Source organism: Kitasatospora sp. NPDC056800, from assembly GCF_042789775.1.
Lineage (GTDB): Bacteria > Actinomycetota > Actinomycetes > Streptomycetales > Streptomycetaceae > Kitasatospora.
In genome coordinates, this window is the sequence record NZ_JBHUAL010000014.1 from 1 (window position 1) to 57,671 (window position 57,671).

Here is a 57,671-nt window from a genome sequence, read left to right on the forward strand (position 1 = left end):
CCGGTGGCCGCGGACGGCCCCGCCCGGATGGGACGGGCCCTTCCGCGTTCGCGGGTTCGCTGGTGTCAGCGCGAGCGGCGCGACAGCCGCTCGACGTCCAGCAGGACCACCGCGCGGGCCTCCAGCTTCAGCCAGCCGCGGCCGGCGAAGTCGGCGAGCGCCTTGTTGACCGTCTCGCGGGAGGCGCCGACCAGCTGGGCCAGCTCCTCCTGGGTGAGGTCGTGGGCGACGTGGATGCCCTCCTCGGACTGCACGCCGAACCGGCGGGAGAGGTCCAGCAGGGCCTTGGCGACGCGGCCGGGCACGTCGGAGAAGACCAGGTCGGACATCACGTCGTTGGTGCGGCGCAGGCGGCGGGCGATGGCCCGCAGCAGCGCGATGGAGACCTCGGGGCGGGCGTGCAGCCAGGGCTGGAGGTCGCCGTGGCCGAGGCCCAGCAGCTTGACCTCGGTCAGCGCGCTGGCGGTCGCGGTGCGCGGGCCCGGGTCGAACAGCGACAGCTCGCCGATCATCTCGCTGGGGCCGAGCACGGCGAGCATGTTCTCGCGGCCGTCCGGGGAGGCGCGGTGCAGCTTGACCTTGCCCTCCGCCACGACGTACAGCCGGTCGCCGGGGTCGCCCTCGTGGAACAGCGACTCCCCACGGGCGAGGGTGACCTCGGTCATGGAAGCGCGCAGCTCGCCGGCCTGTTCGTCGTCGAGTGCCGCGAAGAGTGCGGCGCGCCGCAGAACGTCGTCCACGTGCTTCCTCCTTCTCGGCCGTACGGCGGGTGGGCCGTCCGGCGCAAGTTCCGTTCAGTGTTCTGCATCACCAAGCATGGCGCATGTCGCTCCGATCATATGAGGAGGGGGTGTGTCGGGGTGTGCGGTGCGGGGCCATTCGTACCGGCGGACCACGGGTCGGGCCCGGGAACGGGAGGCCTCCGGCGGCTGTCGGTCGAACTCTTGTCCGTCTGACTCGAACAGGGAATCGCCCTCACCGTGCGGGTGTCCGGTGCGCGGCACCGCGGACATATGCTTCACGGATAAATTACCTGTTAATCTTTTTGCATGGTCACCACCGCCCAGTTCCGCCAGGCACTTCGGGTCGGTCCGGCCGGGGACGGCTGGCACAAGCCCGCGCTCAGCGCCGTGGTCACCCTCGGCGCGCTCAACCTCACCCTGCTCGGCCTCGGCCGGCTCGACCTCGCCCTCTACACCTCGGCCGGCGGCCTGGGCGCGCTGTACGGGCACGGCCTGCCGTACCGGGCCCGGGCCCGGATGATGGTCGGCGTGTTGCTCGGGACCGTGCTCAGCACCGGTGCCGCCCTCACCGCCGCCGCGCTGACCCGCGACGCCGCCGTCCTGGTCGCGGTCGCGGCGGTGCTCGCCGCCCTGCACAAGCTGCTCTGCGACGCCGCCCGGGTCGGCCCGCCCGGCAGTCTGATCATCACCTTCACCTCCTCCAGCTGCGCCTTCGTCCCGCAGCGGCTCGGCGAGGTCCCGCCGCACCTGGCGCTCACCGCGCTCGGCGCCGCACTGGCCTGGCTGGTCTGCATGGCCCCGGCCCTGGTGCGCCCGTACGGGCCCGAGCGGATCGCCACCGCCCGCGCCCTGGAGGCCGCGGCCCGGCTGCTGCGGAGCGATCCCGGCCGGCCGGACGCCGCCGCCCGTACCGCCCTGGTCGGCGCGGTCGAGGCGGCCCGGCAGAGCCTCGCGCTCTCCGCCCCGGCCCGGCGGCGCGCCCTCGGCGACGCGCCCGAGCGGCTGCTGGTCCGCGCGGAGGCCGCGCTCGTTGGACCGGCCCGGCCCGAGGACGCCGGGTGGTACCTCGACCGGGCCCGCGAGCTCCGGCGCGGCCGCCCGCTGCCGTCGCCCGACCTCACCGAGGCGGAGGCGGCGGAGACGGAGGCCGCGGCCGCCCGCCGGCCCGGCCCCCGGCCACCGCTGCGGCGGGCGCTGCGACCGGGTTCGGCGCTGCTGCCGATCGCGCTGCGGGTCGCGGTCGGCTGCGCCGCCGCCGGGTGGCTCTCGCTGGCGCTCGGCGTCGGCCGGCCGTACTGGGCGGTGGTCACCGCCGCCTCGGTGTTCCAGGCCAACAGCACACTGTCCTGGCAGCGCGCGCTGCAGCGGGTGCTGGGCAACCTGCTCGGCCTGCTGCTGTTCACCGCCGCGCTGCCCGTCGCCCACTCGGGCCCGGTGGCGCTGATCGGGCTCGGGCTGCTCTGCCAGTTCGGGGCCGAGGCGACGATCGCCCGCAGCTACTGGCTGGCGACGGTCTTCGTGACCCCGATGGCGCTGCTGATGACGGAGTTCGCGGGCCCGCAGCCGGCCGGGACGCTGGTCGCCGACCGCTGGCTGGACACCTGCGTCGGCGCGCTCACCGGCCTCGCGGCCTGCCTGCTGGTCACCAACCGCCGCACCGCCACCCGGCTGACCCACGCCCTGGCCGGAGCCGAGGCCGCCGGCCACCGGGCCATGGCCGCCGTCTCCACCGTCTCCGCCGCGAGCGCCCCGGAAGCGCGCGCTGCCCGCACCGGCCTCGCCGCCGCGCTGCTGGAACTGCGCGAGGCCACCGACACCGCCGCCGGCGAGTGGCGCCGCCCCGCCCTCCCGCACCAGCGCGCCGCCGCCACCGAGCAGCGGTCCCACCACCTGCTGGCCGCCCTGCTGCAACGCCGGGGCCGCGGGGACCAGCCGGACACGGCCTAGGATCGACAGGGTCGAAGCCGACCGGCAGGCCGCAGAACGGGAGCAGCACGCGTGGAGGACGTCGTCGCAGGTGTGCTGCGCCAGTGGGAGCGGGCCTACCCGGGGCTGGACACCGGTCCGATCGCCGTCCTCGGCCGGATCAACCGCTGCGCCGCCCTGCTCCAGCAGACCCCCGACCCGCTCACCCGGGCCGGCCTCACCCGCGCCGAGTTCGACATCCTCGGCGCCCTGCTCCGCCTCGACCGCGAGCTGACCCCCACCCAGCTCGCCCGGGAGAGCTTCGCCTCCGGCGCGGCCGTCACCAAGCGGCTGCGGCTGCTGGAGGAGCGAGGCCTGGTCAGCCGCCGCACCGACGACCGGGACCGCCGGGTCGCCCACCTCGCGCTCACCGAGCAGGGCCGCACCCTGGTGGACGGGCTGATCCAGGAGCTGGTCGCCCACGACCGCGCCCTGCTGGCCGGCCTCACCCCCGCCGAGCAGGACCGGCTCGCCGAGGCCCTCAGCGGCCTGCTGAACAGCCTGGAGGGGACGATCGGCCGCACCCCGGGCTGAGCCGACGGGCCCCGGCTGCCGGCTCGACGGACTCCGACGAGGCGTCAACGGCGCTGCTCCGGTGGGAACGTATGCTCGCGGTGCGGTGTACGGGGGCGCGTCGGGTACGAAGCGGGCTCCGTACGTCGCGTGCGGCGTGTCGAGTCGTCTACCGGGAGCTCCCCTTGGGCCACAGCGCGGACCGAACCGGCGGCGATCGTCTCCGGCCGAAGCGCCCGGGCGGCTCGGCCGACCCCCTCACGCGGCTCACCCGGGGCATCGTGGTCATGACCGCCGTCGGCTTCTGTGCCGCCTCGGCGGTGGCCACGGTCCGCAACCACGACGGTCTGGCCTACCAACTGCCCGCCGTCGCCCTCCTGTTGGTCCTGCCCGGCTTCCAGATCGGGCACGCCGGCCCGTGGCGCCTGGCGCGGCACTGGTGGCCGTGGAGCCTGGTCGCCCACGGGGTGCTCACCTACCTGCCCTTCCTGCTCCTCGACGGGACGTGGGTCGGCATCCCCGGTTCGTTCGCCGGATCGGTGCTGCTGACCGTCGCGGCGCCGCGCTCCTGGGCGCTGGCCGCCGCGCTGGTGGTCGCCCAGTACCCGCTCTGCGCGGCGCTGGGCGGGAGCACCGGCCAGTGCGTCAACGCGTCGGTGTCCATCGTCGTGGGCGGCATCGTGGTGTACGGGGTGGCCCGACTCGCCGACCTGATCGCCGAGTTGCGGGCGGCCCGGACCGAGCTGGCCGAGCTCGCGGTGGACCGGGAGCGGCTGCGCTTCGCGCGCGACCTGCACGACCTGCTCGGCTCCAGCCTCTCGGTGGCGGCGCTGAAGTGCCAGCTCGTCGAGCGGCTGGCCGCGGAGCACCCGGAGCGGGCCCGCGCGGAGCTCGCCGAGGTGCTGGCGCTGGTGCGGCAGGCGATGGCGGACACCCGCCGGCTCTCCAGCGGCGACGTCCGGATGTCCCTGGCGCGGGAGGCGCGTTCGGCGGTCGCGGCGCTGCGGGCGGCCGGGATCGAGGTCGAGGCCGACCTGGACTGCGAGGGGCTGCGGCCCGAACTCGACGCGGTGCTGGCCACCGTGCTGCGCGAGGCGGTCACCAACCTGCTCCGGCACAGCGCGGCCCGGCGCTGCGGGATCCGGGCGGGCCGGGACGACCTCGGCACGGTGCGCCTGGTGGTCTCCAACGACGGCGTTCCGGACGAAACCGGCGACGTGCCAGGCGAGTTGGGCGAGGGTCCGGACGAACCCGGCGGCGGGCGCGGCATCGGGAACCTCACCGAGCGGCTGCGGTCGGTCGGCGGCCGGCTGACCGCCGAGCGGGACGGAGCGGGCTGGTTCCACCTCGCGGCCGTCGTCGAGGCCGCGCCCGCCCGGTCGGCCGCCCGCGCCGCCTGAGCGGTTCGCCTGCCCGGTACGGCCGACGGGTCCACGCGGCCCGGCTATTCGCGCATCCCCATCGCCTCGGTCGGCTCCCGCCGCAGTGCCAGCCAGGTGGTCAGCAGGACGGTGCCCGCCCCCAGCAGCGCCGCCCCGCCCAGCACCGCGGCCACCCAACTCCCGGGCGGCGCGGGCCAGGCCGGGCCGCCGAGCGCCAGGCCGACCGGGACCAGGACGGCGGCGGCGACCGCCGCACCGAGGAGGAGCGCCACGGCGACCGTGATCCCGCCCTCCCAGGCCATCATCCGCAGCACCTGGCGGCGCGTGGTCCCCACCATCCGCAGCAGCGCGAACTCGCGCAGCCGTTCGGACGTGGCCATCACCATGGTGTTGACGACGGAGATGGCGGTGAACAGGCTGATGACGCCGAGCAGCAGCCGGGCCACCGCGGTGGCCGCCTCCTGCTGGTGCCGGCGTGCCGCGTCGTAGTCGGCCCGGTCGCTGATCCGGGCCATCGGGTAGGCCGGGGTGAGCCCCTGGAGTTCCCGGGTCACCTGCCCGGGGTCGGCGCCGGGGGCCGTGCGGACCAGTACGGTCGCCGCGAGCAGGTCCGGCAGGTGGGCGGCGGCGAATCCGGTGGGCAGCAACGCGTCGGCGAAGCGGTCCTCGCGCTCGTAGACGGCCGCCACCGTGGCGGTGCTGTCGCTGCCGTCATCCCAGCGGATCCGGACCGGGGCGCCGACGCCGACCTTGAGGCGGGAGGCCGTCCGCTGCCCCAGGGCGATGCTCTCGCCGTGCAGCCGGTCCAGCGAGCCGGCCGTCACCCCGGGGTCGAGCAGCTGTTCCAGCCCCTGCGGGTCCACGATCCGGGCGTCCGCCCCGGCGATGCCGCCGCCGTCCGCCGCGGAGCCCGAGGACACCATGACGAAGCCGGGGACCAGGCCGCCGGCCGCCGCGACGCCGGGCAACCCGCGGACGGCTTCCGTGAATTCCGTCGGCAGTCCGATGCCCCTCGCCTGGGCCACGTGGTCGGCCAGCAGCCGCCGGCCCTCCTCGGCGGCGCCGGCCTGCGCCTTGACGACCGGGACGAGCAGCATGCTGCCGTTGAAGGCCACCGCCAGCACCAGCGGGGTGACGGCGGCCGCGAAGCGGCGGGGCTGGGCCCGCAGGGAGGCGGAGGCGAGGAACCCGGCGACCGGGAAGAGCAGGCCCACCGGCCCGCCGATCACCACACCGGCGACCCGGCCGATCAGCGGCCCGAGCAGGGCCACCCCGAGCAGCAGCGGCACCACCATGCCCTCGGCCGTACCGGCCCCGTCGCGGCCGCCCGTCGAGTGGGCCAGCACCACGCCGCAGACGGCGAGCGTCGCCAGCCCGAGGCCGGCACGGAGCCGGCCGATCCGCGGCGGCGGCGCCGAGGCGTCGCGCAGCGCCCGGGTGGGTTCGACCCGGGAGGCCCGGCGCGCGGCGGCCCGGACGGCCAGCTGGGCGGTGACGACGGTGCCGCCGAGGACGACCAGTGGGGCGGTCGGCCCGATGTGCAGTGGCACGTCCGGGCCGACCACCCCGCGGTCGACCAGTACGCCCCGCAGCAGTGCGGCGAGGCCGGTCCCGGCCGGGAGGCCGACGACCGCGGCCGCGAGGGTCAGCAGCAGCGTCTCCAGCGCGATCATCCGCCGCACCTGCCCGGTGGTGGCGCCGACCGCCCGCAGCAGGGCCATCTCGCGCAGCCGCTGCTGGACGGAGAGCGCGAGCGCCCCGGCCACCACGAAGGTCGAGACGAGCAGCGACAGGACGCCCATCGTCCCGGCGAGCGAGGAGAGGGCGTCCCCGGGCCCGGACGTGCCGGTGAGCTCCAGCTCGCCGCGCTCGTCGCCGGTGTGCACCCGGGGCCCGGACCAGTCCGCCTCGCCGTCGCGGGCCCGCGCCTCGGCGAGCGCCCGCCGGGCCTGCCCGGCCAGCGCCCGCAGGTCGGTCCCCTCCGTGACGGTGATGCCGATCGCGTCCGCGCCGGTCGTCGTCCCGGCGAGCCGGGCTGCCTGCCCGGGGCTGAAGAAGAGCGCGCTCTGGCGGGACAACTCCCTTGGCGGCGTGGCCAGTCCGGACACGGTGTAGTCGCGCGGCGCCCCGGTGGTGGCCAGCCGTACGGTGCCGCCGGGCGTGACCCCGGCGCGGGCGGCCGTCGCGGTGTCGAGGACCACCTCGTCCGGCCCGGCCGGGGCGCGGCCGGAGGCCAGCCGGAACGGGGCGAGGGCGGCGCTCGTCCAGGAGTGCCCGAGCGAGGGGCCGCCCTGCGGTCCGGACAGGACCCGCCCGTCGGCGGTGGCCACGGCCGCCGGGAAGGAGACCTCGGGGAGGGCGGCCGAGACGCCGGGCAGTTCGGCGAGTGCGCCGGTCAGCGGTCCGGCGTCCGGGATGCGATGGCCGTGGCCGATCACGAGGGGGGCCGCGGCGTACCGTTCGGTCGGGGTGCCCGCGCGCAGGCCGGACTCCAGCAGGACCCCGCAGGCGGTGGTCAGGACCAGGGCGCAGAGGAGCGCGGTGAAGGCGCCGGCGAAGCCCGCCTTCCGGGCCCGTACCGTCCGCCAGGCCAGTTTCAACACGTGGCTCAGCCCCCCGCCGGTACGCCCTCGATGACATCGCGAGCCTAGCTCCGGGCGCTTCGGACGGAATTCCCTTCGTCGACGAAGGAAGGCCTCGGTGAGCCGCGCCGTGGGCCGTCCACGGCCGGATCCATGGGAAACGCACGGGCCGTCGACCCGTCGACCCGTGGATCCGGTGCCCCGGCGCCTCCGGGTCGGCGGATCACCGGGAACGATCCGGACCCACCGCCGGCAGCCAGCCCATCTCCTCGGCGATCCGGATCGCGTCGACCCGGCCGCGGCCCCCGGTCTTGGCCACCGCGGCGGCCAGGTGGTTGCGCGCGGTGCCCGTCGAGACGAACAGCCGGGCGGCGATCTCGCTGACGGAGTCCCCCAGCGCCGCGAGCCGCAGGACCTCCGACTCCCGGGGCGTCAGCGGGTTCTCCCGGGTGTCCAGGGCGGCCAGCGCCAGCTCCGGGTCGACGACGCGCTCACCGGCGGCCACCTTGCGGATCGCCGCGGCCAGCTCCCGGGCCGGGGCGTCCTTCCCGAGGAACCCGAGCGCACGGGCGGAGAGCGCGGCGCGCAGGTGGGCGGGTCGCACCAGTCCGGTGAGGACCAGCGTCCGGCAGCCGGGGAGCTTCTCGTGCAGTTCGGCGGCCGCCCGCAGCCCGTCCAGTCCGGGCAGGTCGATGTCGAGCACCGCGACGTCCGGGCGCACCTCCAGGGCGGTCGGCACCACCTGGTCCCCGCGCTCCACGTCGGCGACGACCTCCAGGTCCTCCTCGTACGCGAGGAGGGCCATCAGCGCGCCGCGCACCATGCTCATGTCCTCTGCCAGCAGGACCCTGATCATCCGCACACTCCCCCTGTCAGGTGACGGCCACGGGCGGAGTTCATTAGACAACAGGCCTTGCCAGGGCGGGTTTCCGTGCTTGATCGGCCCCGAGCGGTCCTCCGGTCGGCGTAGCCTTCGTGCATGGCAGAGAGCAAGGTCCGGAAGGCCGCGGCGAAGAAGCCGGTGGCGGGGACGGCGGCGGTGAAGACGGCGGCGGTGAAGCCGAGGAAGCCGGAATCGCACCTGGCGATGGTGCGGCGGGCCCGGCGGATCAACCGCGAGCTGGCGGAGCTGTACCCGTACGCGCACCCGGAGCTGGACTTCGAGAACCCCTTCCAACTGCTGGTGGCCACCGTGCTGTCGGCGCAGACCACCGACCTCCGGGTGAACCAGACCACCCCGGCGCTGTTCGCGAAGTACCCGACGCCGGAGGACATGGCGGCGGCGAACCCGGAGGAGCTGGAGGAGGTCATCCGCCCGACCGGTTTCTTCCGGAACAAGGCGAAGTCGCTCATCGGCCTGTCGATAGCGCTGCGCGACGAGTTCGGCGGCGAGGTCCCCGGTCGGCTGGCCGACCTGGTGACCCTGCCCGGCGTCGGCCGCAAGACCGCCAACGTCGTCCTCGGCAACGCCTTCGGGGTCCCCGGCATCACCGTGGACACCCACTTCGGGCGGCTGGCCCGCCGGTTCGCCTGGACCACCGAGGACGACCCGGTGAAGGTCGAGGCGGCCGTCGCCGAGATCTTCCCGAAGTCGGAGTGGACGATGCTCTCGCACCGGGTGGTCTTCCACGGCCGCCGGATCTGCCACTCCCAGAAGCCCGCCTGCGGCGCCTGCCCGATCGCGCCGCTCTGCCCCTCGTACGGCGAGGGGGAGACCGACCCGGAGAAGGCACGCAAGCTGTTGAAGTACGAGATGGGCGGCCAGCCCGGGCAGCGGCTGCGGCCGCCGGCCGACTTCCCCGGGGAGGCGGCCGCCCGTGTGGACGCCGCCGTCCACCACGGACAGGTCGCGGACCTGGCGGTGGACGCGTGAGCGGGCGGTGCGGGCACCCCGGGCCGGAGGCCGGGGGAGTCGCGCGGGGCATCGAGCTGGACGGGCTGCCGGCCTGGCTGGAGCCGGTCCGGGAGGCGGCCGAGCGGGTGATGCCGGAGCAGCTGAGCCGGTTCCTGCCGCCGGCCGAGGGCGGCCGTCCGGCGGCCGTGCTGATGCTGTTCGGCGAGGGGCCGCAGGGCCCGGACCTGCTGCTGATCGAGCGGGCCCGCTCGCTGCGCTCGCACGCCGGGCAGCCGTCCTTCCCGGGCGGCGCGCTGGATCCGGAGGACGGCGACCCGAACGGCCCGGGCCCGATCGCGGCGGCGCTGCGCGAGGCCTGGGAGGAGACCGGCCTGGACCCGGCCGGGGTGCAGGTGTTCGCGGAGCTGCCCCGGCTGTACATCCCGGTGAGCAGCTTCGTGGTGACCCCGGTGCTCGGCTGGTGGCGCGAGGAGTCGCCGGTGCGCCCGGTGGACGCGGCGGAGACCGGCGCGGTGTTCCGGGTCACCGTCGCGGAGCTGGCGGACCCGGAGAACCGGGTGCGGCTGCGCCATCCGTCCGGGCACGTCGGGCCCGCCTTCGCGGTCGCCGGGCGGCTGGTCTGGGGCTTCACCGCCGGGGTGATCGACCGGGTGCTGCACCACAGCGGCCTGGAGCTGCCCTGGGACCCGTCCAAGGTCGTCGACCTGTCGGACGAGGCGCTGGCCCTGGTCCAGGGCGACCTCGAACACTCCCGGGTGCTGCCGGGCGGCGACGCCGACGCTTCGTGACGGGCCGCCGGCGCGTCCGGCGCGCGGGCCGTGGGAGGGTGTCCGAGTGAACGTCCTGGATGTGCTGCTGATCGCCGCGGCCGTGGCATTCGCCGTGTCGGGCTACCGGCAGGGCTTCGTGGTCGGCGTGCTCTCACTGGTCGGCTTCCTCGGCGGCGGCCTGCTCGCCGTCGAGCTGCTGCCGCTGCTGCTGCTCGACCACATCGGCCCCGGCACGACGGCCTCGGTGGTGGCCGTGGTGGTGGTGATCGTCCTCGCCGCGATCGGCCAGGCGGTCACCGCGCACTTCGGCTGGAAGCTGCGCGGGCACATCGGGCGCCGTCCGGCCCGGGTGCTGGACGCGAGCGGCGGCGCGGTGGTGAACGTCGTCTCGATGCTGCTGGTGGCCTGGCTGATCGGTTCGGCGCTGGCCGGGGCGTCGCTCCCGACGGTCTCCAAGCAGGTCCGGTCCTCGGCGGTCCTCGGCGGGGTGCAGAACGCGCTGCCCGACGACGCGCCGAACTGGTTCTCGGACTTCTCCAAGGTGCTCGCCCGCAACGGCTTCCCGCAGGTCTTCAATCCCTTCGAGCACGAGCCGATCACCCAGGTCGACAGCCCCGACCCCGCGCTGGCCGGCAGCCCGGCGGTGGCGCGGGCCCGGCAGAGCCTGGTCAAGGTGGTCGGCACGGCGACCTCCTGCGGCAAGACCCTGGAGGGCAGCGGCTTCGTCTTCGCCCCGCACCGGGTGATGACCAACGCCCACGTGGTCGGCGGGGTCAACGAGCCGACCGTGCAGATCGGCGGCGTCGGCCAGCTGTACGACGCGACGGTGGTCCGCTACGACTGGCAGCGCGACATCGCCGTCCTGGACGTGCCCAAGTTGAACGCGCCCCCGCTGGCCTTCGCGGGCGAGGCCAGGACCAACGACAGCGCGATCGTGGCCGGCTTCCCGGAGAACGGCGCCTTCAACGTCCAGCCGGCCCGCATCCGCGGCCGGATCCAGGCCAACGGCCCGGACATCTACCACCGCGGCCAGGTGGTCCGCGACGTCTACTCGGTGCGTTCGCTGGTCCGGCAGGGCAACAGCGGCGGACCGCTGCTCACCCCGGACGGCGAGGTGTACGGCGTGGTCTTCGCCAAGTCCCTGGACAGCGCGGACACCGGCTACGTGCTGACCGCGGCCGAGGTGCGCGAGGACGCCGTGCAGGGCGGCGCCGCGACCGCCCGGGTGGACACCCAGGGCTGCGCGCTCTGACCGGGGGGCCGGACCCCGGGGAGTCGCGCCGGGCCGGAGCGGCCGATATCCGTCGCTCCGTCAGACGGCACTGGTAGCCTCGGCCGCGCTCACCCGTTCGGCTCAACCGGGCGCCGTCCCGGGGTGGGCCCGACAGGAGGTCGTGGCAGTCCGATGATGGGTCACTCGCACGCGGTGAGCGGGGCGATGCTGTACGCGGCCTCGGCCCCCTTCCTGCCCCCGCTGCTGCTGCACACCACCCTGCAGCCCGCGGACATACTGATGGGCACGGTGCTGTGCGCGGGCGCGGCCCTGCTGCCGGACCTCGACCACCACGACGGCTCGATCGCCAACTTCCTCGGTCCGGTCTCCAAGATGCTCTGCCGCTTCGTGGCCTGGATCTCCGGCGGCCACCGGCACGCCACCCACTCGCTGCTGTTCGTCGCGTTGATGGGCGCCGGCACCTGGGCCGGGGTCACCTACCTGGGGCGCTACTTCACCCTCGGGCTGACCTTCTTCCTGCTGGCGCTCGCGATCCGGGCACTGCGGCTCTGCCCGCCGGGCGACGGCCCGGAGGCGTGGATCACCGTCATCGGCCTGGCCGCGCTCGGCACCTTCGGGATGAACACCTGGATGCCCAACTCGCCCGGCTGGCTGCCGTACGCGGTGGCCCTGGGCACGCTGGCGCACCTGCTCGGCGACTGCCTGACCAAGAAGGGCGCGCCGCTGCTCTGGCCGCACAAGGAGCGCTACGAGGTCGTGCTGATCAAGCGCAGCGGGAACAGCGTCGAGACCAAGGTGCTGGTGCCGATCATGTCGGTGGCGACCTTCGTCCTGCTCTGGTTCACCGCGCTGTCGCCGACGATCGTGAACTGAGGCGACGGTGTCTGTGACGACGGTGAACTGAACGGGCCTGTCGGGCCCGCCGGGCGCTTCCGGCGCCCGGCGCACCGGCCGACGGTGGACGCGGCGCGAGGCCTCAGGTCTCGCGCCGCAGTCGTGCGCCCACCCAGCGGGCGCGCCGGCCGAGGATGCGGGGGATGCCGAGCTGCCGCCGCTCCGTGCGCTGACGGCCGTCGGGGCCGTCGAAACCGAGGTCGTCCGCCCGGTCGGGCCGGTGGGCGGAGCGCTGGGGGCTGTTGTGACGTCGGCCGCGCGGGGCGCCGCCGCTTTCGGGCATCCAACTCATACCGGAAGGGATGCCCCTGGGCCGGTGGAGGTAACCGCCCGGGCCTCGCCGAAATTGGCCTATGCGGTTGTCATATGAGCGTAAAGATAGGGGAGTTGGGGCCGATGGCCCGCCCCGTGGACCCCACGTACGGCCGTGCCCCTGGCCGGTGCGACCGTGCCCCCGGTTCCGTACGGCCGTACCGGCCGGGACCGTGCCGGGTCACTCCTTGTGGCGGCCGATCCAGTCCAGCAGCTCGGCGGTGAACTCCTCCGGCGCCTCCTCGTGCGGGAAGTGCCCGACCCCCGGCAGCAGCCGCCAGCGGTACGGCGCCGCGACGTACTCGCCGCCGCCGAGCGCGGTGTGCGACAGCAGCACCGGGTCCGCGGCGCCCTGGACGTGCAGGGTCGGCGCGGTGATCGGCTTCTTCATCCGCCGGGCGAACTGGATGCCGTCCGGCCGGGCCATCGAGCGCAGCAGCCAGCGGTACGGCTCGATCGAGCAGTGGGCGGTGCTGGGGATCTGGATCGCCTGCCGGTACGCGTGCAGCGCGCCCTCGTCCAGGCCGTTCGGACCGGTCCAGGAGGTCAGGTAGCGGCCGACCAGCTCGGCGTCGTCGGCCACCAGGCGGCGTTCCGGTATCCACGGCCGCTGGAAGCCCAGCACGTGGTCGAAGGCGGCGAACTGCCGGCGGTCGGTCAGCAGCGCGCGGCGCAGGTCCCGCGGGTGCGCGGCGGAGACCACGGTGAGGCTCTGGATGACGGACGGCCGCATCACCGCCGCCACCCAGGCCAGGGTGCCGCCGGAGGCGTGCCCGACCAGGTGCGCCCGGCGCTCGCCGAGCGAGCGGATCACCCCGGTGATGTCCAGGGCGAGGTTGCCCGGGTCGTACCCCCGCGGGGTGCGGTCGCTGCCGCCTATGCCGCGCAGGTCGAGCGCCACCGCCCGGTAGCCGGCCTCGGCGAGCGCGGTCAGCTGGTGGCGCCAGGCCCACCAGTACTCGGGCCAGCCGTGCACCAGCAGCACCAGCGGGCCGGAGCCCAGCTCGGCGATGTGGAAGCGGGCGCCGTTGGCCGCGAGGTCGCGGTGCGTCCACGGGCCGGGCTGCCGGACGTTCCAGGCCTCGCCGCTCTCCGCCGAGGTCCCGGCGGAGAGCGGACTGTTGTCCTCGGGGCCGGTGTCCTCGGGGCCGGTGTCCTCGGAGGCGGCGCCGGGGCCGCCGGGGCCTTCGGGGCCTTCGGGAGTGAGCCCGGCGCCGGAGTCAGGACCGGAGTCGGGGCCGGAGTCGGCGGACGGCTGCGCGGGCACGGGCGTCTGGTCAAGCGGCATACCGAGAGCGTGTCACATCCGCGCGTCGGACACGTGCCCGGCACTCGTTGTCGGCCGGTCCGGCGCCCGTCGACGCGGCGCCGTCCGCCCCCTGCCGTTGCCCTGCTGCCCTGGCGTCGTCCTGCCGCAGCCCCGGCGGCGCCTGGTCGGTGACGGGGCGCCGGTTACCGGGTGCCGGTTGTGGGACGCCGGTTTACGGGATGCGGCCGAAGGCCCGGTCGATCTCCTCCTGGGTGGCCGGGCGCGGCCGGGCGTTCTTCAGCACGTCGGCGGTCTTCTGGGCGCCCTCGATGGTGCGCACCGGCTTCTCGATCTTCTTGAACGAGCGCCAGGCCAGCATCCCGAGCAGTACCGCGAGCAGCAGGTAGGCGCCCGCCACGATCAGGAAGGACCAGCCCAGCGACAGGCCCAGCGCGTGGATGCCGAAGGCCGCCGCGGCGCTCAGCATCGGGATGGAGAACAGCGCCACCACGCCGGCGACGATCAGCGAGACGCCGCCCGAGACGCCGCGCTTGACGTCCGCCCGGATCTCGGACTTGGCGAGCGCGATCTCGTCGTGGACCAGCGCGGACAGGTCGGCGGTGGCCGCCGCGAACAGCTGCCCCACCGAACGCTCGCCCTCGTAGGGCGCCCGGCCGTTGCTGGACGGGTCTGCGGCTCCTGCGGGCATCAGCGGTTCTCCTCTGCGGCTGTACGGCGTGACGCCGCCGCGGGTGTGCGGTTCCGGGGGCCGGTGGGGGGTCCGGAGGCGTCTGTGGGTTGTCGACAGCTCAGAATCATGCCCCTACCGGTCAGTCGGACACCACTCCGGGGCCCCGCCGGAGGGACGTGTCCCGGCGGCCGGGGCGCTCCGGAGGCCTCCCGGAGGGGTTTGCGGGGCGCTTTTCCGGAGGGGTTCTCCAGGGGGCTCCCAGGTGCCTCAGCCGGGCTGGCCGGGCCGGTCCCGGGGGCCGGGGGAGGGGTCCTGCCCCTCGTCGGTCGTCGGGCGGGCCGCCTCGCCGACCCGTGCCCGCCAGGCCGGGTCGTCCTCCTGGTAGACGTCCGGGACACCGTCCCCGTCCAGGTCCCGGTCCTCCTCCTCGCACAGCTCGCGGTAGTGCCGGTTGCGCAGCTTCAGCAGGACCGTGGCGACCGCCGCGGCGAGCACCGAGCCGACCAGCACGGCGGTCTTGGCCCGGGCGGCGAGCGCCGGGTCGTCCGGGAAGGCCAGTTCGCTGATCAGCAGCGAGACGGTGAAACCTATGCCCGCGAGCACCGAGACCGCGACCATGTCGGCCCACTTGAGCCGCGGGTTCAGCTCGGCCCTGGTGAACCGGGCGGTCAGCCAGGCGCCGCCCAGCACGCCCACGGACTTGCCGACCAGCAGGCCGATCACGATGCCGAGCGGTGCGGCCTGGGTGAACACCTCGCGCAGCTTCGGACCGGAGACGGCCACGCCGGCCGAGAACAGGGCGAACACCGGGACGGCCAGGCCGGCCGAGAACGGGCGGACCAGGTGCTCGATGTGCTCGCCGGGGGAGTGCTGCTCGTCGCCCTCCCGGTGGCAGCGCAGCATCAGGCCCATCGCGACGCCCGCCACCGTGGCGTGGATGCCGCTCTCGTGCATCAGCGCCCAGTTCACGACGGCCAGCGGCACGAAGAGGTACCAGCCGTGGACGCCGCGCCGGTGCAGGAACCAGAACAGCACCAGCCCGGCGAAGGCGAGGCCGAGCGCCCAGAACTTGATGCCGTGGCTGTAGAAGATCGCGATGATCAGGATCGCGATCAGGTCGTCGACGACCGCCAGGGTGAGCAGGAAGGCGCGCAGCGCGGACGGCAGGTGGCTGCCGACCACGGCCAGCACGCCGAGTGCGAAGGCGATGTCGGTGGCGGTCGGGATCGCCCAGCCGCCGGGGTGCCCGCCGGGGCCGGAGTTCACCAGGGCGAAGAGGATCGCGGGCAGCGCCACCCCGCAGACGGCGGCGACCACGGGCAGCAGCGCGGCACTGGGCGTGCGCAGCTCACCCGCGACGAACTCGCGCTTGAGCTCGATCCCGGCGACGAAGAAGAAGATCGTCAGCAGGCCGTCCTTGGCCCAGGTGGCCAGGGAGAGGTCGAGGTGGAGCGGGGCGGAGGGGCCGACGGTGTAGTCGAGCACGCTCTGGTAGGCCTGCGGCCAGACGTTGGCCCAGATCAGCGCGATGACGGCGGCGCCCAGCAGCAGCATGCCGCCGACCGTCTCGGTGCGCAGGGCGTCGGTGATGAAGGTGCGCTCGGGCAGTGACAGCCGGCCGAGGAACTGCCGGCGGCGGTTCGTCGGCTCGTGGACGGGCGGCTGGTCGGTCACGGGGACCTCCTGGGGCTGGGAGCGGCAACGGATGCACGGGTGGTGCAGTTGCCGACCAGACTTCCCGGCGCGCCCTGTGACGCCCGCGACTCCCGTCAGGGATCTTGATGCGTCCTTAATAGTCTAGCGGGACGTTTGGGTGACATCCGGATTGTCCTATCCAAGGACTTAAGCCCTACGGGCCGGTTCTGCACTCCGGAGGAGCAGCGACCCGGCACCCGAACGGCCGCTCTGTACCCGAACGGGTGCGGAAGCGGCGGTTGACGGAACGACCGGCGGAACGACCGGCGAGACGGCCGACGAGACGGTTGTCGTACGGCTGACGAAACGGCTGTGCCCCGGACGGTGATCACCGTCCGGGGCACAGCGGTTGTCTCAGTGGGTCAGCCGTCGCGGACCCGGAGGGTCAGCGGCCGCCGGCCCGGTGGGCTCAGCCGTTGCCGTTGCCGTTGCCGCTGTCCGAGGACGGCAGCTGGGCCTGGATCTGGCTCATCACCGTGCTGTCGGCCAGGGTGGTGGTGTCACCGACCTCGCGGCCCTCGGCGATGTCGCGCAGCAGGCGGCGCATGATCTTGCCGGAGCGGGTCTTCGGCAGCTCGCCGACCACCTTGATCTGCTTCGGCTTGGCGATCGGGCCGAGCGTGCGGCCGACGTGGGCCCGCAGTTCCTCGACCAGCTCGGGGCTCTCGGTGGCACCGCCGCGCAGGATCACGAAGGCGACGATGGCCTGGCCGGTGGTGGCGTCGGTCGCGCCGACCACGGCGGATTCGGCCACGGACGGGTGGCCGACCAGGGCCGACTCGACCTCGGTGGTCGAGATGTTGTGGCCCGAGACGAGCATGACGTCGTCCACCCGGCCGAGCAGCCAGATGTCCCCGTCCTCGTCCTTCTTGGCGCCGTCACCGGCGAAGTAGCGGCCCTCGAAGCGCGACCAGTAGGTGTCGATGTAGCGCTGGTCGTCGCCCCAGATGGTGCGCAGCATGGACGGCCACGGCTCGGTGAGCACCAGGTAGCCACCGGAGCCGTTCGGCACCTCGGCGGCGTTGTCGTCCACCACGGTGGCCGCGATGCCCGGCAGGGCGCGCTGGGCCGAGCCCGGCTTGGTCTCGGTGACGCCCGGCAGCGGGCTGATCATGATGGCGCCCGTCTCGGTCTGCCACCAGGTGTCCACGATCGGACACGTGCCGCCGCCGATGTGCTCCCGGTACCAGATCCAGGCCTCGGGGTTGATCGGCTCGCCGACGCTGCCCAGCACCCGCAGCGAGGACAGGTCGAACTTCGCGGGGATGTCGTCGCCCCACTTCATGAAGGTGCGGATCGCGGTCGGCGCGGTGTAGAGGATGGTCACGCCGTACTTCTGGACGATCTCCCAGAACCGGCCCTGGTGCGGGGTGTCCGGGGTGCCCTCGTAGATGACCTGGGTGGCGCCGTTGGAGAGCGGCCCGTAGACGATGTACGAGTGGCCGGTGACCCAGCCGATGTCGGCGGTGCACCAGTAGACGTCGGTCTCCGGCTTGAGGTCGAAGACCGCGTGGTGGGTGTAGCTGGCCTGGGTGAGGTAGCCGCCCGAGGTGTGCAGGATGCCCTTGGGCTTACCGGTGGTGCCCGAGGTGTAGAGGATGAACAGCGGGTGCTCGGCGTCGTGCGCCTCGGGGGTGTGCTCGGTGGACTGGCGCGCGGTGATCTCGTGCCACCAGACGTCGCGGCCCTCGGTCCACGGGATGTCCTGCCCGGTGCGGCGGACCACCAGGACGTGCTCGACGCCGTCGACCTTGGTGAGCGCCTCGTCGATGGCCGGCTTGAGGGCGGAGGGTTTGCCGCGCCGGTAGCCGCCGTCGGCGGTGATGACGAGCTTGGCCTCGGCGTCCTGGATGCGGGAGGCGACGGCGTCGGAGGAGAAGCCGCCGAAGACCACCGAGTGGGTGGCGCCGATCCGGGCGCAGGCGAGCATCGCGACGACCGCCTCGGCGATCATCGGCAGGTAGACGGCGACCCGGTCGCCCTTGCGGACGCCGAGCTCCAGCAGCGCGTTCGCGGCCTGCGAGACCTCGTCCTTGAGCTGGGCGTACGTGATCGAACGGCCGTCGCCGGGCTCGCCCTCGAAGTGGATGGCGACCCGGTCGCCCAGGCCGTTCTCCACGTGGCGGTCGACGCAGTTGTACGCGACATTGAGCTTGCCGTCGGCGAACCACTTGGCGAAGGGAGGGTTGGACCAGTCGAGGGTCTCGGTCGGCTCGACGGCCCAGGTGAGGCGACGGGCCTGCTCGGCCCAGAAGCCCAGACGGTCCTCGGAGGCCTGCGCGTACGCGGCCACGGTGACGTTGGCGGCGGCGGCGAGCTCTGCCGGAGGGGCGAAGCGCCGCTCCTCCTTGAGCAGGTTGGCCAGGCTCTCGTTGCTCAACGCGCACTCCTCATCGAGTCATGATCGGGGGCGATCCCGTGCGTGGGGATTGTCCCGTGTGTCCCAGCGCACAGCTCACCAGGCGAACGGGGCAGTTGACAAGAGGCTCCTGTGAATTGGTGTAGACCTTTGACCGACGGCCGGGCGGCGGCCGACCGGCGACCGGCCGGCCTCGCGTCCGGTCCGCCGCGGAGGACCGGACGGCCGTTCGGGGGTGGGTGGGCCCGTGCCCCGGCCCGCCCGGCGGGGACACGGACCCGGCTCTCAGGCGGCCAGCCGGGGGCCCTCCTCGCCGCCCTCGACCGGAACCCGATCATCCTCCCTCACCCGTTCGGCCGATGCTGCGTTCGGCCGGACATCGGGGCCGGTTCCGATGGGGGCCTCGGTGTGGTGTTCGATTCCGTTCGCGTCCTTCCCGGTGCGGGCCTCGACCGGGCTGAACGTCCCGGCGGCCCGGTCGAGGACGTAGGCCTGGGCCGTCGCGAGGTCGAAGTACATCCCGACCAGCCGCAGGGTGCCCTCCTCGACCCGGCGCTCCACCGCCGGGTTGGCCAGCAACTGGTCCAGCTGCTGGACCACGTTGGTGATGCAGAGCTGCTCCACGACGTCCACCGCGGGCCGGGCGGCGAACTCCGCCGGGACCCGTCGGAGCCGGTCCAGCGAGCCGCGGCCGTTGCGCAGCCAGCGGGTCAGCGGGGTGGGCGGCCCGGGGCGCTCGTGCACGCCGTCCAGCAGGGCCTGCATCGCTCCGCAGCCGGAGTGGCCGCAGACCGTGATCGAGCGAACCTCCAGCACCTCGACCGCGTACTGCACCGCGGCGGCCACCGAGTCGTCCGCCGCGCCGGGTTCGTGCGGGGCCGGCACCAGGTTGCCCACGTTCCGCACGGTGAACAGGTCCCCCGGACCGCTGTTGGTGATCATGCTGGTGACCATCCGGGAGTCCGCGCAGGTCAGGAAGAGCTGGGAGGGCGTCTGCCCCTCGCGCGCCAGCCGGGCGAGTTCCGGCCGGACCAGCGGGGCGGTGTGCAGCTGGAACACCCGGACGCCGTCCAGCAGTCGGCCGTGCGGGTCCTCCTGCTGCTCGATGCAGTGGTGGCCGACCCAGGGCGTCCAGGCCCGGCAGCGGTGCGGGCCCGGTGAACTGCCCGCACGCACGGTGCCGTCCGGGTCGAGCACCTCGTCGTCCTGGCGGCGCGTCACCATCGAGACCAGGCCGCCCGCCTCCTGGTGCCCGGCCCGCCAGGTGTGCAGCGTCTCGTACGCGGCGTGGTCCAGGAAGGAGCCGTCGTGGACCACGGTGACCTCGGCCCCGGCCGGGATGCCGGCCAGTGCCCGACCGAGCCGGGGCACGGTGGTGAAGGTGAGCGGGCCGTGCGTCCGAACGGTGACCGAGCCCCCGGGGCCGGTCTCCACGTCCACGTGGGCGCGGGTCAGCCGGTAGAGGGCGAGCAGGACGGCGGTGCCGGCGCCGATCGCGACGCCCCACAGCACGCCGACGGCCACCACACCGAGCACGGTGATCAGGTAGACCGGGAACTCGCGGTGCCGGTGCACCTTGCGGATGTGCGCGAAGCTCACCATCTGCAGCCCGACCACCAGCACCAGCGCGGCGAGCGCGGCCAGGGGGATCCGGCGCAGTCCGCCGGTCAGCGCCAGCGCGGCGGCCAGCACCCAGACGCCGTGCAGCACCGAGGCCCACCTGGTCTGGCCGCCGGCCCGCACGTTGGCGGTGCTGCGCACCGCGCCCCCGGCGACCGGCAGCCCGCCGACCAGTCCGCTCACCAGGTTGGCGAGGCCCTGCCCGCGCAGTTCGCGGTCGAGGTCGCCGGTGCGGCGGGACATCCGGTCGGTCGCGACGGCGGACAGCAGCGACTCCACGCTGGCCACGGCGGTGACGGTGAGGACGGCGGCGAGCAGCCCGAGGACCGGGCCGTGCGGCAGCGCGGGCAGGAGCGCCTGCGGCCGCCAGGCGGGCAGCTCGATGTGGGCGAGCCGCAGGTCCAGGGCGAACACGAGGGCGGTGGCCAGTGCGACCCCGGCCAGCGGGCCGGGGACCCTGGCCAGCCGGGTGCCGAACTCGCCCGCTCGGCCGGGCAGTCGGCCGAGCCGGGGCCAGCCGACCAGGACGGCCACGGTCACCGCGCCGGCCAGTAGCGCGGGTGGGTGCGGGCCGGCCAACTGGCCGGGAAGGGCCAGGATGTCGGCGAGCGCGGAGCTCTGCGGCGAGCCGCCGAGGACGACGTGCAACTGCGCGATGGCGATGGTGATCCCGACCCCCGCCAGCATGCCGTGCACGATCGCGGGCGAGACGGCGAGCGCGGTTCGGGCCACCCGGCGTGCGCCGAGCAGGAGTTGGAGCAGTCCGGCGGCGACGGTGATGGCGCAGGTGGCCCGCCAGCCGTACTGGGCGATCAGTCCGGCGGTGATCACCGTCAGCGCCGCCGAGGGGCCGCTGACCTGGAGCGGTGTGCCGCCGAACAGCCCGACCACGATGCCGCCCACGGCCGCGGCGGCCAGGCCGGCGGTGAGCGGGGCGCCGGTGGCGAGCGCGATGCCGAGGGAGAACGGCACGGCGATCAGGAAGACCACGAGGGACGCGGAGAGGTCCTGGGCCCACCGGATGCGGGGGCCCGCGCCCGGCGGCGCGTGGTCGGTGGTGTCGGAGGCGATGGGGGCACTGGAGATGTCGAGGGTCATTGTCTTCCCGTCTGTCCGGGGGAGCGAACGCAGTCAGGTCCGGCGGTGAATCCGGGGTGGGGCTCCGGGGCGGATCGGCTGTCGTGGGCGCGACGGTGTGGCGGGATGGCGTGGGCGCGGCGGGGGAGTGCGGGTGTCACCGGCCGGCGTTGACCATCAGGCCCGCCAGGGCTTCGGGCGAGGTGCGGGACGTCTCACCGGGGGCCACCGGGCGAACCATCAAGACTCGGTAAACCGAGGGTAATGAAAGCTTTGCACAGCGTGGTTCCGGGAGGGAAGCGGAAAACCCCCTGATTCACCCCAATGGGTGGTGGCCTAACGGTCGGGAATCTGCTGGTCGCAGCGGTCGTGGCTCCCGTCCGCCGGGGTCGGCTCCGGGGCCGGGCGCGGCGAACGGGCCGCGACCTCCCGGAGCGGGGGAGGTCGCGGCCCGTTCGGCGGCGGTGGTGGGGGTCAGGCGCGGGCGCCCGCCGGGGCGGTGCGCGTGTCGCCGTCCGCGAATCCGCCCAGGACGAAGTCCTCGTCCACCTGGGTCGCGAGGTCGATGCCGACCTTGGAGTTGGCCCAACTCTCCGCGTTGCGGCGGTGGAAGAGCACCGCCTGCTCGGTGTAGCGGCGCGCGTCCCGCCGCCCGTACGCCGCGTCGGCCTCGATCCGCAGCTCCTCCAGCACGGCCCGGTCGGCCGTCTCCAGGGACTTCAGCGGCGGTTCGGCGCCCTGCTCCAGGCGGCGCACCCAGTCCGACTGCCGGAAGGTGGTGAGCAGGTCGTCGCCGACCTCGCGGCGCAGGAAGGCCAGGTCGTCCGGCCCCTGCACCTTGTTGCCGACCACCCGCAGCCGCACGCCGAAGTCGCGGGCGTAGTCCTTGTACTGGCGGTAGACGGAGACGCCCTTGCGGGTCGGTTCGGCGACCAGGAAGGTCAGGTCGAAGCGGGTGAACAGGCCGGAGGCGAAGGAGTCCGAGCCCGCGGTCATGTCGGTCACCAGGTACTCGCCCGGGCCGTCCAGCAGGTGGTTGAGCAGCAGCTCCACCGCGCCGACCTTGGAGTGGTAGCAGGCCACCCCGAGGTCCTCCTCGGTGAACGCGCCGGTCGCCAGCAGCCGGACCGAGCCCTCGTCCAGCGCGATCGGGCGGGCGCAGGCGGCGTAGACCGGGTTCTCCTCGACGATCCGCAGCAGCCGCGAACCGCGGCCGGGCGGCGTGGTTTTGATCATCTCGTCGGAGGAGCGGATGAGCGGGTTGCTGCCGCGCAGGTACTCCTTGATCTCCGGCAGGTGCCCGCCCAGTGAGGGCAGGGCGGCGGCCTGATCGCCCGTCAGGCCCAGTGCGGGGCCCAGGTGCTGGTTGATGTCGGCGTCCACGGCGACGACCGGCCGGCCCAGGGCTGCCAGGTGGCGGATGAACAGCGCGGACAGCGTGGTCTTCCCGCTGCCGCCCTTGCCGACGAAGGCGATCTTCATCTGGGGACTCCGGCTCTCGCTCAGGGCCCTCGCTGCGGGCCGTCCGCCCAGGGGCCGCGCGACGCCGCCCCTAGTTGGAAATCGTTATCGTCTCCGATAGCGGCCATGCTAGCCGGGGTTTGGGTGTCGCCGGGGGCGGGAAGTGAGGATTGCCTCTAACGGGTGATGCGGGGTTGCTGTTCCGGGAGGGGCGGCCCGTTCATTACTCTCGGGTAGGTGAGCACTGGAACTGATCCCCTCGCCCCGCTGGCCCAGCTCCCCGGGGTGCCCGACGCGGTCGCCGAGGTGCGCAAGGCCGTCGACCGGCTCTACGGCCACCGGGTGATGCGCCGCCGCGCGGCCGAGGTCACCTCCGAGTCCGCGCTGCGCGGCGCCCGCGCGTCGGCGGCCCTGGCCGGGGCCGACTGGCCGCTGGAGGAGGTCCGCCGCCGCAGCGACTTCGGCGCGGACCCCGAGGCCCGGACGGTCGGCGCGGCCCTGCGGATCGCCGCCGAGGCCGGCCAGCTGCTCAGCATCTGGCGGCACTCGCCGCTCCAGGTGCTGGCCCGGCTGCACCTGCTCGCGGTCGGCGACGGCGATCCGGCCGCCGGTCGCCCGCGGCGGGCCGGGGAGGGCGCGGAGGTGCTGTTCCCGCAGGAGCTGGAGCCGGTGGAGAGCGTCGAGGTCGAGGCCGTCGACGGGCCGCCGCCCGTGCTGCCGCCCGCTCCGGGTGCGGAGGAGGTCGCGGCCCGGCTCGACCAGCTCTCCCGGCTGCTGGTGGCGCGCGCGGAGGGCCAGGGCGTGGGCACGCCGGCCCTCGTCGTGGCCTCGGTGGTGCACGGCGAACTGCTCGCGCTGCGGCCGTTCGGCGCCCACAACGGCGTGATCGCGCGGGCCGCCCAGCGAATCGTGCTGATCGCCGAGGGGCTCGACCCGAAGTCGATCTGCCCGGCCGAGGTCGGCCTGGCCGAGCTGGGCACCGCCGCCCACCGCCGAGCCCTGGCCGGCTACCTGGCGGGAACCCCCGAGGGGATGGCGGCCTGGATCGCGTACAGCGGTCGGGCGCTGCGGCTCGGGGTGCGGGAGAGCACGGCGGTCTGCGAGGCGATGCAGCGCGGGATGGTCTGAGCGCCCCGCTCGGGACGGCGCGCGCGCCCCGAGAGGGGGCGCGCGGAGACGAGGATGCGGCGGCACCTGCTCCTGCCGGGTGCCGCCGCTGGTGCAGATACCGGGTGACCATGCATGCACCGGAAGTGCCGATCAGACGGGGATCCTGCCCGTTCGTCTGGTCCGGCGGCCCGACAGCGGGTCGGCTGCATGTGGGTGCCCGGATATCTGTACGTGCGGTCCGTGGGGCCTGAACTGCGTTGTCGGTTTGACCTCTTAAGGTCCTGACCGGGTCTCGCGGGCCGTGCTTCATTTGTATCGCGTTTCGGGGGAAAGGGGAACCCGAAAAGAGAAGTCTGTCCCGATTGACCGTTTTGTCCAAGGGCTGCCGGGCCGCCCGCCTCAGGCGAGGGGGCGCCTCCGGCGGGCCAGGTACCAGATCACCCCGGCGGTCACCACGGCCGTCCCGACCGCCACCGCGGTCAGCACCGAGCCGCTCGGGGCCGAGAACTCGGGCAGTCGGCGCCGCAGTTCCACCGGCTTGTCGAAGACCAGCACCGGCCACTCCCGGGCCTGCGCCTCCTTCCGCAGCGCGCGGTCCGGGTTGACCGCCGACGGATGGCCGACCGCCTCCAGTAGCGGCAGGTCGGTGGAGGAGTCGCTGTAGGCGAAGGAGGCGGCCAGGTCGTAGCCCTCGGTCGCGGCCAACTCCCGAATGGCGGCGGCCTTGTTCTCGGCGTAGGCGTAGTACTCGATCTCGCCGGTGTAGCAGCCGTCCTCGACCTGGAGCCGGGTGGCGATCACGTGGTCCGCGCCGAGCAGCCGGCCGATCGGCTCGACCACCTCGGAGCCGGAGCTGCTGACGATCACCACGTCCCGGCCGGCCGCGTGGTGCTGCTCGATCAGCGAGGCTGCCTCGTCGTAGATGATCGGGTCGATCAGGTTGTGCAGGGTCTCGGCGACGATCTCGCGGACCTGCTGGACGTTCCAGCCCCGGGTGAGCGCGGAGAGGTACTGGCGCATCTTCTCCATCTGGTCGTGGTCCGCGCCGCCGACCAGGAAGACGAACTGGGCGTACGCGCTGCGCAGTACGGCCCGACGGTTGATCAGTCCGCCCTGGTAGAAGGGGCGGCTGAAGGCCAGTGCGCTCGACTTGGCGATGATGGTCTTGTCGAGGTCGAAGAAGGCCGCGGTGCGCAGCCCGCCGGGTCGGGGGCGAACGGGCGGGCGGAGCTCTTCGGGCCCGGTGGCGTCGCCCTGGGACTCGTCGGCGTAGTCGTCGGCGTTCTCGGTGGTGTCCACGGGAACCGAGGATAGAGGGAGCCGCAAAAGACCCCGCCATTCGGCGTACTCGCGGGCGTGCGGGTTTGTGTTTCTGGCCGCTCGGGTACACCATGGAAGTCACGGATCGTTCGCGACCGTGCTAACCCGGTCCGGCTCCTCCCCCCCGAGCCGGGCTGTGGATAGACGACCCCCGCTCTCCCCCCCGGCGGGGGTCGTCGCACGTCCGGGGCCATTTTCAGGGCTTGAACGCCCCTCGCCGCGGGTGCGCCGCCGTCGTGTCGACGGCTTACAGGGGGTGTCGCCACTCCGGCCCGTCGATCGACTTTCGTCACTCTGTGTCGTCATTTGCTCATGCCCGTCGAGGATCGAACGGCTGGTTCCGATCGGTGGTGCGAGCCCGTTCGGAAGCCGTTCGGAAGCGGTGTCCGGAAGGCGGCGGGCGGAGGTCGGGAGAACGGCTGAACGGGACGGGGCGGGTCACCGGTTCATCTCGGTGACCCCCTTTCGTCAATTCTTCGCCGAATAGCCCCCCGCCCGGGTGAACGTTTTCCTCCACAGCACACGAGTTATCCACAGGCAATCGGAACCCGGATGACGAAATCCGGATCTCCCCCCACCGTGATGACCGGCGGCGGTCGCCGGGCAGGGCCTCACCCCCTTCCTCCCTCAGAGGCCTGTCGGGCGGCCGTCCGCCGGAACCGTCCGACGTGCGCCGTCGGCCACCCCGGTGGCCGGCTGCGCGGAGGGGAGCAACCATGTCGACGCCGATCGCCGACCACATCACCGCCGAGGGCCCCGCGGTCGCCGGGCCGCTCGTCGTCACCGAGGACGAGGGCCTGGCCGAGCACCTGCTGCGGATCTGCGCGGCGGCGGGCACCGAGCCGAGGCTGGTCCGGGGCGCGCCGCCGACGCGGGACCTCTGGGAAGGGGCCTCGCTGGTCCTGGTCGGGGACGACCAGGCCGTCCGCTGCTCCGGGCTGGGGCGGCGCGGCGGAGTGCTGCTGCTCGGGCTGGACCTGGACGACCCCGGGGTGTGGGTCAGAGCCGTCCAACTCGGGGCCGAGCACGTGCTGTTCCTGCCCGATGCCGAAGCCTGGCTGCTCGATCGGATCGCCGACGCGGCCGAGGGCGTCGGCTGCCCGGCGGTCACCGTCGCGGTGCTCGGCGGGTCCGGCGGGGCCGGGGCCTCGACCCTGGCCTGCGCGCTGGCGGTCACGGCCGCGCGGGCGGGCCGGCGGACGATGCTCCTGGACGGCGATCCGCTGGGCGGGGGCCTCGACATCCTGCTCGGCGGCGAGCGGGTCAGCGGGCTGCGCTGGCCCGATCTGGCCGGCTCCCGCGGGCGGGTCAGCGGGGCCGAGCTGGCCCGGGCGCTGCCCGCGCTCAAACGGCTCTCCGCGCTGTCCTGCCTGTCCTGGGACCGCGGCGACACCCTGACGGTGCCGCCGGAGGCCATGCGCAGCGTGCTGGCCGCCTCCAGACGGCGCGGCGGGCTGGTGGTGGTCGACGTGCCCCGGCACCTCGACGCGGCCGCCGGGCAGGCGCTGGAGCAGTCCGACCTGGCGCTCCTGGTGGTGTCGGCCGAGCTGCGCGCGGTGGCCGCCGCCGACCGGGTCGCGGCGGCGGCCCGGATGCGGCTCGGGGACGTCCGGGCCGTGGTGCGGCCGGTGCGGGCCGGCGGGCTCCCGGCCCGGCAGATCGTCCGCGGGCTGCGCTTGCCGCTGGCGGGGGAGCTGGAGCCGGAGCCGGGCCTGGTCCAGGACGTCGTGAAGGGCGTCCCGCCCGGAAGCCGGGAGGGCGGCCCGCTCGCGCGCTTCTGCGCGAGCTTCCTGACCGAGGTGCTGCCGCCGGTGCCGGTGGCCGGAGGAGGTGTGTACTGATGGTCCGTCTGCGCAGAACGGTCCTTCGGAGCGGATCGCCCGGTCCGGGCGGCGGTGCGCGGGAGCACCGGCCGCTGCGGAGCGTGCCGCCGCCCGGCGGGCCGCCGGAGCCCGGGCACGGGCCCTGTCCGTACGGTCGTACGGCCCGCGAGCAGCGGGCGGCGGCCCTGGTGGACGCGGTCCGGCTGCGGCTGGCCGAGTCGGGGGCCGCCCCGACGGCAGGCTCGGTCGCGGCCGCGCTGCGGGCCACCCGCCCGCCGCTCGGCGGGGACGAGGTCCTGGACACCGTGCGCTCGCTGCGCGCCGAACTGGTGGGTGCGGGCCCGCTGGACCGGCTGCTGGCGGCGCCCGACGTCACGGACGTCCTGGTGAACGGTCCGGACGAGGTGTGGGTCGACCGTGGCGGCGGCCTGCAGCGAACCACCGGAGTCCGTTTCGCCGACGCCGAGGCGGTGCGGCGGCTGGCCCACCGGCTGGCCACGGCGGCCGGCCGGCGGCTGGACGACGCCCGCCCGTGGGTGGACGCCCGGCTGCCGGACGGCACCCGGCTGCACGCCGTACTGCCACCGATCGCGGCCGGCTGCACGCACATCTCGCTGCGGGTCTGCCGCCCCCGGCCCTTCACGCTCGACGAGCTGGTGGCGGGCGGGTCGCTGCCACCGGAGGGTGCGGAGCTGCTCGCGGGCATCGTGCGGGCCCGGCTGTCGCTGCTCGTCTCCGGCGGGACGGGCTCGGGGAAGACCACGCTCCTGTCGGCCCTGCTCGGCCTGGTCGGGCCGGACGAGCGGATCGTGCTCGCCGAGGACTCCGCCGAGCTGCAACCGGCCCACCCGCACGTGGTCCGGTTGCAGAGCCGGCCGCCCAACCAGGAGGGGCTGGGCGAGTTCACCCTGCGGGACCTCGTCCGCCAGGCGCTGCGGATGCGTCCGGACCGGCTGGTGATCGGCGAGGTCCGCGGCCCCGAGGTGTCGGACCTGCTGGCCGCGCTGAACACGGGGCACGAAGGCGGCTGCGGCACGGTCCACGCCAACACGGCGGCGGACGTGCCGGTCCGGCTGGAGGCCCTGGGCGCGCTCGCGGGCCTCGACCGGACGGCGCTGCACGGCCAACTGCGGGCCGCACTCGACGTGGTGGTGCACCTGGTCCGCGATCCGGGCTCGGGGCGGCGCCGGGTGGCGGAGATCCACACGCTGGCCGGGGCCGGTGACGGGTCGGCCGTGACCACGCCCGCGGTGGCCTTCCCGGCGTCCGGTGGCCTGAGCCCCGGTGCGGGGTGGGAGCGGCTGGTCGGGCTGCTGGCGGCACGCGGGGTGTCGCTCGGGCGGGGGCGCCTGTGATCGCGGTGACGGTGGCCGGGCCGGTGGGCGCGGACGTGCGGGTGGTGGAAGTCGCCTTCGCCCTGTTGGTGGGCGGGTGCGCCGTGGGAGCTCTGGTGCTGCTCGGCGGCGCGGGCCGGAAAGACCGAGGTCAACGGAGGTGGGTGAAGTGATGCAGAGTCAGCTCGCGTTCTGCTGGGTGCTGGCGTTGTTCCTGGTGGCCGTCGCCGCGTGGCGTGCGGTGCAGGGGCAGTTGCCGGGCGGGCAGCGCTCCAGGCTGGTGTTGGCGGGCAGCGGGCCTCCGGTGCGGGGGCCCGGCCCGGAGATCGAGGTGCGGTTCTGGGCCAGGGGGCTGCTGCCGGGCTTCCTGGTGCCCGAACTGCTGCTCCTTCCACTGGGGTTGGCCGCCGGGCAGGCCACCGCCTCACCGGTGCCGGTGCTCGCGGCCGCGCTGGCCGTCCTGCCGCTGCGCAGGTGGCGGCTGCGGCGACGCCTGGCGGTGGAGGCTCGGCACCGGGCCGCGGCGGTGGTGGAGCTCTGCGCGGGCCTGGCAGGGGAGTTGCGTGGTGGTGCGACGCCGGAGCAGGCGCTGCACCTGGTCACCGCACGGCTCGCCGCCGACCCGGAGGGGCTGCGCAGGCTCGGTGAGGAGCCGGTGGCCCGACTGGCGGCGGGCCGTTACGGCGGGGACGTACCCGCCGCGCTGCACCTGCTGGCCGAACTTCCGGGCGGCAGTGGGGCCGCGGCCGTCGCGGCCTGCTGGCGGGTGGCCGAGGGCAGCGGATCGGGGTCGGCCGATGCGCTGGACCGGGTCGCGGAGGCGCTGCGCGGCGAGCGGGCGCTCGCGGAGGAGATCGCCGGGGAACTGGCAGGGCCGCGCGCGACGATCGCCGTCCTGGCCGCGCTGCCGGGCGTCGGGCTGCTTCTCGGTGCGGCGCTCGGGGCGCACCCGCTGGAGGTCCTGCTGCACACCCCGGCCGGGCTGGGCTGCCTCGTGGCGGGGGCGGTTCTGGAGGGGCTGGGCGTGCTCTGGACGGCACGCATCGTCCGGGTGGCGGCCCACGGCGCGCTGGAGGCGCCGGCTGGGCGGGGTGGGCGGTGTGCGGCCTCAGGTCGTGCGGGGCCCGCTCTTCGGCCGGGCGAGCGGAACCGCGGGTTGTCGCGGGTGCGTGCACGGGCGCTCGGGGCGGAAGCGGGGGCGAGGTGATGCGGGGCATCGAGTGGGCGGCTTTCGCCCTCACGGCAGGCGTGGTTGCTGCGGGGTGGGCGTCGGTGCGCGGCCGGGTAAGACGCCGACGGGTGCTCGTCCGGGCCCGGGGTGGAGAGGGGATCGGAAGGCGAACCAGGGCTGCTGCCTTGGTGGTTGAGCGTCGCCGACGGCTGTTGGTGGCGGGCGTCGCCGGGATCACGGCGGCGGTGCTGCTCGGTGGCGGCCCCGGGCTGGCCGTCGGGGTGCTGCTCGCGGTGGGCGTCCATCGCTGGTCGGCCCGGGCGCGCTCGCCGGCCGATCGCAGGGCTGCCCGCGAGGAGGAGCTGCTGACCAGGCAACTCCCGCTGGGCGCTGAGCTGTTGGCGGCCTGCCTCGGCTCGGCGGCGCTCCCCTCGGAGGCCGTGTCGGCGGTGGGTCGAAGTGTGGGGGAGCCGCTGGGGCCCCGGCTGGCGGCGATCGGGGCCGAACTGGCCCTGGGCGCACCGCCGGAACTGTGCTGGCACCGCCTGGGCGAGCAGCACCCGTCGCTGGCGCCGCTGGCCCGCTGTCTGGAGCGCAGCAGCCTCGGCGGCGTCCCCGCCGCCGGCCCGCTGATCGGGCTGGCGCAGGGGCAGCGCACGGCGGCCGCCCGCGCGGCCCACACCCGGGTCCGCCGGGCCGCAGTGCTCGCCACCGCGCCGCTGGGGCTCTGCTTCCTCCCGGCCTTCGTCCTGATCGGCGTGGTGCCGGTGGTCGTAGGCCTCACCAGCCGCTTCGCCGAGGCGATGTGAATGATCGTCGGCCGCACGAGCGGCCGTCGTACGTCGAGTGACAGGAGAGTTTTCATGACCGCAGTGATCGCGATTCGGCCCGGTGCCGGGCGTCCGCTCCGCCCGTTGGCCGAGGAGTGGCGGCGGAGGAGTCACCGGTCGGCCCGTCGGGTGCGCTGGGCAGCCCGCCGGGTCCGCCGGGTGGCGCGCCTCCGGGGCCGCTCGGACGCCGGGATGACCACGGCCGAGTACGCCGTCGGGACGCTGGGCGCGTGCGCCCTCGCGGCCGGGCTGTACAAGGTGGTGACCAGCGACGCCATCACCGGTGCGCTGACCGACATGCTGGTACGGGCGCTCCATGCGACCTGAGGCCGGCTGCCGAACTCCCGCCGGTGGGCCGCCTTCGGCGGGTGGCCCCCTGGGGGCGGGCGCACCCCGTGGGGCTGCCTCCGGTCGTCGGTGGCCCCCGGCCGGGCGGTCGGGAGGAGGCTCTGTCCCCGTCTCGCGAGGCACGCGCCCCGGCGTCGCTCCGCCCGTGCTCCGGGCGGGCGGCAGGGGCCTGAGAACGGACCCGGACCGGGCGTGGTCGCTGCGCCCGGGGCGGCGCGGCGACGCGGGCTTCGTGACGGCGGAGACGGCGGTGGCACTGCCGGCGCTCCTCCTGCTCGCGGCGATGCTCATCTGGGGTGTGCTCGCGGCGGCCGCGCAGATCCGCTGTGTGGACGCCGCCCGGGTCGGCGCCAGGGCGGCCGCTCGCGGGGAGGCGGACGCCGCCGGGCTCGCCCGCGCGGCGGCCCCGCCGGGCGCACAGGTCCGGGTCGCCGTGGCGGCCGACACGGTCCGGGTCGACGTGGAGGCGCCGTGCGCGGGGCCGGGCAGGCTCGGCGGGCTGCTCGCCGTCCGGCTCACTGCGGCGGCCGTGGCGGCGCGGGAGGACGTCCTGGTGGCGGGCGCGGAGGCAGGTGGTGGCCCGTGGCCGTCCTGACCGGGCTGCGGGAGGCGGCGGAGCGGCTGGCACGCGCCCGTGCGGCCCGAGCGGTCGCGGTGGGCGGCCGGGGGCCGGACGCCGGCTCGGCGACGGTCTGGCTGCTCGCCCTGGCGATGCTGGGCACGGCGGTGTTCGCCGGGACGATCGCGGTCGGCTCGGTGGTGGCCGCTCGGCACCGGGCCGAGTCGGCGGCCGACCTCGCGGCCCTCGCCGCGGCGGACCGACTGCTGCTGGACCGGGACGGCGGTTGCGCCCGGGCCGCCGGGATCGCCGCCGTCCAGGGCGCCGGGCTGGTGTCCTGTGCGGTCGACCGGTCGGCGGACGCCGTGGAGGTGGTGGCTGAGGTGAAGGTCCGCGGGCTCCCGGCCCGACTGCCGGTCGGCCTGGCGCGGGCGAGGGCTCGGGCCGGGCCGGTACGGGCCCCGGTCACCGGCCCGGAGGACACGCCGGAGGGCGGGCCGGGCGGGGCTCCGGGCGGAGTACCAAGCGCGGCTGCGGGGGCGGCCTCATGAACCGGCCGGTGCGCCACCGTCCGGTCCCGGGACCGCTTCCGGTCCGTCTGTCTCCGGCCCGTCCGGGGCCCCCGGCCCGTCGTCCGGTGCCTCCGTGGCTTCGGGTGCCCCGGCCAGCAGGACGCCCAGGAGCCGGATGGCGGCGGCCTTGTCCAGCGGGTCGTTCCCATTGCCGCACTTGGGAGACTGGACGCAGGACGGGCAGCCGCGCTCGCACTCGCAGGAGGCGATCGCCGTCCGGGTGGCCGTCAGCCACTGGACCGCCCGCTGGAAGCCGCGTTCGGCGAAGCCGGCCCCACCGGGGTGGCCGTCGTAGACGAACACGGTCGGCAGGCCGGTGTCCGGGTGCAGCGGGACGGAGACGCCGCCGATGTCCCACCGGTCGCAGGTGGCGAACAGCGGCAGCAGCCCGATCGAGGCGTGCTCGGCGGCGTGGGCGGCGCCGGGCAGCTGGTCGGGCGGGATGTCCGCGTCGAGCAGCTGGTCCTCGGTGACGGTCCACCAGACCGCCCGGGTGCGCAGTGTGCGGGGCGGCAGGTCGAGCTTGGTCTCGCCCATGATCTCCCCGGTGGAGATCCGCTTGCGGAGGTAGCCCACCACCTGGTTGACCACCTCCACCGAGCCGAAGCTGAGCCGGCCCTCGCCCCAGTCCACGGTGGTGTCGGTGTCGAGGACGGAGATGGAGGTGATGTCGCGGGCGGCCGTGGTGTAGGGCGGGTCGGCCGGTTCGACCAGGGCGACGGAGTTCTCCAGGTCGAACTCCCGGACCAGGTAGGTGCGGCCCTGGTGCAGGTGGACGGCGCCGGTGTGGACGGTGGTGTGCGCGGCCGCGGCGTCCACCGTGCCGAGCAGCCGGCCGGTGTCGGCCTCGACGATCTGCACCGGGTTGCCGCCGCTGCCGCGCAGGTCCACGGCGTCGGCCGCGCGCTCGCGACGGGTCCAGTACCAGGAGCCGTCGCTGCGCCGGCGCAGCAGGCCGCGCCGCTCCAGGACCGGCAGCAGTGGTGCGGTGGACGGCCCGAACAGCTCCAGATCGGCGTCGGTGAGCGGGAGTTCGGCGGCGGCCGCGCACAGGTGCGGGGCGAGCACGTGCGGGTTGTCGGGGTCGAGCACGGTGGCCTCGACGGGGGCCGCGAACAGCGCCTCGGGGTGGTGCACCAGGTAGGTGTCCAGCGGGTCGTCCCGGGCGATCAGGACGGCCAGCGCGCCCTGGGCCTCCCGCCCCGCGCGGCCCGCCTGCTGCCAGAGCGAGGCCCGGGTGCCGGGGTAGCCGGCCATCAGGACGGCGTCGAGGCCGGAGATGTCGACGCCGAGTTCGAGAGCGGAGGTGGAGGCGAGTCCGAGCAGTCGGCCGGAGTGCAAGTCGCGTTCCAAGGCCCGGCGTTCGTCGGCGAGGTAACCGCCGCGGTAGGCGGCCACCCGTCCGGCGAGCGGGCGGCCGAGCTGGTCCTGGGCCTGGAGCGCGACGAGCTCGGCGGCGCGCCGGGAGCGCACGAAGACGACGGTGCGGGTCTCCCGTTCGACCAGCTCGGTCAGCAGGTGGGCCGCCTCGGCGGTCGCGGTGCGGCGCACGGGCGCGCCGTGCTCGCCGACGTTCTCGGTCAGCGGCGGCTCCCAGAGGCCGAAGACCATTGGCCCGCGCGGCGAGGCGTCCTCGGTGACGGCCACGGCGGGCAGGCCGGTCAGCCGCCGGGCGGTCGCGGCCGGGTCGGCGGTGGTGGCGGAGGCCAGCAGGAAGGCGGGTGACGAACCGTAACGGGCACAGATGCGGCGCAGCCGCCGCAGCACCTGGGCGACGTGCGAGCCGAACACGCCCCGGTAGCTGTGGCACTCGTCCACGACCACGTAGCGCAGCGCCTTGAGGAAGGAGGACCAGCGGGCATGGCCGGGCAGGATGCCCCGGTGCAGCATGTCCGGGTTGGTGAGCACGTAGGAGGCGTACTGGCGGACCCACTCGCGCTCCTCGGGCGGGGTGTCGCCGTCGTAGAGGGCGGCGCGCACCCTCGGCGGGGCGAGTTCGGCGGCCCGGCGCCGCTGGTCGGCGGCGAGCGCCTTGGTCGGGGCCAGGTAGAGCGCGGTGGCGCCGCGGCCGTTGCGGGCCTCGGTGCCGTCCAGCAGGTCGCTGAGCACCGGGGCCAGGTAGCCCAGCGACTTGCCCGAGGCGGTGCCTGTGGCGATCACCACAGTCTGGCCGCTTTTGGCCAGATTCATCGCTTCTGCCTGGTGCGCCCACGGCTGTTCGACCCCGACGGCACGAGCCGCGGCCACGACCTCCGGACGGATCGAGTCCGGCCATGGTGAATAACGCGCAGGTCGGGCGGGAAGGTGCTCCGTATGGGTGAGTCGGTCGGACCGCCCCCGGCCGGCGGCCAGGGTCGTGAGCAGTGCCTCGGGCGGGCTGTGTCGGGGCGGCATGAGGACCCAGTGTGTCACCGGCGTGACGGAGAATCGTCGTAAGCCATCGTGCGGGCATGGTCGCAGGTGGTTGAATGTGGCCGTGACGGCCGTATGGCCGTGGGTCGCAGCGCCGAGGCTTGCCACGCGTGGCTGGGCGCGCCCGGGCTCGCGACCATGCGGTGGCGGCCGTCCGGCCGAGGATCGCACATGACGTAGCAAGGCAAGGTGCTGGAGGTTCCGTGGACCTGTCCCTGTCGACCCGTTCAGTCGGCGATCGTACGGTCGTCGAGGTTGGCGGCGAGATCGATGTGTACACCGCCCCGAAGCTGCGGGAGCAGCTGGTCGAGCTCGTCAACGACGGCAAGTACCACCTCGTCGTCGACATGGAAGGCGTTGACTTCCTCGACTCGACCGGCCTCGGTGTGCTGGTGGGCGGTCTGAAGCGAGTGCGTGCCCACGAGGGCTCGCTGCGCCTCGTCTGCAACCAGGAGCGCATCCTGAAGATCTTCCGCATCACCGGCCTGACCAAGGTCTTCCCGATCCACACCTCGGTGGACGACGCGGTCAACGCGACCGACTGACGCGGCCGGGCCGGCCCGTGCGGCCGGCCCCGCTCGTTCTTCGCGTCCGGGTGCCCGGGTCCGTGTGGCCCGGTGCGTCCCCCGGGCGCCCCTGGGCCGGTTCCGCCGGCCCGCAGGGGCCGGGTCTCCGGCCCCGGTCGGAGCACCCCGAGGGGGAGAGATGGCAACCGTCGAACTTCGATTCAGCGCGCTTCCCGAGCACGTGCGGACGGCCAGGCTGGTCGCCGCGGCCGTCGCCAGACGGGCCGGGGTCGACGAGTCGGTGCTCGACGAGGTACGGCTCGCGGTCGGCGAGGCGTGCTCCCGCGCGGTCGGACTGCACCAGCGCGGCGGCATCGGCGGCGCGGTCCGGGTCGCGCTGACCGATCAGGAGAAGCGTTTCCTCATCGAGGTCGAGGACGAGGCCGGCCCCGCCGCCGTCCCGGCCTCCGGCGACGCCGAGGGCGGCGAGCCGGACGAGGACACCCTGGGCCTCGCCGTGATCACCGGCCTGGTCGAGGACCTGGAGGTCACCAACGGCGCGGCCGGTGGCCTGATCCGGATGAGCTGGCCGGTTTCGGTCGCCTCCATCGCGGTCTGAGGCGCTGCCTCGACGTCTTCTCGCGTCCCCGCCGCCTCGCGGGCGCTTCCTCGCGCCCGAGAGCGGCCGGGGTCCTGTTCCCGGGCATGCGGTGACACACCGCTGATCCCGGCGGTTCGCCGCGTCGCGGACGAGGACGTCCACGCGGATCCGCGCCGTGCGGCCGCCCTGGCCGCTCGCGCAGACCACCCCACCGCCGAAGCACCCCACCGCCGAAACGCCAGGGCCGGGACGAGTGCGAGCGGGCCTGACCCGGGCCGGGGCGTCGAGAGGGCGGCCCCTGGAGGGCGGGGGAGCCGGGAATCGGGGGACGGACGAATCGGGGGACGGACATCGGCCGTGTAGGTTCGACGACCGATGACGACCGAACCGAAAGGCTTCTCCCGGTGAACAAGCGACTGCTGGCCGTACCCGCCCTCGGCGTGCTGCTCGCGTTCGGCGCCGTCGGCTGCGGCGGCGACGACAACAACAGCAAGCAGCTGGAGTCCTGGGCGTCGAACGTCTGCGGCGCTGCCAAGGACCCGATCGCCCAGGCGCAGACCGCGCTGGCCGACACCGGACAGGTGAAGACCGGCGAGGCCCCTGCCGACCTCCAGAAGCGGCTCTCCACGGACATCGGGCGGCTGGCCAAGACCAACCAGGACATAGCCGCCGCCATCGACGCGGCCGGGGCACCCAAGGTGCAGGACGGCGCGGCCCTCCAGAAGGACACCGTCGAGGAGCTGAAGAAGGCGGCCGACGGGTACGTGGAGGTCCAGAAGAAGGTGGACGCGCTGCCCAACAACGACCAGGCCAAGTTCGCCGACGGGCTGCGCAGCGTGGCCGACCAGGTGCAGCAGCTGGCCTCGCTCTCCACCCAGGCGCAGAGCAAGCTCCAGCGCGGTGAGCTCGGCGCGGCGATGGCCAAGCAGGAGGGCTGCAAGCCGTCCCCGACCACCGCCCCGAGCGGCGGCGCCACCGGCGGTGCGGGGGCCGGCGCGAGCGGCACCCCGGCCCCGGGCGGCACGACTCCGGCGCCGGGCGCCACCGACACCCCGAGCGCCCCGGCCACCACCCCGGCGCCCGTCGCGACCGACGGCACGAGCCCGGCCGCGGCCGGTGCGAGCACCGCTCCGGCCGCCCCGCCCACCACCCCGGCGAACCCGGCCCCCAGCGCGAGCTGAGCCCGGGCGGACCGGACGGTCCGACGCGCCCGTCCCCGGTACCGGGGACGGGCCCGGTGACGGGGACGGCGAGCCGCCGCCCCCGGAGTCGCCGTCCCGCGAGTCGCCGTCCCGTGAGTCGCCGTCCCGTGATCCGGCGGCCCCTGCCACAGGCCCGCCGCTGAACGACTCGGTGCCCCCGGCAGGGCGGCGCGTGGTGGCTTCCAGGGGGCGCGCGAGGTGGTGCGGGCTTCCGTCCGCCGGCCGCGGGGCGCAGCGGCGGCCACCGGGTGGGTGGCGGGGGACAATGGCGGGGTGATCAGTAGCCCCGTTCTCGACCCGACCCGCCTCGCCAAGTTCCGCGAGGCGCTGCTCGCCGCCTCGTTCACCGCCGATGGCTGCCTGGACCTGCTCGGGCCCACCGGATATTCGGCGTTGGCCCGCAGCGAGGCGGTCCCGGCGCTGCGGGCGACCCGCGGTGGCAGCCCGCTGGAGACGCTGGTGCGGCTGTTCCTGCTGCAGCAGCCGGTCCCGTACCGGGCGGCCGCCGCCGCACTGCCGGTGGAGGACTGCCTGGCGGACGGCTGGCTGCGCCCCGACGGCGATCTGGTGCGCGCCACCGTCGACGTCCGGCCGTACGCCAACGAGGTGGCCGGGATGCCCAGTTCGGACGCCTGGGTGGTCTCCGACCTGGGCTGCGCGGTGGGCGGCGCGGGCGGCATCGGCTCCGGTGAGACCGCGCACGGGGTGGCCCGAAAGGACCTGGTGCTGGGCGTCGGAGGCGCCTCCACCACGCTGGCCAACATCACCGTGCGCCGCCCCGTCCGGGCCGCGCTGGACCTCGGTTCGGGTTCCGGCGTGCAGGCGCTGCACGCGGCCCGGCACGCCGGGACCGTGACCGCCACCGACCTCAACCCGCGCGCGCTGCGCTTCACCGAGCTGACCCTGGCGCTGTCCGGTTTCGACAGCACCGAGGTGTCCGCCGGAAGCCTCTTCGAGCCGGTCGGGGAGCGGAAGTTCGACCTGATCGTCTCCAACCCGCCGTTCGTGATCTCGCCGGGCGGCCGGTTCACCTACCGCGACGGCGGCATGGCCGGCGACGACCTGTGCCGCGGCCTGGTCCGCTCCGCCGCCGACCACCTGGAGCCCGGCGGCTACTGCCAGCTGCTCGCCAACTGGCAGCACGTCAAGGGCGAGGACTGGCACGAGCGGCTGGCCGGCTGGGTCGCGGGCACCGGGCTGGACGCCTGGGTCGTCCAGCGCGAGGTCCAGGACGTGGCCCAGTACGCCGAGTTGTGGCTGCGCGACGGCGGCGACCACCGCGGCCCCGGCGGTGACTACCAGGCCCGGTACGGCGAGTGGCTGGACGCCTTCGAGGCGGGCCGGGTCGAGGGCATCGGCATGGGCTGGATCACCCTGCGGGCGGGCGGCGCCGAGCGTCCGACCGTCCGGGTGGAGGAGTGGCCGCACCCGGTGGAGCAGCCGCTCGGCCCGCACATCGAGGCCTGGTTCGACCGGCAGGACTTCCTCCGCTCGCACGACGACGCGGGCCTGCTCGCGGCCCGTTACGTGCTGGCCGACGAGGTGGTCCAGGAGCAGGTCGGGGCGCCCGGTGCGGAGGACCCGGAGCATGTGATCCTGCGTCACAACCGCGGCATGCGGCGGGCCACCAAGGTGGACACCGTGGGCGCCGGCTTCGTCGGGGTCTGCGACGGGACGCTGTCGGCGGGCGAGATCGTGGACGCCATCGCGCGGCTGCTCGGCGAGGACCGGGTGGTCCTGCGGGACCGGGTGCCGGAGTCGCTGCGCCTGCTGACCGAGCAGGGGTTCATCGACCCGGTCCGCTGAGACCTGGTCCGCTGAGAATCGGTCCGCTGAGACCGGAGCCGCCGAGGCCCGCCCTGCCCGGGCCCGCCCCGTCGGGACCGGTTCCGCCGCGACGCGGCCGGTTCACCGGTCCGTACCCCCTGGTTCGTCCGACCGCCGCCGGGCGGCTGTCTCCCGTTGGTCCTCCGCTGTGAAGCTCTGTCCACAGGCTGTGGACAGAGCTGGGGAGCCGGGGGCCAGAGGTGGACACGACGACGGCGATGGTGGGCGGGTCGGTGCTCGCCCTCTTCGGTGGCGTGCTGCTGCTCTGGTGCGCCGCCGAAGTGGGCCTGCGCCTGCGGGTGCGCCGCCGGGGGGCGTCGGCGGTGGCCACCGTGGTGGCCGAGGACGACGTGCACGGCCAGCTGGACAGCGCGCCGCTGCTGTCCTTCTCGGTGCCGCCCTCGGTGGGCGGCTCCGGCGCGTGCGGGATCGCGGGGCTCGTGATCGCCCGCCCGCGCGGGCACACCCCGCTGCGCCGTCCGGACCGTTTCGCGCCAGGTGCCTCGGTGCGGATCTGTTACGACCCGCAGCGCCCGAGCCGGGTGGTGCTGGCGCCCGGGGAGGCCGGCCGGGCGGCCGTCGTCGACCTGCTGTGGAGCGTCCTGGGCGTGGGGTGCCTGGCGGCGGGCGCCGGGCTCCTGGTCGCGGTCGGCGGCTGAGCCCCGCACTCCGCGAGGGATCCGGGAGGGGCCGGCAGCAGATCCGGGGGCGGGCGCCCAGGGCGGATTCACGCCATCCCGCGCCCACCTGTCGATTTTCCGTTGACAGATCTTGAAATCCGTCATTCCATCCTCCGGAACCTGCCGAAGGCCCCCCTCCACGGGGCGCGAACCTCCGTCATCGGGTTACCGTTCGAGTGGCGTCGGTGAGGCCGGCAAGTGAAAAAGCGGGATCCGTCCGTTTGACAAGGGTGGCCGGGGTACGGTCACACTCCGCTGGTGGGGGTGTCGTGCCGCGGCAGCCCCGGGACGGTGGAGGGGTCGGGCGGAGCGCAGCCCGTGCGGCCGGCGCCGACCAGCCACATAAGGACCGGGAGAGAAGAGCGAAGGTGTCCCCGAGCAGCGAGACCGCGCACGGACAGCGACTCGTCATTGTCGAGTCGCCGGCCAAGGCGAAGACGATCAAGGGCTACCTTGGCCCCGGCTACATCGTCGAGGCGAGCGTCGGGCACATCCGCGACCTCCCCAGCACCGCGGCCGAGGTGCCGGACAAGTACACCGGCGAGGTGCGCCGCCTCGGGGTGGACGTCGATCACGACTTCGCGCCCATCTACGTGGTCAACGCGGACAAGAAGTCCCAGGTCAGCAAGTTGAAGTCGCTGCTCGCGGAGTCCGACGAGCTCTTCCTCGCCACCGATGAGGACCGCGAGGGCGAGGCCATCGCGTGGCACCTCCAGCAGGTGCTCAAGCCCAAGGTGCCGGTGCACCGCATGGTGTTCCACGAGATCACCAAGTCGGCGATCCAGGAGGCCGTGGCCAACCCGCGCGAGCTCAACCAGCGCCTGGTCGACGCCCAGGAGACCCGCCGCATCCTCGACCGCCTGTACGGCTTCGAGGTCTCGCCGGTGCTGTGGAAGAAGGTCATGCCGAAGCTGTCGGCGGGCCGCGTGCAGTCCGTCGCGACCCGCCTGGTGGTCGAGCGCGAGCGCGAGCGGATGGCCTTCCACACCGCCTCGTACTGGGACCTGGTCGGAACCTTCGGCACCGGCCGCACCCCGGCCGACGCCGCCAACCCGGAGACCTTCGGCGCCCGGCTGGCCGCCGTCGACGGCAAGCGGATCGCCAGCGGCCGCGACTTCGGCCAGGACGGCCGGCTGAAGGCCGCCAGCGCGAACACCCTGCACCTGGACGAGCAGGCGGTCCGTCAGCTGGCCGCCGCCCTGGAGCAGACGGCGTTCGCCGTCCGCAGCGTCGAGTCCAAGCCCTACCGCCGCTCGCCGTACGCGCCGTTCCGCACCACCACGCTCCAGCAGGAGGCCAGCCGCAAGCTGGGCTTCGGCGCGAAGCGGACCATGCAGGTGGCCCAGAAGCTGTACGAGAACGGCTTCATCACCTATATGCGTACCGACTCCACCACGCTGTCGGACACCGCGGTCTCGGCCGCCCGGGCGCAGGTCACCCAGCTGTACGGGGCCGACTACCTGCCGGACGCGCCGCGCACCTACGCCAGCAAGGTCAAGAACGCGCAGGAGGCGCACGAGGCCGTCCGCCCGTCCGGCGACCGCTTCCGCACCCCCGCCGAGACCGGTCTGACCGGTGACGACTTCAGGCTCTACGAGCTGATCTGGATGCGCACCGTCGCGTCCCAGATGAAGGACGCGGTCGGCCAGTCCGTCACCGTCCGGGTCGGCGGCACCTCCGCCGACGGCCGGGACGTCGAGTTCTCCGCCTCCGGCAAGATCATCACCTTCCACGGCTTCCTCAAGGCCTACGTCGAGGGCGCCGACGACCCGAACGCCGAGCTCGACGACCGCGAGCGCCGGCTGCCGCAGGTCGCCCAGGGCGACCCGCTGGCCGCCGACCGGATCACCCCGGAGGGCCACGCCACCAAGCCGCCGGCCCGCTACACCGAGGCCTCGCTGGTCAAGGAGCTGGAAGACCGGGAGATCGGCCGCCCCTCCACCTACGCGTCGATCATCGACACGATCATCCAGCGCCGCTACGTCTTCAAGAAGGGGACGGCGCTCGTCCCGTCGTTCCTCTCCTTCGCCGTGGTCAACCTGCTGGAGAAGCACTTCGGCCGGCTGGTCGACTACGACTTCACCGCCAAGATGGAGGACGACCTCGACCGGATCGCCGCCGGTGAGGCGAAGTCCGTGCCGTGGCTGAAGCGCTTCTACTTCGGCGAGGGCGAGGGCAGCGCCGCGGGCGGCGCCGCCGAGGCCGGCAACGGTGACGGCGACCACCTGGGCGGCCTGAAGGAACTGGTCACCGACCTCGGCGCGATCGACGCCCGGGAGATCAGCTCGTTCCGGGTCAGCGACGACATCACCCTGCGGGTCGGCCGCTACGGCCCGTACGTCGAGCGCGCCTCGACGGTCGAGGGCGAGCCCGGCCAGCGTGCCGACATCCCGGACGAGCTGCCGCCGGACGAGCTCACCGTCGAGCTGGCCGAGGAGCTGCTGGCCAAGCCCAGCGGCGACTTCGAGCTCGGCGCGGACCCGGTCAGCGGCAACATGCTGGTCGCCAAGGATGGCCGCTACGGCCCGTACGTGACCGAGATCCTGCCCGAGGGCACGCCGAAGACCGGCAAGAACGCGGTCAAGCCGCGCACCGCCTCGCTGTTCAAGACGATGTCGCTGGACACCGTCACGCTGGAGGACGCGCTGCGGCTGCTCTCGCTGCCGCGGGTGGTCGGCACCGACGCCGAGGGCGCGGAGATCACCGCGCAGAACGGCCGCTACGGCCCGTACCTCAAGCGCGGCACCGACTCCCGCTCGCTCACCGACGAGGACCAGCTCTTCACGATCACCCTCGACGAGGCGCTGGCGATCTACGCCCAGCCCAAGCAGCGCGGCCGGGCCGCCGCCGCCCCGCCGCTCAAGGAGCTGGGCAACGACCCGGTCAGCGAGCGCCCGGTGGTGGTCAAGGACGGCCGCTTCGGCCCGTACGTGACCGACGGCGAGACCAACGCCACGCTCCGCAAGGACGACGAGGTCGAGACCATCACGCCGGAGCGCGGGTACGAGCTGCTCGCCGAGAAGCGGGCGCGCGGACCGGTGAAGAAGGCGGCGAAGAAGGCCCCGGCGAAGAAGGCCGCGGCCAAGAAGACGACCACCGCCAAGACCGCGGCGACCAAGACCGCGGCGAAGAAGACCGCGGCGAAGAAGACCACCACCACCAAGGCGGCGGCGAAGAAGACGGCGGCCAAGAAGACCACCGCGAGCAAGACGGCGGCCGGCCAGGCCACCGCCACCGACGAGGGCTGATCCCAGGTCACGGCAGCCGGGCCCGTGCCCCCGATCCCGGGGGTGCGGGCCCGAGGTCCGTCGGGTCCGTGCGGGCTACGTCACAACCCGGTGATGAGCGCGATCCGGAAGCCCGTTCGCAGCGTTCCGGCCAGGCCCCGCCCGCTACGCTGACCGTATGACGAGCGAGGAGCAGCCCACCCCCAGCGCCGTCCCGGCCGCCAGAGCCCGGGCGTTCGACCTGCCCGAGGTCGCGCCCGCCGGGAGCCCGGCGGACCGGGCCAGGGCCCTGCTGCGGACACGCGCCTACCGGCGCCTGTGGACCACCCAGCTGATCGGCGGCACCGCCGACCGGCTCGGTCTGCTGGTGCTGCTCGCGCTCACCGTGATCGCCGCCGCCCAGGGCGGACAGTTCGGCAGCCTGCCGCGCAGCCTCGCCTTCGCCCTCGCCGCGGTCCTCGCCGTCCGGGTGCTGGCCACCGGGCTGGTCGGCGTCGCGCTGCTCGGCCCGGTGCACCGGCTGGTCACCGGCCGGCTGGACCGGCGCTGGACGCTGTTCGGCGCCGACGTGCTGCGCGCCCTGCTGATCGGCCTCGCGCCCTGGTGGAGCGTCTGGCTGGGCTCCGCCGCCAAGCCCTCCGGGGCCGCCGTCTACGTCCTGCTCGCCACCGCGTTCGTGACCGGTGCCGCCGAGCGGGTCTGGGGGATCGCCAAGTCCGCCGCCGTCCCGGGCCTGCTGCCGCCGGCCAACCCGCACCTGCCGGCCGCCGAGCAGCGTCCGGCCGCGGCCAACCTGGACAGCGTCCGGAGCATCGACCGCTTCACCGGCTGGGTGACCGTGCCGCTCGGCGCCGTCGGCCTGGTCGCCCTCACCCTGCTCAACAACATCGGCGCGGCCGTCGGCTCCGACTGGCTCCGCGCCCACCAGCTCACCTTCGCGGCGCTCGGCGCGGCCGGCCTGTTCGCCACCTCGGCGGTCCGCGGCTACCTCCAGCAGCTGCCCGGCGGCCCGGTGACCGTCGCCCCGGTCTCCCCGTTCCAGGGCCTGCGCGCCCCGACCGACGCGACCCCCGGCCCCGCGCTCGGCAAGGGCCGCACCGGCAGCGCCCCGTACTTCACCTTCGCCGTCGCGGCCGGCTACGCCTCGATGGCGGGCGTCGCCGCGCTCGCGCTGCTGACCGCCGCCGAGCACCGCGCCGGGCCGATCGGCTACGGCCTGCTGGTGCTCGCCGCCGCCGGGACGCCCGCGCTGGGCACCCGGCTCACCCGGGCCACGCTGCCCTCGCTGTCCCGCCGCCGACTGCTCGCGCTGGCGCTGCTCACCCAGGGCGTCGCGCTGATCCTGGCCGGCCTGGTGCTCGACTTCGTGCTGGTCCTGCTGCTCACCGTGCTGGCCGGCCTGGCCGCCGGGATCGTGGTCTCGGCCGGGCGCACCCTGCTCGCCCAGGAGGTCGAGGAGGCCCGGCTGCCGAAGGTCACCGAGCACTTGTTCGCGGTGCTCCGGGCCGTGGTCGCCGCCGCACTGGTCGTCGTCCCGCTGATCGCCGCCGCCTACGGGGACGTCGAGTACGGCACCGTCGAGCCCGGCTCCTTCACGTTCATCCACGGCGGCGCGGCCCTGGCCGTCGCCACCTCCGGGCTGCTCACCCTGGTGCTCGCCGCGGTCGTGCTGCTGCGCACCGACGACCGGCGCGGCACCGCGCCGTTCGTCCGGGACCTGGTGGACTCGGTGCGCGGCGCGGGCGGCCCGGTGCCGCACCAGGGTGCGGGCACCGGCTTCTTCATCGCCCTGGAGGGCGGCGACGGCGCGGGCAAGTCCACCCAGGCCCAGGCGCTCGCCGAGTGGATCCGCGGCAAGGGGCACGAGGTCGTGCTCACCCGCGAGCCCGGCGGCAGCCCGGTCGGCCAGCGGCTGCGCGGCCTCGTCCTGGACGTCGGCAACACCGGCCTGTCGCACCGCGCCGAGGCGCTGATCTACGCCGCCGACCGCGCCGAGCACGTCGAGAACGTCATCCGGCCGGCCCTCGCCCGCGGCGCCGTGGTCATCACCGACCGGTACATGGACTCCTCCATCGCCTACCAGGGCGCCGGGCGCGACCTGGCCGCGACCGAGGTCTCCCGGATCTCCCGCTGGGCCACCGGCGGGCTGCTGCCCGACCTGACCGTCGTCCTAGACGTCGACCCGACCAGGGCCCGCGAGCGCTTCACCGAGGCGCTGGACCGGCTGGAGTCCGAGCCCACCGAGTTCCACCAGCGGGTCCGGGCCGGCTTCCTCTCCCTCGCCGCCGCCGACCCGGCGCGCTACCTGGTCGTGGACGGCAGCCAGGCCCCCGACTTCGTCACCACCGCCATCCGGCACCGGCTCGACCGCGAGCTGCCGCTCTCCGAGCAGGAGAAGGCCGCCCGCGCCGAGCAGGAGCGGCTGGCCAAGGAGGAGGCCGAGCGCCGCGCCGCCGAGGAGGCCCGCAAGAAGGCCGAGGAGGAGGCCGCCGAGCGCAAGCGGCAGGAGGTGCTGGCGCAGCTGCGGGCCGAGCAGGCGGAGAAGGAGCGGCTGGCCAAGGAGGAGGCGGAGCGGGCCGCCGCCGAGGCCCGGCGCAAGGCCGAGGAGGAGGCGCGCCGACGGGCCGCGGAGGAGGCCGAGCGCCGCGCCGCGGAGGAGGCCAAGCTCCGCGCGGCCGAGGAGGCCCGGCTGGCCGCGGAGGCCGTCGAGCGCAAGCGGATCGCCGACGAGGCGGCCGCCCAGGCCGAGCTCCAGCGGCAGCGCGAGCTCGCCCGCGAGGAGCAGCGGCGTCGGGCGGAGGAGGCGCTCCAGCGGGCCGAGGAGGCGCGGCTGGCGCAGGCCGCCGCGCTCGCGGCTGCGGCCGCCGCGGCGGAGTCGGCGGAGGGCCGGGCCGAGGGGCGGCCGGGGTCGGGTTCTGGGTCGGGTTCTGGGTCGGCGGGTTCGGGTTCGGCGGCGGGTTCGGGCTCGGGTTCGGCGTCGGGGGAGGCGACCACGGAGCTGCGGGCGGTCCGGGACATCCCGAAGGACGCTCCGCGGGACGCGGCTCAGGCCTCGTCGGGCGGGCTCGGGGACGAGGCGACGCGCGAGCTGTCGCCGCGGGACCGGCAGGCCGCCGTCCGGGCGGCCGAAGCCGCCGAGGCGCGCAAGGCTGCCGAGGCGCGTCGGGCCGCCGGTGCGGTCGACGAGACCACCAGGCTGCCGGTGGTACCGGCCTCGGCGGTGGACGAGACGGCCGTGCTGCCGAAGGTCCCGGCGGAGGCCGACCGGACCGCGGTGCTGCCGCGGATCGAGCCCGGGCGCGTTGAGGGCCGTACGGACGGCCGCGGCGAAGGGCGGGCCGAGGGCCGGGCGGCGCAGGCGCCGATGCGCGCGGAGCCGGTCGACAGCACCCGTGAGCTGCCGGTGATCGGCGCGGAGCCGGCTTCCGGGCCGCAGTCGCCGTCGCCGTCGCAGCCGGCCGCCGAGCGGCCGCGGCCGGAGTGGGCCGAGGAGACGCCGATGGACGACCTGCCGAGCCTCACCGACACCCTGCTCGGCTCGCACGATGAGTGGGCGCGCTGGGAGCACGGCGGCCCGAGCCAGGGCGGTTCGTACGGCGGCCCGCAGAGCGGCGCCCAGGGCGGTGCGGAGCGGCCCGAGGGCCGTGGGAACGCCCAGGGCGAGGGTGACGGCAAGGGCAAGGGCCGTCGCTGGGGCCGCCGGGGCTGACCGGACACGCGTGCGCGGCGCCGTCGGGGCGGGTCCCCGGCGGCGCCGCCGCGTTCCGTCGGGCAGCCGCCGGTGGGGCCGCGGTCCGTCGGGTGTCGGTCCGTCGGGTGTCGGTCCGTCGCCGCGGGACCGGCCTTCCCGTCCTCCTTCCCGTCCTCCTTCTCGTCCGCCGTGTCCTCCGCCGTCCCCCGGACGGAGCAGTGGGTGTCGGAGCGGAGACGTATGCTCGACGGCGGGGAAGAGGCGCCACCGGCGCTGCCGTACGGAGCTTGGGAGCAGCAGTGGCCGTCTGGGACGACCTGGTGGGCCAGGAGCGGGTGGTCGAGCAGCTGACCGCCGCAGCCCGGGCGGCCGGGGCGACGATCGAGGCCGGTCGCGGGGCCGCCCCGGTCGAGGGCGTGAACGCCTCCCTGATGACGCACGCCTGGCTGTTCACCGGCCCGCCCGGCGCCGGGCAGGTCACCGCCGCGCGCGCCTTCGCCGCCGCCCTCCAGTGCACCAGTCCGGACCTCGCGCTCGGCGGCACGCCCGGCTGCGGGTTCTGCGACGGCTGCCACACCGTGCTGGCCGGCAGCCACGCCGACGTCAAGTACGTCCGGACCGACGGCCTCTCCATCGGCGTCGGCGACATGCGCGACCTGGTCATGCGCGCCTCCAGCTACCCGACCGGCGGCCGCTGGTCGGTGATCCTGGTGGACGCCGCCCACCGCCTCACCGAGGCCGCCGCGAACGCGCTGCTCAAGGGCGTGGAGGAGCCCTCCCCGCGCACCGTCTGGCTGCTCTGCGCCCCCTCCGTCCAGGACGTGCTGCCGACCATCCGTTCGCGCTGCCGCCTGCTGGTGCTGCGCACCCCCGCGGCCGAGGCGGTCGCCGACACCCTGGTCCGCCGCGACGGCGTCGACCCGGAGACGGCCCGGCTCGCCGCGCTCGCCGGTCAGGGCGACATCGAGCGTTCGCGCCGCCTCGCCATCGACGAGCAGGCCCGGACGCGCCGGACGGAGGTGCTGCGCATCCCGCTGGAGGTCGGCGACATCGGCGGCTGCCTGACCGCCGCCCAGCGCCTGGTCGACACCGCCAAGGCCGATGCCGAGGCGCTCGCCGAGACCCAGGACGCCAAGGAGACCGACGACCTCAAGGCCGCCTACGGCGCCTCCGAGGGCAGCAAGGCGCCGCGCGGCATGGCCGGCGCGGTCAAGGAGCTGGAGAAGCGGCAGAAGAGCCGGGCCACCCGCACCCGCCGGGAGACCCTGGGCGTCGCCCTGCTCGACCTGCTCGGCTTCTACCGGGACGTGCTCGCCATCCAGCTCGGCTCCACCGGCGCGCTCGCCAACGAGGACCAGCGGCAGGCGCTGAACCGGGTGGCCCAGGCCGGGCCCGCGGAGGGCACGCTGCGCCGGATCGAGGCGGTGCTGGCCTGCCGCCAGGCGCTGGACCGCAACGTGGACCCGCTGCTCGCGGTCGAGGCGATGACGGTGGCGCTGCGCGCGGGCTGAGGGCCGGGCGGGGCCGTTCTTCCTGGATTGCTCCGGCGGGCGGTACCCGTACGCCTCCCGGGGCGATACGCCGTCCCACCTTCGAGTGAACGAGCGACACTCGCCGGGCACACCGTCGTGTGACGGTCCGCCCGTTGTGCACGCTGGGGGCCGACTGCGCCCGCTGCCGGGGCGGTCGCCTCCCGCACGCGCCGGTTCCGGTTCGGCGCGGCCCCCTCCAGAGGTGGTGCGTCCCGTGGTTCGTTCGCTCCTCGTCATTCCCCTGCTGGCCGCCGCCCTCGGCGGGATCTGGCTGGCCCGGGGTGCCCAACAGCGCTGGCGCGACCTGCGCGCCGCCGAGACCTACGAGCTGGCCGGCGACCGCCTGCCGATGCTGGTGCGGGCGGCCGGGGCGATGGTCTGCGGGGTGTGCGTCACCGCCCTGACGGTGCTCACCACGCTCGGCGCCTTCGGCGGCCTCGGCCGGGACGTCCAGGCGCCGGACCGGGCGGAGCCGGTGGTGGACGCGGGGAGCGCGGGTGCGGGGTCGGGTGCGGGGGCGGGCGGCGGGAGCGGTGCGGGGACGGCGGCCCGGCCGCAGCAGGCGGCGCCGCCGGTGGCCGCCGAGTCGGCCGCTGCTGCCGGCGCCGCCCCGGTCGCCCCCGCCGCCGTCGGAGCCGCCGGACCCGCTGCGGCTCCCGCCGTGGCCAGCCGCTTCGACAGCGTCGGCCACCCCGGCGGCGGCGAGCTGCTCCAGTCCGCCGTGCTCGGCCCCGACGGCCACCCCCGCAACGTCCGGGTCTGGCTCCCGCCGCAGTACGCCAAGGAGCCGAACACCCATTTCCCGGTCGTCGTGATGCACGCGGCCGCGCCGCAGAAGACCGCCGACGCCGAGGTCCCGGACGTCTTCGAGGGCATCGGTTCGGCCCTCCAGGCCGGCAGGACCCGCCCGTTCATCCTGGTCGCCCCCGAGGCGCCGAACGGCACCGCGCACCCCTGCGAGCTGGTCGCCGCCGCCCCGGCCGCCGTCGCCGACGACGCGACGCTGCGCGGCACCATCGCGGCCTCCTTCCGCACCCTGCCGCCCGGCCCGGCCTCCTGGGGCGCCCTCGGCGTCGACGGCGGCGCGCCCTGCGCGGCCGCCGCCGGACTGTCCCGGCCCGACCTGTACGGCGCGGCCGCGGCGGTCTCCGGCCGCTACGACGCCATCGCGCTCACCCAGACCGGCGCCGAGGCCCCGGCCGGCAGCTCCGCCAAGCTGCTGCTAGCCGCCGCCAAGGCCGACTCCGCCGGGCTGGACGCGGCCCGCAAGCTCCAGTCCGCGCTGAAGGCCGGCCCCGGAGCGGCGGCCAAGGCCGACGTGCGGATCTCGGACAACGTGCAGGACTTCACCCCCGACCGGGAGCGGCTGCGGCTGGTCCGGCAGGCGGCGCAGTTCCTGGCCGAGGCGCTGGCCAAGCCGTCCTGAGCGCCCGTCCGGCGGCGCTACGCTGCCCGGTACCCCGGGGGAGGGGTGCCGGGCAGCGGCGTTTCCTCCGGGGTGCTCCACTGGTTGTTCCACGGGTTGTTCCACGTGCTGGTCGATTGCGGAGTGGTGGCGGATGAGGGCCTTCGGGCGGGCGCCGGTACGGGCGTGGGCACGGACGCGGGCGCTGGCCGCGGCGCTGGTCGTCGCCGGGCTGCTGGCGGGCGGGTGCGGCGCCGATCCGTCCGAGGCGCCGGGGGCGTCCCCGTCGGACCCGGCCGGCTCCGGCAGGCCCTCCGCCCCGGCGACTGCGGCGGCGTCCGGGGCTGCCGGGGCCGCCGGGGCGACCCCGTTGGAGCCGCTGCCCGCCGCCGTCCCGGCCGCGCTCGCGCCGTACTACGCGCAACACCTGGCCTGGCAGCCCTGCGACAGCGGGTTCGAGTGCACCACGTTCCGGGTGCCGCTGGACTACGACCACCCGGGGGACGGCGACCTCACCCTGGCGGCCGCCCGCGCGGCGGCGGAAACCGCCCCTTCCGCCTCCCCGCCCGCTTCCCCGGGCGCGCGGCTCGGCTCCCTGCTGCTCAACCCGGGCGGGCCCGGCGGCTCGGCGATCGAGTACCTGGAGGCCGCCGCCCGGACGTACGACCACGGGGTGCGCGCCCGGTACGACCTGGTCGGCCTCGACCCGCGCGGGGTGGGCCGCAGCAGCCCCGTCAGCTGCCTGAGCGGCGACCGGATGGACGCCTACACCGCCGTCGACCTGACCCCCGGCGACCAGCACGGGATCGACGCGCTGATCGCGGCCGACAAGGAGTTCGCCGAGGGCTGCCGGAAGCAGGCCGGGGCGGCGCTCGGCCACCTCGGCACCGTCGAGGGCGCCCGCGACATGGACGTGCTGCGCGCCCTGCTCGGCGACGAGAAGCTGAACTACGTCGGCAAGTCCTACGGCACCTTCCTCGGCGCCACCTACGCCGGGCTGTTCCCGAGCCGGGCCGGACGGCTGGTGCTGGACGGCGCGATGGACCCGGCGCTCGACTCCGCCACCGGCAACCGCACCCAGGCGGGCGGCTTCGAGACCGCCTGGGCCGCCTTCGCCCGGGACTGCGCCACGCGCGAGGACTGCCCGCTCGGCCGCACCGAGCAGCAGGTCGGCGAGCAGCTCACCGCCCTGCTGGAGGGCGTCCGCGCCGCCGCGCTGTCCACCGCCGAGGGCGGCCGCCGGCTCACCGGGTCCCAGGCGACCACCGGCGTCATCCAGGCCATGTACGCCGACTTCCTCTGGCCCAAGCTGCGCGCCGCGCTCGCCGACGCGAAGGCGGGCGACGGCACCGGTCTGCTGAAGCTCTCCGACGACTACTACGGGCGCGAGGCGGACGGCTCGTACCCCAACCTGATGTTCGCCAACACCGCGGTGAACTGCCTCGACCTGCCCGCCCCGTTCCGCGGGCCGGAGGACGTCCAGCGGGCCGTGCCGGAGTTCGAGCGGGTCTCGCCGCACTTCGGGCGCGACATGGCCTGGATGGCCCTGACCTGCGCGTACTGGCCGGTCCGGGCCACCGGTACGGCGCACACCATCCGCGCGGCCGGCGCCGCCCCGATCGTCGTCATCGGCACCACCCGCGACCCGGCCACCCCGTACGCCTGGGCCCGGTCGCTGGCCGACCAGCTGGAGTCCGGCCGCCTGCTCACCTTCGACGGCGACGGCCACACCGCGTACGGCCGGCACAGCACCTGCGTGGACGGAGCGGTGAACCGCTTCCTGCTGACCGGGGAGGCCCCGGAACAGGGCAAGCACTGCGACCGGTAGGGCGCGCCCGGAGCCGGGAGACCGACAGGTGGTTCTCACTTCAACCGACTGCCGGTACGACGTTACGATGAGCGCCCCCTGCCACCCTCCCCTGCACCGGAGCTCATCGTGCTCGGAGTCAACGACCTGGCGACGTACGTCCTCGGCGCCCTCGTCATCATCCTGCTGCCCGGCCCCAACTCCCTGTACGTGCTGTCCGTCGCGGCCCGCAAGGGCATCCGCACCGGCTACCGAGCCGCGGCCGGCGTCTTCATCGGCGACCTCACCCTGATCAGCCTCACCTCGCTGGGCGCGGCCTCCCTGCTCAAGGCCAACCCGGCCGTCTTCGCCGTGGTCAAGTTCGGCGGCGCCGCCTACCTGCTCTGGATCGGCTACGGCATGCTCCGCGCCGCCCGCCAACTCTGGCGCGACCGCCGCGCCGCGGCCGACCCCACCGCCGAACCCGCCCCCGAATCCACCGAGAACCCCTTCCGCCGGGCCCTGGTGATCAGCCTCCTCAACCCGAAGGCCATCCTCTTCCTGCTCTCCTTCTTCACCCAGTTCGTCGACCCCGCCTACGGACAGCCCGCCCTCTCCTTCGCCCTCCTCGGCGGCATCCTCCAGACCTTCAGCTTCCTCTACCTCTCCCTCCTCATCTTCGCGGGCACCACCCTCGCCACCGCCTTCACCCGCCGCAAGCGCCTCTCCGCCACCCTCACCAGCGGCGTCGCCGTCCTCTTCGCCGGCTTCGCCGCCAAACTCGCCGTCTCCTCCGCCTGACCACCGCCCCCGGATACCGAGTACGGATCACCCGCGAACCTGTGTAGACTGGCCCGCGTTGCCGCCACACACGGCAGCGGTGCCGCCTTAGCTCAGTTGGCCAGAGCAACGCACTCGTAATGCGTAGGTCGCGGGTTCGAATCCCGCAGGCGGCTCAGTGAAGGCCCAGGTCAGAGATTTCTGACCTGGGCCTTTTTGCGTGCCCCCGGGGGGCGGGGGTTACTGGTCGAGGTAGGTGAGGACGGCCAGGATGCGGCGGTTGGCGGTGTCGGTGGGGTGGAGGCCGAGCTTGGTGAAGATGTTGGTGATGTGCTTGGCGACGGCCTTCTCGGTGATGAAGAGGGATTGGGCGATGCCGGTGTTGGAGCGGCCCTGGGCGAGGGATTCGAGGACTTCGCGTTCGCGGGGGGTGAGGGTGGCGAGGGCGGTGTCGCGGTCCTTGCGGACCAGGAGTTGGGTGACGACCTGGGGGTCCATGGCGGTGCCGCCGGCGGCGACGCGGTGGATGGCGTCGAGGAACTGGGTGCCGTTGGTGACGCGGTCCTTGAGCAGGTAGCCGACGGCGTGGCCGCCGGTGGCGAGGAGTTCGCGGGCGTAGAGGGGTTCGACGTACTGGGAGAGGAGCAGGACGGGGAGGTCGGGGGCGGTGCGGCGGGCGGTGAGGGCGGCGCGCAGGCCCTCGTCGGTGAAGGTCGGCGGCAGCCGGACGTCGACGATCGAGACGTCCGGCCGCTGCTCGGTGAGGGCCCGGAGGAGGTCGGGGCCGTTGTCCACGGCGGCAGCCACCTCGTGGCCGTGGGCCTGGAGGAGGCGGATCAGGCCGTCCCGGAGGAGGAAGTGGTCTTCGGCGAGGACAATGCGCACGGAAGCTCCAGGGTCACCGTGGTCGGACCGTCGGGGGGACTGCTGACGGCGACGACCCCGTCGAAGGTGGCGAGCCGCCGTTCGACGCCGCGCAGGCCGGTGCCGCGGCGGGCGTCCGCGCCGCCCCGCCCGTTGTCGGAGACGGTGATGCGCAGTACGCCGCGATCGTAGCGGAGTTCGATTCCGGCGCGGCCGGCGTCGGAGTGCTTGACGACGTTGGTGAGGAGCTCCGAGACGGCGAAGTAGGCGGCGGACTCGACGGGCATCTCGGGGCGGCCGGGGAGGTCCGCCGAGACCTCGGTGGGGACCGGGCAGACCATGGCCAACGCCCGTACCGCGTCGGTGAGTCCGCGGTCGGCGAGGACCGGCGGGTGGATGCCGCGGACCAGGTCGCGGAGCTCCTCCAGGGCCTTCGCGGAGGACTGGCGGGCCTCGACCAGCAGGGCGCGGACGGCCTTCGGGTCGGTCTCCAGGAGGTGTTCGGCGGCGTCCAGGGTCATGCCCATCGCGACCAGCCGGGCCTGGGCGCCGTCGTGCAGGTCGCGCTCGATCCGGCGGATCTCGGCCATCCGGGTGTCGACGGCGGTGCTGCGGGTGGCGGTCAGGTGGGCGATCCGGCCGGCCAGCAGCTCCTGCTCGCCCGGGGCGAGCATCGAGCGGATGTGGCGGGCGTGCCGGCGGACCGTGCGGGGCGCGAGCCAGAGCGCGAGCGGGAATTGGAGCAGTCCGAGGACGCCGGCGAGGACGGCGGTGGCGGTGCCCTCGATCGGGATGAACTGGTACCAGAGGCCGTCCCACTCGGTGGACAGCTGGACGCCGAAGAAGGCCAGGAAGACGCCCCAGAGGCCGTTGAGCAGGACGGCGACCGGCAGGAAGGCGAGCAGGCTGCCGACGAACGGCTCGGCGAAGACCCAGCAGAACTCCCGACGGGTCTGCGGGTCGCGGGTGATCCAGCGGTAGCGGGCGAGGATGCCGGAGGCCCACTCGGGCACCGGCGGCAGCGGGCCGGGCGGTCCGGGGAACCGGACGTCGGACCACTCGGCGGCCAGGGCGCGCTGACGGTCGGCCAGGTCGCGCACCCCGGCCATGGCGCGGGGGACCAGGCCGAGGCCCGGCCCGACGAGGGAGATCGCGCACGTGACGCTGAGGGAGTGGACGAGGGCGAGGGCGGAGAGCCGACTGAGGGTCAGGGACCGTCGGAGGGCGGTGAGTCCGGTGGACACCGAGAAGCCCGTGGCCCTGTTCGGTGTGGTGCCCTCCTCGCTCGGCGCCGGGCCCTCCCCGTTGTGCATCGTGCTGTTCACGGACGCGATCCCCTCCCGGTGGTGCCGTTGTGCGGCCCGGTCGCGCCGGCCCGTGAGGCCATTCTGACGACTGCGGGGAGGCCTTGTCGGTGGGAGAAACTCCCCCTTTGGTCATACGGGATATCTGCCGAACGGCAGATGGCAGAAGCCCGCGGACCGGCCAGGCTTACGAGCGTGCTCATGTGCCCCAGGAAACGCGCCCGGAGCGGCGCATCCGACCCCGACCGCAAGGAGGACGACGTGGACCGACGTACGAGAACCGGATACGGGCCGGTCGTTCTCGTGGTGGCCGCGCTGCTGTCGCTCGCCGGCTGCGCCGACGCGATGGACGCCGCGCCCGAGGACAGGACCTTCGAGTTCGCCGCCCAGAGGCTGAACGTCGTGTCGCACGGCGCCCCCGCCGACCTCGTCGCGGTCGACCGGAAGGACGTCAAGGTCACCCGCTGGTTCGAGACCAGCGGCAAGGTCGGCAGCGCCAAGGCCTCCTGGGAGCTTACGGACGGGGTCCTCGACCTCCGGGCGGGGTGCTCGGGGATCGCCAACTGCGACACGAAGTACCGGGTCGAGGTGCCCAAGGGCGTGGTGGTCCTGCGGGACGGGCGCGAGACGGAGCTCAAGGGGTGAAGGCGATGACTCCTGGCGGAGGGACGGGGAACATGCTCGAACTGGTTGATGTCACCAAGGTCTACAAGGGCGGCAAGCGGGCCGTCGACGGCGTCACGATGCGCCTCGGGCCGGGAATGGTCGGGCTGTTGGGGCCGAACGGCGCCGGGAAGTCGTCGCTGATGCGCATCGTGGCGACGGTCACCCGGCCCACGGGCGGGCAGGTCCGGTACCAGGGCGCCGACGTGGTGGCCGAGCCGGACCGGTTGCGCCGGGAACTCGGCTACCTGCCACAGGACTTCGGGGTCTACCCGAACCTGACCTCGCGGGAGTTCCTGTCCTACCTGGCGGCCGCCAAGGGGATCGGAGCCCGTTCCGCCCGGGCCCGGATCGACGAGCTGATCCAGCTGGTCAACCTGACCGAGGCGGTCAGGCGCCCGCTCGGCACCTACTCGGGCGGCATGCTCCGCCGGGTCGGCATCGCGCAGGCCCTGCTGGCCGACCCCAGGGTGATCGTGGTCGACGAGCCGACCGCCGGCCTGGACCCGGAGGAGCGGGTGCGCTTCCGCAACCTGCTCAGCGAACTCGCGGCGGAGCGGGTCGTGATGCTCTCGACCCACATCGTCTCCGACGTCGAGTCGGTGGCCTCCGACATCGCCGTGGTCGCGAACGGCCGGCTACTGCGCCGGGGCGCGCCCGACGAGCTGCTCCGGGAGATCGACGGGCAGGTCTGGGAGGCGGTGGTCGCACCGGCGGACCTCCTGGAGGTCCAGGCCCGCCACGTGGTCAGCCGGATGGTGCGGACCGGGAACGGCGTGCGGGTGCGGCTGCTCGCCGCCGAGCCGCCGCGGCCCGACGCGGTCCGGGTCGTGCCCGATCTGGAGGACGCCTACCTGGGCGTCATCCACCGGCCGGGCGGCTCGGCCCGGACCGAGCAGCGGGCGGTGCGGCGATGAGCGCGACGGGGACGGTGACGGGTCCGGCGGTCGGGTCGGCCTCGGGGTCGGGGTCGGGGGTCGGGTCGGCGTTGGCCAGGCTGGCGGTCGGCGACTTCCGGGACCGGGTGCGCCGACCGGTGTACGCGGTGACGCTGCTCGCCGCGGTCGGGCTCGGCTACCTGGCCGTACCGGACGCCGGCGGCCACTGGACGGTCATGGACGTGGGCGGCCACCGGGGCATCTACAACAGCGCCTACGTCGGCGCGGTCACGGCCCTGGCCGGTGCGCTCTGGCTCACCTTCGGCGGCTTCTACGTGGTGCGCAGCGGCATCGCGCGGGACGAGGCGAGCGGGGTCGGCCAGGTCCTCGCCGCCACCCCGCTGCGCAACTCCCGCTACCTCCTGGCCAAGTTCCTGAGCAACCTGCTGGTGCTCGCCTCCATGGTCGGCGTGCTGGCCGTCACCGCGCTGCTGATGCAGCTCGCCCGCGGCGAGGACCGCGCGGTCGACCCGATAGCCCTGGTGGTGCCGTTCCTGCTGCTCGCGCTGCCCCTGATGGCGCTCACCGCGGCGGCGGCGCTGCTGTTCGAGACGGTGCCGCTGCTGCGGGGCGGCTTCGGGAACGTCGTCTGGTTCGTGCTGGCCATGGTGCTCGCGCTCGGCGGGCAGTCGGCTTCCGCGCCGCTGGACGGCCTCGGCGTGCACCAGGTCGCGCGGTCGATGGGCGCGGCGCTGGAGGCCCGGCACGAGTCGGTCGGCGACGGCGGGTTCAGCCTCGGGCTGACCAAGGTCGACAAGCCGCTGGGCACCTTCCTCTGGGACGGGTTCGAGCCGTCAGCCGGGTTCGTCCTCGGGCGGCTGGCCCTGGTGCTGCTGGCGATCGGCCTGGCGCTGCTGCCGGCCCTGTGGTTCGGCAGGTTCGATCCGGCGCGTGCCTCCGGCGGTGCGTCCGGGGGTGCGGCTGCCGCCGGGGCCGTGGCCGGGGCCGTCGCGGAGGTGATGGCCGGGGAGCAGTCCGGGGCCGAGGGGACTGAGACGGCGGGGGCGCGCTGGGCGACCGTACCGGGCGCCCGGCTACGGACCGAGCCGCAGCGGACCGCCCTGCCGCAGGCCGAAGCGCGGCGGGCCGGGGCGTTCGGGCGGCTGCTGGCGGGGGAGGCCCGGATCCTGGTGCAGGGCGTCTCCCGCTGGTGGTGGCTGGTCGCCGCAGGGCTGACGGTGGCCGGGTTCGTGCTGCCGATGGACGCCGTCACCGGCCTGCTCCTGCCCCTGGCGTGGCTGTGGCCGGTCCTGATCTGGTCCCGGCTCGGCAGTCAGCAGGTCGAGAACGGTCTGGAGGTGCTGCTCGGCGCCTACCCGTCGGCCCGGCGCAGGCTGCTCGCCGAATGGGCGTCCGGGCTGGTGCTCACCGCGGTGACGGGCGCCGCCCCGCTGATACGCATGCTGGCGGCGGGCGACGGTGCGGGGACGGCCAGTTGGCTCGGAGGCGCGCTGTTCGTCCCGTCGCTGGCCATGGCGCTCGGGGTGGTGAGCCGGAGCCACCGGCTCTTTCAGGTGGTCTACCTGCCGCTCTGGTGGGTCCTCGTCAACAACGTCGCCGCCGTCGACTTCATGGGGGCCGTGCGCGTGAACGGCAGCCCGGGCGGTCCGGGGCCGCTGCTGGTCGGGGCGCTGTCCGCGGCCATGCTCGCGGTGGTGTTCCTGGTCGGCGCAGCCCGACGGAACGTCAAAGGCTGACCGGAGACGGGCGCCCGGGCCGTCGGCGGACGGTCCGGACTGCCCTCGGGCTTCGGGGCACACCCAGGGGGTGTCGCCCGCCTGCCCGTCGTCTCCTTCTCGCCGTCTCCTGCGCGCCGTCTACTACTCGTCGTCGCCGAGGTCGCCCGCGAGGTCACCCGAGAGGTCGCCGTCCGGGGTGCCGCTGATCGCGTAGCCCTGCCGGCGCGCCTCGTAGCAGGCCACCGTCGCGGCCGCCGAGACGTTCAGCGAGCCGACCCGGCCCAGCTGCGGCACGAACACGACCTGGTCGCAGAGCGCCAGCGCCTCGGGGGTGATCCCGCGGTCCTCGTGCCCGAGCATGAAGGCCACCGCCGGGGTCAGCTCGGCGGCGAACATCGGCACCGCCTCGTCCGCCAGCTCCAGGCCGACGACCTTGAAGCCGTCCGCCTTGGCCGCCGCGACCGCCTCGGCGATGGTCGGGAAGTGCTCCACCTTCAGGTACTTGTCGGTGCCCATCGCGGCCTTCTGCGCGCCGGAGGAGCGCACCGACGGGGTGTCCCCGACCAGGTACAGCTTCTCGGCGCCCATCGCCGCGCCGGTGCGGACCACCGAGCCGACGTTGAACGGCGACTGGAGGTTCTCCAGGATCATCGCGAGCCGGAACTCGTTGCTGCGCCGCCACGAGCGGTGCAGACGCTTCAGTTCGGTCCCGCGCAGCTGCTTCACGTCGTCGTACCTCGTCCACTCTCGGAGCCCTCGCCCACCTCGGGGCGGGGCCGCGCTTCCAGAATCCGGCACCCGTTGACCGACGTGACCCGACTGGTCGGGTAGCCCTGCTCGTTCAGCCACTTCTGGAGCGAGTCCGAGCCCAGGTGCTTCTGCACCACCAGGAACGCCGAGCCGTCCGGGGTCAGCCGGTCGAGCCAGTGCGTGAGCAGGCGGCGCAGCGCGGCCTTGCCGATCCGGATCGGAGGGTTGGAGTAGATGGTGGCGAAGCGGACGTCCTCGGGGACGTCGTCGGGCAGGGAGGCCTGGACGTTGCCGAGCCCCAGCGCCTCGGCGTTCAGCCGGACCAGCTCCAGGGCGCGCTCGTTGACGTCCACCG

General features: G+C 74.7%; 45 protein-coding genes and 1 tRNA gene (1 of these 46 running past the window's edge). 30 read left to right on the plus strand and 16 right to left on the minus strand.

Annotated features, from left to right (window positions below; all coding sequences use genetic code 11):
- Window positions 1–65 precede the first annotated feature (65 nt).
- Window positions 66–740, minus strand: a complete 675-nt coding sequence (locus ACFRQN_RS05015; RefSeq protein ID WP_030288117.1) for a Crp/Fnr family transcriptional regulator — start codon at window positions 738–740, stop codon at window positions 66–68.
- A 309-nt stretch (window positions 741–1,049) separates the two neighbouring features.
- Between ACFRQN_RS05015 and ACFRQN_RS05020 the strand changes: the two genes are divergently transcribed.
- The 3 genes from ACFRQN_RS05020 to ACFRQN_RS05030 all read left to right on the plus strand — a co-directional run bounded on the left by ACFRQN_RS05020 (window position 1,050) and on the right by ACFRQN_RS05030 (window position 4,621).
- Window positions 1,050–2,690, plus strand: a complete 1,641-nt coding sequence (locus tag ACFRQN_RS05020) for an FUSC family protein (RefSeq protein WP_380738327.1) — start codon at window positions 1,050–1,052, stop codon at window positions 2,688–2,690.
- A 51-nt stretch (window positions 2,691–2,741) separates the two neighbouring features.
- A complete protein-coding gene (locus ACFRQN_RS05025; RefSeq protein WP_049659810.1) occupies window positions 2,742–3,242 on the plus strand; it encodes a MarR family winged helix-turn-helix transcriptional regulator in 501 nt (166 codons plus the stop codon).
- Between the two features lie 266 nt (window positions 3,243–3,508).
- Window positions 3,509–4,621, plus strand: a complete 1,113-nt coding sequence (locus tag ACFRQN_RS05030) for a sensor histidine kinase (RefSeq protein WP_380738329.1) — start codon at window positions 3,509–3,511, stop codon at window positions 4,619–4,621.
- A gap of 44 nt (window positions 4,622–4,665) precedes the next feature.
- Here ACFRQN_RS05030 and ACFRQN_RS05035 read toward each other — a convergent pair whose 3' ends face one another.
- Window positions 4,666–7,206: an ABC transporter permease gene (locus ACFRQN_RS05035; RefSeq protein WP_380738331.1), complete on the minus strand. Its 2,541-nt coding sequence runs from the start codon at window positions 7,204–7,206 to the stop codon at window positions 4,666–4,668.
- A 202-nt stretch (window positions 7,207–7,408) separates the two neighbouring features.
- Window positions 7,409–8,041 carry a DNA-binding response regulator gene (locus ACFRQN_RS05040; RefSeq protein ID WP_380738333.1) on the minus strand — a complete coding sequence of 211 codons (633 nt, stop codon included), beginning with the start codon at window positions 8,039–8,041 and terminating at the stop codon, window positions 7,409–7,411.
- A gap of 123 nt (window positions 8,042–8,164) precedes the next feature.
- Here ACFRQN_RS05040 and nth point away from each other — a divergent pair, with 123 nt between their 5' ends.
- The 4 genes from nth to ACFRQN_RS05060 all read left to right on the plus strand — a co-directional run bounded on the left by nth (window position 8,165) and on the right by ACFRQN_RS05060 (window position 11,917).
- A complete protein-coding gene (gene nth / locus ACFRQN_RS05045) occupies window positions 8,165–9,058 on the plus strand; it encodes an endonuclease III (RefSeq protein WP_380738335.1) in 894 nt (297 codons plus the stop codon).
- Complete coding sequence (locus ACFRQN_RS05050) at window positions 9,055–9,828, plus strand: CoA pyrophosphatase (RefSeq protein WP_049652149.1); 774 nt, start codon at window positions 9,055–9,057, stop codon at window positions 9,826–9,828. Before nth ends, ACFRQN_RS05050 begins: the two co-directional genes overlap by 4 nt.
- 46 nt (window positions 9,829–9,874) lie before the next feature.
- The gene (locus ACFRQN_RS05055) at window positions 9,875–11,062 is read left to right on the plus strand and encodes a MarP family serine protease (RefSeq protein WP_049652148.1); all 1,188 of its coding nucleotides are present in this window, start codon (window positions 9,875–9,877) and stop codon (window positions 11,060–11,062) included.
- A gap of 153 nt (window positions 11,063–11,215) precedes the next feature.
- On the plus strand, window positions 11,216–11,917 hold the full coding sequence (locus tag ACFRQN_RS05060) for a metal-dependent hydrolase (protein ID WP_049652147.1): 702 nt from the start codon (window positions 11,216–11,218) through the stop codon (window positions 11,915–11,917).
- 103 nt (window positions 11,918–12,020) lie between these two features.
- On the opposite strand, the gene ACFRQN_RS05065 is transcribed toward ACFRQN_RS05060, so the two are convergent.
- The 7 genes from ACFRQN_RS05065 to ACFRQN_RS05095 all read right to left on the minus strand — a co-directional run bounded on the left by ACFRQN_RS05065 (window position 12,021) and on the right by ACFRQN_RS05095 (window position 22,423).
- Window positions 12,021–12,221, minus strand: a complete 201-nt coding sequence (locus tag ACFRQN_RS05065) for a hypothetical protein (RefSeq protein ID WP_049652146.1) — start codon at window positions 12,219–12,221, stop codon at window positions 12,021–12,023.
- Between the two features lie 210 nt (window positions 12,222–12,431).
- On the minus strand, window positions 12,432–13,538 hold the full coding sequence (locus ACFRQN_RS05070) for an alpha/beta fold hydrolase (RefSeq protein ID WP_380738337.1): 1,107 nt from the start codon (window positions 13,536–13,538) through the stop codon (window positions 12,432–12,434).
- Between the two features lie 193 nt (window positions 13,539–13,731).
- Window positions 13,732–14,208, minus strand: coding sequence for a phage holin family protein (locus ACFRQN_RS05075; RefSeq protein ID WP_049652144.1), 477 nt, complete (start codon window positions 14,206–14,208; stop codon window positions 13,732–13,734).
- Between the two features lie 249 nt (window positions 14,209–14,457).
- A complete protein-coding gene (gene nhaA / locus ACFRQN_RS05080; protein WP_380738339.1) occupies window positions 14,458–15,864 on the minus strand; it encodes a Na+/H+ antiporter NhaA in 1,407 nt (468 codons plus the stop codon).
- 430 nt (window positions 15,865–16,294) lie between these two features.
- Window positions 16,295–18,265 carry an acetate--CoA ligase gene (acs, locus tag ACFRQN_RS05085; RefSeq protein WP_380738341.1) on the minus strand — a complete coding sequence of 657 codons (1,971 nt, stop codon included), beginning with the start codon at window positions 18,263–18,265 and terminating at the stop codon, window positions 16,295–16,297.
- Window positions 18,266–18,529: 264 nt separating this feature from the next.
- A complete protein-coding gene (locus tag ACFRQN_RS05090; RefSeq protein ID WP_380738343.1) occupies window positions 18,530–20,962 on the minus strand; it encodes a SulP family inorganic anion transporter in 2,433 nt (810 codons plus the stop codon).
- A gap of 453 nt (window positions 20,963–21,415) precedes the next feature.
- On the minus strand, window positions 21,416–22,423 hold the full coding sequence (locus ACFRQN_RS05095; RefSeq protein ID WP_380738345.1) for an ATP-binding protein: 1,008 nt from the start codon (window positions 22,421–22,423) through the stop codon (window positions 21,416–21,418).
- 216 nt (window positions 22,424–22,639) lie between these two features.
- Here ACFRQN_RS05095 and ACFRQN_RS05100 point away from each other — a divergent pair, with 216 nt between their 5' ends.
- Window positions 22,640–23,530 (plus strand): oxidoreductase, encoded by an 891-nt coding sequence (locus tag ACFRQN_RS05100; RefSeq protein ID WP_074001781.1) that lies wholly within the window; start codon window positions 22,640–22,642, stop codon window positions 23,528–23,530.
- 381 nt (window positions 23,531–23,911) lie between these two features.
- On the opposite strand, the gene ACFRQN_RS05105 is transcribed toward ACFRQN_RS05100, so the two are convergent.
- Window positions 23,912–24,709, minus strand: a complete 798-nt coding sequence (locus ACFRQN_RS05105; RefSeq protein WP_049660070.1) for an HAD family phosphatase — start codon at window positions 24,707–24,709, stop codon at window positions 23,912–23,914.
- Between the two features lie 839 nt (window positions 24,710–25,548).
- On the opposite strand from ACFRQN_RS05105, the gene ssd reads away from it, so the two are divergent.
- From ssd to ACFRQN_RS05140, 7 genes are all read left to right on the plus strand, one after another.
- Window positions 25,549–26,673, plus strand: a complete 1,125-nt coding sequence (gene ssd / locus ACFRQN_RS05110; RefSeq protein ID WP_380738347.1) for a septum site-determining protein Ssd — start codon at window positions 25,549–25,551, stop codon at window positions 26,671–26,673.
- Window positions 26,673–28,010, plus strand: a complete 1,338-nt coding sequence (locus ACFRQN_RS05115; RefSeq protein ID WP_380738349.1) for a TadA family conjugal transfer-associated ATPase — start codon at window positions 26,673–26,675, stop codon at window positions 28,008–28,010. Before ssd ends, ACFRQN_RS05115 begins: the two co-directional genes overlap by 1 nt.
- 151 nt (window positions 28,011–28,161) lie before the next feature.
- Entirely contained in the window at window positions 28,162–29,196 is a 1,035-nt protein-coding gene (locus ACFRQN_RS05120) for a type II secretion system F family protein (RefSeq protein ID WP_380738407.1), read from the plus strand.
- Window positions 29,197–29,348: 152 nt separating this feature from the next.
- Window positions 29,349–29,969 carry a type II secretion system F family protein gene (locus ACFRQN_RS05125; protein WP_380738351.1) on the plus strand — a complete coding sequence of 207 codons (621 nt, stop codon included), beginning with the start codon at window positions 29,349–29,351 and terminating at the stop codon, window positions 29,967–29,969.
- 54 nt (window positions 29,970–30,023) lie between these two features.
- The gene (locus ACFRQN_RS05130; protein WP_082346309.1) at window positions 30,024–30,317 is read left to right on the plus strand and encodes a DUF4244 domain-containing protein; all 294 of its coding nucleotides are present in this window, start codon (window positions 30,024–30,026) and stop codon (window positions 30,315–30,317) included.
- A 253-nt stretch (window positions 30,318–30,570) separates the two neighbouring features.
- On the plus strand, window positions 30,571–30,933 hold the full coding sequence (locus ACFRQN_RS05135) for a TadE family type IV pilus minor pilin (RefSeq protein WP_380738354.1): 363 nt from the start codon (window positions 30,571–30,573) through the stop codon (window positions 30,931–30,933).
- On the plus strand, window positions 30,921–31,448 hold the full coding sequence (locus tag ACFRQN_RS05140) for an Rv3654c family TadE-like protein (RefSeq protein ID WP_380738356.1): 528 nt from the start codon (window positions 30,921–30,923) through the stop codon (window positions 31,446–31,448). The genes ACFRQN_RS05135 and ACFRQN_RS05140 overlap by 13 nt, the downstream gene beginning before the upstream one ends.
- On the opposite strand, the gene ACFRQN_RS05145 is transcribed toward ACFRQN_RS05140, so the two are convergent.
- Complete coding sequence (locus ACFRQN_RS05145) at window positions 31,443–33,863, minus strand: DEAD/DEAH box helicase (RefSeq protein WP_380738358.1); 2,421 nt, start codon at window positions 33,861–33,863, stop codon at window positions 31,443–31,445. The genes ACFRQN_RS05140 and ACFRQN_RS05145 overlap by 6 nt on opposite strands.
- Window positions 33,864–34,084: 221 nt before the next feature.
- Here ACFRQN_RS05145 and bldG point away from each other — a divergent pair, with 221 nt between their 5' ends.
- The 12 genes from bldG (at window position 34,085) to ACFRQN_RS05205 (ending at window position 51,294) form a co-directional block, all read left to right on the plus strand.
- Window positions 34,085–34,426 (plus strand): anti-sigma factor antagonist BldG, encoded by a 342-nt coding sequence (gene bldG, locus ACFRQN_RS05150; protein WP_049659132.1) that lies wholly within the window; start codon window positions 34,085–34,087, stop codon window positions 34,424–34,426.
- Window positions 34,427–34,586: 160 nt separating this feature from the next.
- Complete coding sequence (locus ACFRQN_RS05155; protein WP_049659131.1) at window positions 34,587–35,006, plus strand: ATP-binding protein; 420 nt, start codon at window positions 34,587–34,589, stop codon at window positions 35,004–35,006.
- A gap of 386 nt (window positions 35,007–35,392) precedes the next feature.
- Window positions 35,393–36,169 carry a hypothetical protein gene (locus tag ACFRQN_RS05160; protein ID WP_380738360.1) on the plus strand — a complete coding sequence of 259 codons (777 nt, stop codon included), beginning with the start codon at window positions 35,393–35,395 and terminating at the stop codon, window positions 36,167–36,169.
- A gap of 294 nt (window positions 36,170–36,463) precedes the next feature.
- A complete protein-coding gene (locus tag ACFRQN_RS05165; RefSeq protein ID WP_380738362.1) occupies window positions 36,464–37,996 on the plus strand; it encodes a methyltransferase in 1,533 nt (510 codons plus the stop codon).
- A 221-nt stretch (window positions 37,997–38,217) separates the two neighbouring features.
- The gene (locus tag ACFRQN_RS05170; protein WP_380738364.1) at window positions 38,218–38,676 is read left to right on the plus strand and encodes a DUF3592 domain-containing protein; all 459 of its coding nucleotides are present in this window, start codon (window positions 38,218–38,220) and stop codon (window positions 38,674–38,676) included.
- 389 nt (window positions 38,677–39,065) lie between these two features.
- Complete coding sequence (gene topA, locus ACFRQN_RS05175; protein WP_380738366.1) at window positions 39,066–41,945, plus strand: type I DNA topoisomerase; 2,880 nt, start codon at window positions 39,066–39,068, stop codon at window positions 41,943–41,945.
- A gap of 157 nt (window positions 41,946–42,102) precedes the next feature.
- Window positions 42,103–45,633, plus strand: a complete 3,531-nt coding sequence (tmk, locus tag ACFRQN_RS05180) for a dTMP kinase (protein ID WP_380738368.1) — start codon at window positions 42,103–42,105, stop codon at window positions 45,631–45,633.
- 281 nt (window positions 45,634–45,914) lie between these two features.
- Window positions 45,915–47,126 carry a DNA polymerase III subunit delta' gene (locus ACFRQN_RS05185; RefSeq protein WP_380738409.1) on the plus strand — a complete coding sequence of 404 codons (1,212 nt, stop codon included), beginning with the start codon at window positions 45,915–45,917 and terminating at the stop codon, window positions 47,124–47,126.
- Window positions 47,127–47,361: 235 nt separating this feature from the next.
- Window positions 47,362–48,573, plus strand: coding sequence for a hypothetical protein (locus tag ACFRQN_RS05190; protein WP_380738370.1), 1,212 nt, complete (start codon window positions 47,362–47,364; stop codon window positions 48,571–48,573).
- A 133-nt stretch (window positions 48,574–48,706) separates the two neighbouring features.
- Entirely contained in the window at window positions 48,707–50,380 is a 1,674-nt protein-coding gene (locus tag ACFRQN_RS05195) for an alpha/beta hydrolase (RefSeq protein WP_380738372.1), read from the plus strand.
- Between the two features lie 108 nt (window positions 50,381–50,488).
- On the plus strand, window positions 50,489–51,139 hold the full coding sequence (gene leuE / locus ACFRQN_RS05200; protein ID WP_074001771.1) for a leucine efflux protein LeuE: 651 nt from the start codon (window positions 50,489–50,491) through the stop codon (window positions 51,137–51,139).
- A gap of 81 nt (window positions 51,140–51,220) precedes the next feature.
- A tRNA-Thr gene (locus tag ACFRQN_RS05205) sits at window positions 51,221–51,294 on the plus strand.
- A 64-nt stretch (window positions 51,295–51,358) separates the two neighbouring features.
- On the opposite strand, the gene ACFRQN_RS05210 is transcribed toward ACFRQN_RS05205, so the two are convergent.
- Both ACFRQN_RS05210 and ACFRQN_RS05215 read right to left on the minus strand, forming a co-directional pair.
- Entirely contained in the window at window positions 51,359–52,003 is a 645-nt protein-coding gene (locus ACFRQN_RS05210; RefSeq protein ID WP_380738374.1) for a LuxR C-terminal-related transcriptional regulator, read from the minus strand.
- The gene (locus tag ACFRQN_RS05215) at window positions 51,955–53,295 is read right to left on the minus strand and encodes a sensor histidine kinase (RefSeq protein ID WP_380738411.1); all 1,341 of its coding nucleotides are present in this window, start codon (window positions 53,293–53,295) and stop codon (window positions 51,955–51,957) included. Before ACFRQN_RS05215 ends, ACFRQN_RS05210 begins: the two co-directional genes overlap by 49 nt.
- Window positions 53,296–53,547: 252 nt before the next feature.
- Between ACFRQN_RS05215 and ACFRQN_RS05220 the strand changes: the two genes are divergently transcribed.
- The 3 genes from ACFRQN_RS05220 (at window position 53,548) to ACFRQN_RS05230 (ending at window position 56,584) form a co-directional block, all read left to right on the plus strand.
- Window positions 53,548–53,931 (plus strand): hypothetical protein, encoded by a 384-nt coding sequence (locus ACFRQN_RS05220; RefSeq protein ID WP_380738376.1) that lies wholly within the window; start codon window positions 53,548–53,550, stop codon window positions 53,929–53,931.
- Between the two features lie 32 nt (window positions 53,932–53,963).
- Window positions 53,964–54,866: an ABC transporter ATP-binding protein gene (locus tag ACFRQN_RS05225; RefSeq protein ID WP_380738378.1), complete on the plus strand. Its 903-nt coding sequence runs from the start codon at window positions 53,964–53,966 to the stop codon at window positions 54,864–54,866.
- A 71-nt stretch (window positions 54,867–54,937) separates the two neighbouring features.
- Complete coding sequence (locus ACFRQN_RS05230) at window positions 54,938–56,584, plus strand: hypothetical protein (RefSeq protein WP_380738380.1); 1,647 nt, start codon at window positions 54,938–54,940, stop codon at window positions 56,582–56,584.
- A gap of 123 nt (window positions 56,585–56,707) precedes the next feature.
- Here ACFRQN_RS05230 and ACFRQN_RS05235 read toward each other — a convergent pair whose 3' ends face one another.
- Both ACFRQN_RS05235 and ACFRQN_RS05240 read right to left on the minus strand, forming a co-directional pair.
- Window positions 56,708–57,292 (minus strand): TrmH family RNA methyltransferase, encoded by a 585-nt coding sequence (locus ACFRQN_RS05235; RefSeq protein WP_049654411.1) that lies wholly within the window; start codon window positions 57,290–57,292, stop codon window positions 56,708–56,710.
- On the minus strand, window positions 57,289–57,671 hold the 3' portion of the coding sequence (locus tag ACFRQN_RS05240) for a class I SAM-dependent methyltransferase (protein ID WP_049654410.1). It continues 262 nt past the right edge of the window; only the last 383 of its 645 coding nucleotides appear in the window; its start codon lies beyond the right edge, outside the window; its stop codon occupies window positions 57,289–57,291. The genes ACFRQN_RS05235 and ACFRQN_RS05240 overlap by 4 nt, the downstream gene beginning before the upstream one ends.

Coding starts and splice junctions, on each gene's coding strand:
- ACFRQN_RS05195 (WP_380738372.1), top strand. CDS start 48,707: ATGAGGGCCTTCGGGCGGGCGCCGGTACGGGCGTGGGCACGGACGCGG.
- ACFRQN_RS05115 (WP_380738349.1), top strand. CDS start 26,673: ATGGTCCGTCTGCGCAGAACGGTCCTTCGGAGCGGATCGCCCGGTCCG.
- ACFRQN_RS05225 (WP_380738378.1), top strand. CDS start 53,964: ATGCTCGAACTGGTTGATGTCACCAAGGTCTACAAGGGCGGCAAGCGG.
- ACFRQN_RS05065 (WP_049652146.1), bottom strand. CDS start 12,221: ATGCCCGAAAGCGGCGGCGCCCCGCGCGGCCGACGTCACAACAGCCCC.
- ACFRQN_RS05060 (WP_049652147.1), top strand. CDS start 11,216: ATGATGGGTCACTCGCACGCGGTGAGCGGGGCGATGCTGTACGCGGCC.
- tmk (WP_380738368.1), top strand. CDS start 42,103: ATGACGAGCGAGGAGCAGCCCACCCCCAGCGCCGTCCCGGCCGCCAGA.
- ACFRQN_RS05120 (WP_380738407.1), top strand. CDS start 28,162: ATGCAGAGTCAGCTCGCGTTCTGCTGGGTGCTGGCGTTGTTCCTGGTG.
- ACFRQN_RS05040 (WP_380738333.1), bottom strand. CDS start 8,041: ATGATCAGGGTCCTGCTGGCAGAGGACATGAGCATGGTGCGCGGCGCG.
- ACFRQN_RS05130 (WP_082346309.1), top strand. CDS start 30,024: ATGACCGCAGTGATCGCGATTCGGCCCGGTGCCGGGCGTCCGCTCCGC.
- ACFRQN_RS05030 (WP_380738329.1), top strand. CDS start 3,509: ATGACCGCCGTCGGCTTCTGTGCCGCCTCGGCGGTGGCCACGGTCCGC.
- ACFRQN_RS05090 (WP_380738343.1), bottom strand. CDS start 20,962: ATGACCCTCGACATCTCCAGTGCCCCCATCGCCTCCGACACCACCGAC.
- ACFRQN_RS05075 (WP_049652144.1), bottom strand. CDS start 14,208: ATGCCCGCAGGAGCCGCAGACCCGTCCAGCAACGGCCGGGCGCCCTAC.
- ACFRQN_RS05155 (WP_049659131.1), top strand. CDS start 34,587: ATGGCAACCGTCGAACTTCGATTCAGCGCGCTTCCCGAGCACGTGCGG.
- nth (WP_380738335.1), top strand. CDS start 8,165: ATGGCAGAGAGCAAGGTCCGGAAGGCCGCGGCGAAGAAGCCGGTGGCG.
- ssd (WP_380738347.1), top strand. CDS start 25,549: ATGTCGACGCCGATCGCCGACCACATCACCGCCGAGGGCCCCGCGGTC.
- ACFRQN_RS05145 (WP_380738358.1), bottom strand. CDS start 33,863: ATGCCGCCCCGACACAGCCCGCCCGAGGCACTGCTCACGACCCTGGCC.
- ACFRQN_RS05095 (WP_380738345.1), bottom strand. CDS start 22,423: ATGAAGATCGCCTTCGTCGGCAAGGGCGGCAGCGGGAAGACCACGCTG.
- ACFRQN_RS05215 (WP_380738411.1), bottom strand. CDS start 53,295: ATGCACAACGGGGAGGGCCCGGCGCCGAGCGAGGAGGGCACCACACCG.
- ACFRQN_RS05070 (WP_380738337.1), bottom strand. CDS start 13,538: ATGCCGCTTGACCAGACGCCCGTGCCCGCGCAGCCGTCCGCCGACTCC.
- ACFRQN_RS05020 (WP_380738327.1), top strand. CDS start 1,050: ATGGTCACCACCGCCCAGTTCCGCCAGGCACTTCGGGTCGGTCCGGCC.